At 62.9% G+C, this 55,338-nt stretch carries 62 protein-coding genes and 1 pseudogene (1 of these 63 only partly in view); 50 read left to right on the top strand and 13 right to left on the bottom strand.

Annotation, left to right across the window (positions count from 1 at the left end; translation table 11 throughout):
* On the top strand, positions 1-809 hold the 3' portion of the coding sequence (locus tag HLH48_RS13500; RefSeq protein WP_012222334.1) for a DUF2493 domain-containing protein. Its footprint begins 118 nt before the window's first position; only the last 809 of its 927 coding nucleotides appear in the window; the start codon falls outside the window, past its left edge; it ends in the stop codon at positions 807-809.
* A gap of 9 nt (positions 810-818) precedes the next feature.
* Here the strand turns inward: HLH48_RS13500 and HLH48_RS13495 are convergent, their stop codons facing one another.
* Positions 819-1,028: a hypothetical protein gene (locus tag HLH48_RS13495; RefSeq protein WP_012222335.1), complete on the bottom strand. Its 210-nt coding sequence runs from the start codon at positions 1,026-1,028 to the stop codon at positions 819-821.
* A 164-nt stretch (positions 1,029-1,192) separates the two neighbouring features.
* Here HLH48_RS13495 and HLH48_RS13490 point away from each other — a divergent pair, with 164 nt between their 5' ends.
* The 7 genes from HLH48_RS13490 to HLH48_RS13465 all read left to right on the top strand — a co-directional run bounded on the left by HLH48_RS13490 (position 1,193) and on the right by HLH48_RS13465 (position 4,686).
* Positions 1,193-1,633: a hypothetical protein gene (locus HLH48_RS13490; RefSeq protein WP_041249218.1), complete on the top strand. Its 441-nt coding sequence runs from the start codon at positions 1,193-1,195 to the stop codon at positions 1,631-1,633.
* A 602-nt stretch (positions 1,634-2,235) separates the two neighbouring features.
* Entirely contained in the window at positions 2,236-2,562 is a 327-nt protein-coding gene (locus tag HLH48_RS13485; protein ID WP_041249219.1) for a DUF736 domain-containing protein, read from the top strand.
* Positions 2,563-2,903: 341 nt separating this feature from the next.
* Positions 2,904-3,056 carry a hypothetical protein gene (locus HLH48_RS13480; protein ID WP_173363360.1) on the top strand — a complete coding sequence of 51 codons (153 nt, stop codon included), beginning with the start codon at positions 2,904-2,906 and terminating at the stop codon, positions 3,054-3,056.
* A gap of 214 nt (positions 3,057-3,270) precedes the next feature.
* Positions 3,271-3,498 (top strand): XRE family transcriptional regulator, encoded by a 228-nt coding sequence (locus HLH48_RS13475; protein WP_456305411.1) that lies wholly within the window; start codon positions 3,271-3,273, stop codon positions 3,496-3,498.
* 11 nt (positions 3,499-3,509) lie between these two features.
* Complete coding sequence (locus HLH48_RS13470) at positions 3,510-3,788, top strand: DNA -binding domain-containing protein (protein WP_012222341.1); 279 nt, start codon at positions 3,510-3,512, stop codon at positions 3,786-3,788.
* 63 nt (positions 3,789-3,851) lie between these two features.
* Positions 3,852-4,220: a transcriptional regulator domain-containing protein gene (locus tag HLH48_RS22945; RefSeq protein ID WP_012222342.1), complete on the top strand. Its 369-nt coding sequence runs from the start codon at positions 3,852-3,854 to the stop codon at positions 4,218-4,220.
* Complete coding sequence (locus HLH48_RS13465; protein WP_246387327.1) at positions 4,138-4,686, top strand: DUF2285 domain-containing protein; 549 nt, start codon at positions 4,138-4,140, stop codon at positions 4,684-4,686. Before HLH48_RS22945 ends, HLH48_RS13465 begins: the two co-directional genes overlap by 83 nt.
* Positions 4,687-4,696: 10 nt before the next feature.
* Here the strand turns inward: HLH48_RS13465 and HLH48_RS13460 are convergent, their stop codons facing one another.
* Entirely contained in the window at positions 4,697-5,356 is a 660-nt protein-coding gene (locus HLH48_RS13460; RefSeq protein ID WP_012222344.1) for an SOS response-associated peptidase, read from the bottom strand.
* A gap of 36 nt (positions 5,357-5,392) precedes the next feature.
* Entirely contained in the window at positions 5,393-5,803 is a 411-nt protein-coding gene (locus tag HLH48_RS13455) for a hypothetical protein (RefSeq protein ID WP_012222345.1), read from the bottom strand.
* A gap of 390 nt (positions 5,804-6,193) precedes the next feature.
* Between HLH48_RS13455 and HLH48_RS13450 the strand changes: the two genes are divergently transcribed.
* The 17 genes from HLH48_RS13450 to HLH48_RS13370 all read left to right on the top strand — a co-directional run bounded on the left by HLH48_RS13450 (position 6,194) and on the right by HLH48_RS13370 (position 22,199).
* On the top strand, positions 6,194-6,955 hold the full coding sequence (locus HLH48_RS13450; protein WP_012222347.1) for an ImuA family protein: 762 nt from the start codon (positions 6,194-6,196) through the stop codon (positions 6,953-6,955).
* Positions 6,870-8,393, top strand: coding sequence for a Y-family DNA polymerase (locus HLH48_RS13445; protein WP_081482841.1), 1,524 nt, complete (start codon positions 6,870-6,872; stop codon positions 8,391-8,393). The genes HLH48_RS13450 and HLH48_RS13445 overlap by 86 nt, the downstream gene beginning before the upstream one ends.
* On the top strand, positions 8,390-11,554 hold the full coding sequence (locus HLH48_RS13440; protein ID WP_012222349.1) for an error-prone DNA polymerase: 3,165 nt from the start codon (positions 8,390-8,392) through the stop codon (positions 11,552-11,554). Before HLH48_RS13445 ends, HLH48_RS13440 begins: the two co-directional genes overlap by 4 nt.
* A 169-nt stretch (positions 11,555-11,723) precedes the next feature.
* Entirely contained in the window at positions 11,724-12,017 is a 294-nt protein-coding gene (locus HLH48_RS13435) for a helix-turn-helix transcriptional regulator (RefSeq protein ID WP_012222350.1), read from the top strand.
* Complete coding sequence (locus HLH48_RS13430) at positions 12,017-13,081, top strand: replication initiator protein A (protein WP_012222351.1); 1,065 nt, start codon at positions 12,017-12,019, stop codon at positions 13,079-13,081. The genes HLH48_RS13435 and HLH48_RS13430 overlap by 1 nt, the downstream gene beginning before the upstream one ends.
* A complete protein-coding gene (gene parA / locus HLH48_RS13425; RefSeq protein WP_041249221.1) occupies positions 13,078-13,716 on the top strand; it encodes a ParA family partition ATPase in 639 nt (212 codons plus the stop codon). Before HLH48_RS13430 ends, parA begins: the two co-directional genes overlap by 4 nt.
* A complete protein-coding gene (locus HLH48_RS13420) occupies positions 13,713-14,456 on the top strand; it encodes a DNA-methyltransferase (RefSeq protein ID WP_012222353.1) in 744 nt (247 codons plus the stop codon). The genes parA and HLH48_RS13420 overlap by 4 nt, the downstream gene beginning before the upstream one ends.
* The gene (locus HLH48_RS13415; RefSeq protein ID WP_041249222.1) at positions 14,453-14,695 is read left to right on the top strand and encodes a ribbon-helix-helix protein; all 243 of its coding nucleotides are present in this window, start codon (positions 14,453-14,455) and stop codon (positions 14,693-14,695) included. The genes HLH48_RS13420 and HLH48_RS13415 overlap by 4 nt, the downstream gene beginning before the upstream one ends.
* Complete coding sequence (locus tag HLH48_RS13410; RefSeq protein WP_012222354.1) at positions 14,692-15,156, top strand: DUF2840 domain-containing protein; 465 nt, start codon at positions 14,692-14,694, stop codon at positions 15,154-15,156. The genes HLH48_RS13415 and HLH48_RS13410 overlap by 4 nt, the downstream gene beginning before the upstream one ends.
* Positions 15,153-15,695, top strand: a complete 543-nt coding sequence (locus tag HLH48_RS13405) for a S26 family signal peptidase (RefSeq protein WP_012222355.1) — start codon at positions 15,153-15,155, stop codon at positions 15,693-15,695. The genes HLH48_RS13410 and HLH48_RS13405 overlap by 4 nt, the downstream gene beginning before the upstream one ends.
* A 1-nt stretch (position 15,696) precedes the next feature.
* Positions 15,697-16,035, top strand: a complete 339-nt coding sequence (locus HLH48_RS13400) for a DUF736 domain-containing protein (protein WP_012222356.1) — start codon at positions 15,697-15,699, stop codon at positions 16,033-16,035.
* Positions 16,022-16,723: a lytic transglycosylase domain-containing protein gene (locus tag HLH48_RS13395; protein WP_012222357.1), complete on the top strand. Its 702-nt coding sequence runs from the start codon at positions 16,022-16,024 to the stop codon at positions 16,721-16,723. Before HLH48_RS13400 ends, HLH48_RS13395 begins: the two co-directional genes overlap by 14 nt.
* Positions 16,724-16,969: 246 nt before the next feature.
* Entirely contained in the window at positions 16,970-18,724 is a 1,755-nt protein-coding gene (locus HLH48_RS13390) for a relaxase/mobilization nuclease domain-containing protein (protein WP_182998020.1), read from the top strand.
* Between the two features lie 89 nt (positions 18,725-18,813).
* Complete coding sequence (locus HLH48_RS13385) at positions 18,814-19,086, top strand: ribbon-helix-helix domain-containing protein (RefSeq protein ID WP_182998019.1); 273 nt, start codon at positions 18,814-18,816, stop codon at positions 19,084-19,086.
* On the top strand, positions 19,083-19,376 hold the full coding sequence (locus tag HLH48_RS13380) for a type II toxin-antitoxin system RelE/ParE family toxin (protein WP_182998018.1): 294 nt from the start codon (positions 19,083-19,085) through the stop codon (positions 19,374-19,376). The genes HLH48_RS13385 and HLH48_RS13380 overlap by 4 nt, the downstream gene beginning before the upstream one ends.
* Positions 19,377-19,785: 409 nt before the next feature.
* Positions 19,786-21,768 (top strand): conjugal transfer protein TraG, encoded by a 1,983-nt coding sequence (locus tag HLH48_RS13375; RefSeq protein ID WP_182998017.1) that lies wholly within the window; start codon positions 19,786-19,788, stop codon positions 21,766-21,768.
* A 5-nt stretch (positions 21,769-21,773) separates the two neighbouring features.
* A complete protein-coding gene (locus HLH48_RS13370) occupies positions 21,774-22,199 on the top strand; it encodes a CopG family transcriptional regulator (protein WP_182998058.1) in 426 nt (141 codons plus the stop codon).
* Positions 22,200-22,576: 377 nt separating this feature from the next.
* Here the strand turns inward: HLH48_RS13370 and HLH48_RS13365 are convergent, their stop codons facing one another.
* From HLH48_RS13365 to HLH48_RS13350, 4 genes are all read right to left on the bottom strand, one after another.
* Positions 22,577-23,656, bottom strand: coding sequence for an IS5 family transposase (locus HLH48_RS13365; protein WP_116704383.1), 1,080 nt, complete (start codon positions 23,654-23,656; stop codon positions 22,577-22,579).
* Between the two features lie 128 nt (positions 23,657-23,784).
* Positions 23,785-24,924 (bottom strand): hypothetical protein, encoded by a 1,140-nt coding sequence (locus HLH48_RS13360; RefSeq protein WP_182998016.1) that lies wholly within the window; start codon positions 24,922-24,924, stop codon positions 23,785-23,787.
* 208 nt (positions 24,925-25,132) lie between these two features.
* The gene (locus tag HLH48_RS13355) at positions 25,133-27,187 is read right to left on the bottom strand and encodes an ATP-binding protein (protein WP_182998015.1); all 2,055 of its coding nucleotides are present in this window, start codon (positions 27,185-27,187) and stop codon (positions 25,133-25,135) included.
* Between the two features lie 217 nt (positions 27,188-27,404).
* Complete coding sequence (locus tag HLH48_RS13350) at positions 27,405-27,674, bottom strand: HU family DNA-binding protein (RefSeq protein WP_182998014.1); 270 nt, start codon at positions 27,672-27,674, stop codon at positions 27,405-27,407.
* 214 nt (positions 27,675-27,888) lie between these two features.
* On the opposite strand from HLH48_RS13350, the gene trbB reads away from it, so the two are divergent.
* From trbB to HLH48_RS13295, 11 genes are read left to right on the top strand one after another with little or no spacing between them, the layout of a single operon-like run.
* Positions 27,889-28,857 (top strand): P-type conjugative transfer ATPase TrbB, encoded by a 969-nt coding sequence (trbB, locus tag HLH48_RS13345; protein ID WP_182998013.1) that lies wholly within the window; start codon positions 27,889-27,891, stop codon positions 28,855-28,857.
* Complete coding sequence (locus HLH48_RS13340) at positions 28,854-29,180, top strand: TrbC/VirB2 family protein (RefSeq protein WP_182980273.1); 327 nt, start codon at positions 28,854-28,856, stop codon at positions 29,178-29,180. The genes trbB and HLH48_RS13340 overlap by 4 nt, the downstream gene beginning before the upstream one ends.
* Complete coding sequence (locus HLH48_RS13335; RefSeq protein ID WP_182998012.1) at positions 29,180-29,446, top strand: VirB3 family type IV secretion system protein; 267 nt, start codon at positions 29,180-29,182, stop codon at positions 29,444-29,446. Before HLH48_RS13340 ends, HLH48_RS13335 begins: the two co-directional genes overlap by 1 nt.
* Positions 29,447-29,453: 7 nt before the next feature.
* Entirely contained in the window at positions 29,454-31,880 is a 2,427-nt protein-coding gene (gene trbE / locus HLH48_RS13330) for a conjugal transfer protein TrbE (protein ID WP_182998011.1), read from the top strand.
* Positions 31,877-32,623 carry a P-type conjugative transfer protein TrbJ gene (trbJ, locus tag HLH48_RS13325; protein ID WP_182998010.1) on the top strand — a complete coding sequence of 249 codons (747 nt, stop codon included), beginning with the start codon at positions 31,877-31,879 and terminating at the stop codon, positions 32,621-32,623. Before trbE ends, trbJ begins: the two co-directional genes overlap by 4 nt.
* On the top strand, positions 32,623-32,901 hold the full coding sequence (gene trbK-alt, locus HLH48_RS13320; RefSeq protein WP_182998009.1) for a putative entry exclusion protein TrbK-alt: 279 nt from the start codon (positions 32,623-32,625) through the stop codon (positions 32,899-32,901). The genes trbJ and trbK-alt overlap by 1 nt, the downstream gene beginning before the upstream one ends.
* A gap of 4 nt (positions 32,902-32,905) precedes the next feature.
* Positions 32,906-34,162 (top strand): P-type conjugative transfer protein TrbL, encoded by a 1,257-nt coding sequence (gene trbL / locus HLH48_RS13315; RefSeq protein ID WP_182998008.1) that lies wholly within the window; start codon positions 32,906-32,908, stop codon positions 34,160-34,162.
* 2 nt (positions 34,163-34,164) lie between these two features.
* Positions 34,165-34,845 carry a conjugal transfer protein TrbF gene (gene trbF, locus HLH48_RS13310; protein WP_182998007.1) on the top strand — a complete coding sequence of 227 codons (681 nt, stop codon included), beginning with the start codon at positions 34,165-34,167 and terminating at the stop codon, positions 34,843-34,845.
* On the top strand, positions 34,845-35,831 hold the full coding sequence (gene trbG, locus HLH48_RS13305) for a P-type conjugative transfer protein TrbG (protein ID WP_176613989.1): 987 nt from the start codon (positions 34,845-34,847) through the stop codon (positions 35,829-35,831). The genes trbF and trbG overlap by 1 nt, the downstream gene beginning before the upstream one ends.
* Positions 35,828-36,988, top strand: coding sequence for a TrbI/VirB10 family protein (locus tag HLH48_RS13300; protein ID WP_176613990.1), 1,161 nt, complete (start codon positions 35,828-35,830; stop codon positions 36,986-36,988). The genes trbG and HLH48_RS13300 overlap by 4 nt, the downstream gene beginning before the upstream one ends.
* The gene (locus HLH48_RS13295; protein ID WP_012224146.1) at positions 36,985-37,230 is read left to right on the top strand and encodes a DUF2274 domain-containing protein; all 246 of its coding nucleotides are present in this window, start codon (positions 36,985-36,987) and stop codon (positions 37,228-37,230) included. Before HLH48_RS13300 ends, HLH48_RS13295 begins: the two co-directional genes overlap by 4 nt.
* Here the strand turns inward: HLH48_RS13295 and HLH48_RS13290 are convergent.
* On the bottom strand, positions 37,202-38,080 hold the full coding sequence (locus HLH48_RS13290; protein WP_012224147.1) for a LysR family transcriptional regulator: 879 nt from the start codon (positions 38,078-38,080) through the stop codon (positions 37,202-37,204). The genes HLH48_RS13295 and HLH48_RS13290 overlap by 29 nt on opposite strands.
* Before the next feature lie 108 nt (positions 38,081-38,188).
* Positions 38,189-39,583, bottom strand: a complete 1,395-nt coding sequence (locus HLH48_RS13285) for an efflux transporter outer membrane subunit (protein ID WP_246387322.1) — start codon at positions 39,581-39,583, stop codon at positions 38,189-38,191.
* Positions 39,584-39,799: 216 nt separating this feature from the next.
* Between HLH48_RS13285 and HLH48_RS13280 the strand changes: the two genes are divergently transcribed.
* The 4 genes from HLH48_RS13280 (at position 39,800) to fabF (ending at position 45,980) form a co-directional block, all read left to right on the top strand.
* Complete coding sequence (locus tag HLH48_RS13280) at positions 39,800-40,408, top strand: TetR/AcrR family transcriptional regulator (RefSeq protein WP_012224151.1); 609 nt, start codon at positions 39,800-39,802, stop codon at positions 40,406-40,408.
* An 85-nt stretch (positions 40,409-40,493) separates the two neighbouring features.
* Positions 40,494-41,594, top strand: a complete 1,101-nt coding sequence (locus HLH48_RS13275; RefSeq protein WP_182998005.1) for an efflux RND transporter periplasmic adaptor subunit — start codon at positions 40,494-40,496, stop codon at positions 41,592-41,594.
* A complete protein-coding gene (locus HLH48_RS13270) occupies positions 41,591-44,674 on the top strand; it encodes an efflux RND transporter permease subunit (RefSeq protein WP_182998004.1) in 3,084 nt (1,027 codons plus the stop codon). The genes HLH48_RS13275 and HLH48_RS13270 overlap by 4 nt, the downstream gene beginning before the upstream one ends.
* 46 nt (positions 44,675-44,720) lie before the next feature.
* A complete protein-coding gene (gene fabF, locus HLH48_RS13265) occupies positions 44,721-45,980 on the top strand; it encodes a beta-ketoacyl-ACP synthase II (protein ID WP_182998003.1) in 1,260 nt (419 codons plus the stop codon).
* Positions 45,981-45,990: 10 nt separating this feature from the next.
* On the opposite strand, the gene HLH48_RS13260 is transcribed toward fabF, so the two are convergent.
* On the bottom strand, positions 45,991-46,440 hold the full coding sequence (locus HLH48_RS13260) for a winged helix-turn-helix transcriptional regulator (protein WP_182998002.1): 450 nt from the start codon (positions 46,438-46,440) through the stop codon (positions 45,991-45,993).
* A 70-nt stretch (positions 46,441-46,510) separates the two neighbouring features.
* On the opposite strand from HLH48_RS13260, the gene HLH48_RS13255 reads away from it, so the two are divergent.
* The gene (locus HLH48_RS13255) at positions 46,511-47,317 is read left to right on the top strand and encodes an SDR family NAD(P)-dependent oxidoreductase (protein WP_182998001.1); all 807 of its coding nucleotides are present in this window, start codon (positions 46,511-46,513) and stop codon (positions 47,315-47,317) included.
* A gap of 374 nt (positions 47,318-47,691) precedes the next feature.
* On the opposite strand, the gene HLH48_RS13250 is transcribed toward HLH48_RS13255, so the two are convergent.
* Together HLH48_RS13250 and HLH48_RS13245 are read right to left on the bottom strand one after the other, a co-directional pair.
* On the bottom strand, positions 47,692-48,168 hold the full coding sequence (locus HLH48_RS13250) for an MATE family efflux transporter (protein WP_182998000.1): 477 nt from the start codon (positions 48,166-48,168) through the stop codon (positions 47,692-47,694).
* A protein-coding gene (locus HLH48_RS13245; protein ID WP_182997999.1) for an IS3 family transposase occupies positions 48,165-49,270 on the bottom strand; the annotation gives its coding sequence in 2 pieces (ribosomal slippage) (positions 48,165-49,018 and positions 49,018-49,270; 1,107 coding nt in all). The genes HLH48_RS13250 and HLH48_RS13245 overlap by 4 nt, the downstream gene beginning before the upstream one ends.
* 59 nt (positions 49,271-49,329) lie before the next feature.
* On the opposite strand from HLH48_RS13245, the pseudogene HLH48_RS13240 reads away from it, so the two are divergent.
* Positions 49,330-50,085, top strand: a pseudogene (locus HLH48_RS13240) (IS1595 family transposase); the annotation flags it as partial.
* Positions 50,086-50,242: 157 nt separating this feature from the next.
* Here the strand turns inward: HLH48_RS13240 and HLH48_RS13235 are convergent.
* Positions 50,243-51,175 (bottom strand): IS5 family transposase, encoded by a 933-nt coding sequence (locus tag HLH48_RS13235; RefSeq protein ID WP_182997998.1) that lies wholly within the window; start codon positions 51,173-51,175, stop codon positions 50,243-50,245.
* A gap of 47 nt (positions 51,176-51,222) precedes the next feature.
* On the opposite strand from HLH48_RS13235, the gene HLH48_RS13230 reads away from it, so the two are divergent.
* The 8 genes from HLH48_RS13230 to HLH48_RS13195 form a co-directional block, all read left to right on the top strand.
* Positions 51,223-51,426 carry a DUF736 family protein gene (locus tag HLH48_RS13230; protein WP_182998057.1) on the top strand — a complete coding sequence of 68 codons (204 nt, stop codon included), beginning with the start codon at positions 51,223-51,225 and terminating at the stop codon, positions 51,424-51,426.
* Between the two features lie 196 nt (positions 51,427-51,622).
* On the top strand, positions 51,623-51,823 hold the full coding sequence (locus tag HLH48_RS13225; RefSeq protein ID WP_182997997.1) for a transcriptional regulator domain-containing protein: 201 nt from the start codon (positions 51,623-51,625) through the stop codon (positions 51,821-51,823).
* A 25-nt stretch (positions 51,824-51,848) separates the two neighbouring features.
* Positions 51,849-52,400, top strand: a complete 552-nt coding sequence (locus tag HLH48_RS13220; protein ID WP_182997996.1) for a DUF2285 domain-containing protein — start codon at positions 51,849-51,851, stop codon at positions 52,398-52,400.
* A 273-nt stretch (positions 52,401-52,673) separates the two neighbouring features.
* Complete coding sequence (locus HLH48_RS13215; protein ID WP_182997995.1) at positions 52,674-52,928, top strand: helix-turn-helix transcriptional regulator; 255 nt, start codon at positions 52,674-52,676, stop codon at positions 52,926-52,928.
* Positions 52,928-54,001: a replication initiator protein A gene (locus HLH48_RS13210; RefSeq protein WP_182997994.1), complete on the top strand. Its 1,074-nt coding sequence runs from the start codon at positions 52,928-52,930 to the stop codon at positions 53,999-54,001. The genes HLH48_RS13215 and HLH48_RS13210 overlap by 1 nt, the downstream gene beginning before the upstream one ends.
* Entirely contained in the window at positions 53,998-54,486 is a 489-nt protein-coding gene (locus tag HLH48_RS13205) for a DUF2840 domain-containing protein (protein ID WP_182997993.1), read from the top strand. The genes HLH48_RS13210 and HLH48_RS13205 overlap by 4 nt, the downstream gene beginning before the upstream one ends.
* Positions 54,483-55,040 (top strand): S26 family signal peptidase, encoded by a 558-nt coding sequence (locus tag HLH48_RS13200; RefSeq protein WP_182997992.1) that lies wholly within the window; start codon positions 54,483-54,485, stop codon positions 55,038-55,040. Before HLH48_RS13205 ends, HLH48_RS13200 begins: the two co-directional genes overlap by 4 nt.
* A 1-nt stretch (position 55,041) precedes the next feature.
* Positions 55,042-55,338 (top strand): DUF736 domain-containing protein (locus HLH48_RS13195; protein WP_182997991.1); only part of this gene is annotated, 297 nt, incomplete at its 3' end.

The following is a 55,338-nucleotide window of genomic DNA, read 5'->3' as shown; positions in this document are numbered from 1 at the left end:
TGCCTGAAGCTCCGCGCATCGGGGGTGCGGTCGCCGACATCTTCGACGCCATCGCCGCGACCCTGACCGACACCCGGCTGGAACCCGACCTTGAAGCGCTGCTCTGGTCCACCGTCAATGTCTTCCATCGCATGGTCGGCCAGGTCGAGCGTGAGCTTGACCGCAACGAGGCGGCGCAGAAACGCAGCCAGCAGGAACAGGATGGCAGCGAGATCCGCTCGGTGGAACTGGAGCGGCTGATCGCCGAAGGGCTGACCCTGATCGAGCGCCGCAACGCCTACGAGATCTTCCGCGACGAGGCGCAGGAGCAGTTCGAACGTCTGACCCTGAGCGCATGGCGACCGAAGACCGGCTCGCTGCTCTCACGCCGGACCATGACGGCTTCCATGATCGATAGCCGTGACTTCCTCAATGCCCGACGTCGCGCCGAGGGCGAATTGCTGGTCCCGCCCGGCCCCAAGGTCGTCGTCACTGGCGGTCTCGACTTCGACGACCATATCCTGATCTGGGACCGGCTGGACAAGGTGCGCGCCAAGCATCCCGACATGGTGCTGCTGCACGGTGGCTCGCCCAAAGGCGCCGAATTCATCGCCTCTCGCTGGGCCGATCACCGCGAGATCGTGCAGATCGCCTTCAAGCCGGACTGGACGAAGCATGCCAAGGCAGCGCCTTTCCGCCGCAACGATGCGCTGCTCGACACCATGCCGATCGGCGTCATCGTCTTTCCCGGCACGGGCATCCAGGAGAACCTGGCCGATAAGGCGAAGCGCCTCGGTATCCCGGTCCTGCGGTTCGGCGGCGGCGCGTAAGCGCCGTTTTCAGTCCGGATCGCCCGTGACCGCGATCCGCGCGGAACGGGCATAAAAGGCCAGTTCGATATCGCCGGGCACCAGAAGATCGAGCAGGCCCTTCATGTCCTGCATGTCCGAATAGGACTGAAACGGCCGTGGTTGCCGCTCGATCGCCAGCACTGCAATGGCGAGCGCCTTTTTAGCCAGATGCAGTTCGCGCCCCGTGATTTCCGCCATGACGTCTTCTCCCTGAGAGACGATAACGATGCACCTCCGCGTGCCGGACGCCAGTATGATTCTCGTTCCGTCGACAGACCATTTTCGCTATGATGAGGGTCGCGCCGTGGTGGTGGTGGCAGGCGCGACCGTCAGATCATGTCATCTCTACGGGAGCCGCCACCATGGTAATCTTCGCACCGTTCCTGATCGTCACCGGCATCGGATTTTTCTGCTGGCTCATCTTCACGCTCGCGGTCTTCGCCTTGCCGTTTGCCGGTGGGCTGTATGCCGGGCTCTGGGCGTTCCATACCGGCGCCGGAGTGATCGGCGCCCTGATCGTCGGCGTCATGGCGGGTATTGCGACTTTCACGCTCGGCCAGATCGCACTTGCCTGCGCGCCGTGGATCTGGCTGAGAGGACTGATCGTCCTGCTCTATACGGTGCCCGCCGTCATTGCCGGCTATAGCGCCACCCATGGCCTCGCCCAGATGATGATGCCCTCCGCCATCTGGCAGTCCTTCTTTTCGGTCATTGGCGCCATCGCGGTCGGCATCACCGCGGTCGTCCGCTTTACCGGCATGCCCCCGCCCGAACCGACCGGCGGAAGCATCGCGCGGGTCTGACGGCCTGCACGGTAGCCGGTGGGCAGGCCTGGATCAGGCATTTCGTGGAGACGCGCATCCTGTCGTCATGAGAAAGGCGGGGTGTGGCGATAAAGCCTGGCGCAACGTGCATCCGCCCCTGATGGTCCCTCTCGCGGGGCTGTCGGCTCCGGACCGTCTTCCTGTTCTGCGCGCGTTGACAGAAACAGTGGCCGACGCGGTGTGCCCGCGGGGCACCCGCCCACGAGAACGGGTCATGGTCACGGCCGGAACGGCCTGGTGACGATGCCTGGCTTCTTCTCTGCCGGATCCTGCACGCCGAGGGGGCATCATGTCCTCCGTGATGTGCGCTCTGTCGGGTCGCGCACGCATACGGCCTCTGAAAATGGCTGATCTAGCCGGAGGGCGGCTTCGCCTCGATCGGCTATGGCGCAACAGCGGGCCATAATTTTCTTCCCCTGCCGGCTGCGCCGTCATTCCGCGCGCACCAAGAAAATTCCGTCCCGCCGTCCTCCGCTGCGCTTCGGTCCCTGCGGGATGCACCGCCGCTCGCCTCCGTCTGTCCGATCGCCATCGAGGCCGCAATGGTGCGGGCTCGATAACAGAGATCACGGAGCAGTATCATGGCCACCATCGGCACCTTCAGGAAGACCGGCAACGAATATGTCGGCGAAATCGTCACCCTCTCGGTTCAGGTCCGCAATGTCCGTATCGTTCCCGACACCGGACGCCAGAGCGAGAACGCCCCCAGCCACAGGGTGTTCGTCAACAGGGCCGAGATCGGGGCGGCCTGGTCCAAGCAGTCCAACGAGGGACGCAGCTATCTGGGCCTCAAGCTGGATGATCCGAGCTTCAACGCCCCGATCTTCGCCAATCTCTTCAACGACGAGGACGGCGAGACCTACAGCCTGATCTGGTCCCGCCCCAACGGTCGCCGCAACGGCGACTGAAGTGCCAGCGATCCCCCGCCCGGCCGGTCCGGGCGGGGCCTTCGCATGACCGATCGGGAACTGGCGGGCGGGCCCGCAACGGTTGCGCCGTGCCCGATCCGCCGGTGTGCGGGCAAGAAACGGGAATAGGGCTTCCCTCAGTCTTCCCATTGTACCATGCCCGGCGTGAACCGCCTCAAGGACGCGCGGTCCCCCCAATTTTGCCCGGCGCCCCTGCGGGCACACCAGACAAAATCGGCTCCCCCGCGCGCCGCTGGCGCGGTCGCCGGCGGCGATCCCTGACCCGGTTCACGCGTGCATGAGGCAACGGCCTGTCTTCGAGAAACGAAAGGAGCAGGACGATGACCACGCTACACGACCAGATCCAGATGCTGCGCGCCGAACTCACCAGCTACGCACTCAGCCGCCGCGAGCGGGCACAGATCGAGCGCGAACTGAAGCAGGCATGCGCGCAATTCGCGGCGGACCGCTACGATGAGACACCCCCCGCATAGAACGGGGGGCTTTTCGTATGGTCGCCCGTACCTTCGGACATCCAGACGCCGGTTCCACTTGGCCATCATCCTGAAAGAACGATGTTGAATCTCTCTAACGCGACTATTATAGTCGTATTTCTGGTGTGCATGCTCCGCGTGTCGGATGTGATCATGGATGATCACTGGCCGACAGGTTAGGGCGGCACGGGCACTTCTGAACTGGACACAGGAGATGCTCGCTGAAAAAGCCCTCGTAGCACTGACCGCGCTGAAGCGCCTTGAATCCGAACGCGGTCTCGGCGTCCATGAGGGCACGACCGACCAGGTCCGCCGTGCGCTGGAGGCGGCGGGCATCCTGTTCATCGAGTCCGGACAAGGACGCGGCGTCATGTTTCTTCACGAGACTTCCGGTAATGAAGCGCGGCAGGCTAGGGTGCGTCGCGTTCGTTCTCCGACCTGATTGGCCCCACCATGCAGAAGCCCCCGCTCGACCCGCCCGTCGCCGACAGCGCCCCGGAAGCGTCCTGTCTCACCGGCTACGACGAACAGCACCTCATCACCTATCTGCGTCTGCTGGACGCCGAGGCCGACGGTGCGGACTGGCGCGAGGTCGCCCGGATCGTGCTCCACCGCGACCCGGCGGCCGATCCCGATGGTGTCCACCGCTGCTGGCACAGCCATCTGGCTCGGGCGCACTGGATGACCAAGCATGGCTACCAGCATCTGCTGCGTGGCGGCGCCCCCCACTGATACCCTGAATCGTTGCGTAATCCGCAAGACCTGTTGCATTGCCGGGGCGTAGCGGGCAGCGGGATGGTCTGGCATACTCTCGCGAGCAAGTGCTTGCCCAGTTCCCACCCGTTACGCATCGGAGACGACGCCATGAGCCGCGCCACCTGGCGGTCGGCGGGCGCGTACGAGGGCCTGCGGTCGCTCGACGCCCCTGCCTTTGCCTTGCAGTTTGTCAGTCGCAATCGGGACTTTATCCGTGAGCGTGCCACCCTTCAGCGCGCCCTGCGCCGGGGTGCCTTGATGCAGCCAGATGCCGAGGCGTTCGCCCGGCGCTGGGGGTTGCGATTTCGAAAGTGTCCGCACTGCGCTGAACCCGCGTACTGCGTTGTGGAGTGCTGCGGTGCTGCCGGGCGTGATCGCGCTGATGGAAGCACCGACCGGTCTCGCTGACCCGGATCACCCGCCGTTCACCTCCGTTTTTATCGGATTGCCGGCGGGCCAGGTTGGTGAACTCCTGCTTGAGCGCCCCGGCGTCGTTCTGCGCCTGCATCTGGTGACGTCGGAGATCGAAGCCCTCTCTGTCGTCCTGCCGCTCGACGCCCTGTTCGAGGTGCGCGTCCAGGCCGCGTTGCGGCTCTGGCGCGCGTTGATGGGCCGGCGCTCCGGACCCGATCCCGCGACCTTGTCGCCAGATCGGGTCACTCGGCTGATCCTGGCGCTCCGTACGCTCGATGGGTTGGACGCCGGGGCGACGCAGCATGAGATCGCGTTCGTCCTTTTCGGTCAGAAGGTTTCCTCACGGGACTGGCTCTCGCACGATCTGCATTTCCGCATGAAACGGCTGGTGCGTTTCGCGCGCGTGCTGACAGAAGGAGGATACCGGCGCCTGCTGCTCCATCCGTTCCGGGGACGATAGCGAGAGGGGGCTATTGCCGTGATGGGTCTTCCGGGGTCGCCCTGGCAACAATGGTCAGCGTGCCGTCAGGCAACGGGTTCTGCAAGAGCAGCGCATCGTCGATCGGCGCCGTCATCCAGCGGTCGATCTCCTCCCCGGTGGCCAGGACCACCGGCATGGCCTCGGGATGAATGGCTCCGACTTCGTGGTTCGGCTTTGTCGTAAGAAAGCCGAACAGGTCGTCCGTCGTCTCTCCGTCCTTCGCCTTGCGCACGGACGTCCACCGGCACCAGATGCCGGCAAAGAAAGCGAGCGGACGCGTCTCACCGAACGCGAACCAGGCCGGCGGCCGGGAACCGTCCGGCTGCGGTTCGGGCTCGGCGAAGCTGGTAAAGGGCACGACGCAGCGATGCGCGACATCGAGCCACGGCCGCCAATGCGGCGACTGCGGATTGCGGATGTTGGTCACGCCCCGATCGACCGTCTTGCCGGCGAGATAGCGGGGCGGCGTCGGCATCCCCCAGCGCGCCATCATCAGTTCGCGCCCGTCCACCGAATTGCGAACGATCGGCGCCATCATGTTGGGATAGATGCCAGGTAACGGCGGGAGATTGCCGGTGCGGTCGACCATGACCTTTGCGAGGTCGCGGATCGCCTGCTGGTTGGTGGTCATCGAAAACAGATTGCACACGGATCGCTTTCTCTTCCCTCGTCTCGCACGCGATGGCTATGCCCGCGAAGTCCAGCCGACGAAGCTCAGCCAAAGGCCTAACAGCAGTACGATAGCGGCGGCGATCAGCAACAGCGGGGGCGTTTCCACGATCGCGGCCGTCATGGCGGCGCCGAGGCTCGGCACAACCATGAGCGCCGCGCCCTTGAGCGTGATGACAATGCCGATCAGAGAAATTGCAATCGCACTCGGGCTCTCCCACCGAAGATGGAGTGCGACGATGGCGAGGCCCGCCATCAGGGTGAACGCGCCGGTGGCCAGCACCAGTGGGCCGTTCTGCATGAAGACCGGCAGCAGCATGGGCAATGTGCCCAGGCGGGCGAACAACGCGACAGCGAGCACCACGAGATAGGGCCCGATGATACGGGCCAGGGTTTGCGTCCGAACCGCGGGAAGATCGTCGGGCATCGGTATCTCCATACATGCGGCAATGGGAGGAACGCATGGAGCGAAGGCAAGGAACACATTATTTTTCGCGAAGTTGCGCCATCCTGACCTGCCCCTGGTGGTCGGGGACTCGGGCGGACGGCGGATCCCGGCTCTGGCGCCGTGCATGACGGCCTGGCCTTGCGCCGCGTTCAAGCCGTCGAGAGGGGGGCGCTCTCAGCGCTGCGGACGTAACCCCCTGTCCTGCAATGGAATCACGGTGTCGCTGCCACGATGTCGATTCCGGCTTTTCCGCCTGGGGCGACCCCTGCACGTGCGATGCGGCGTTGACTCTTGGATAGAGTAAGGAACAAATAGGGAACAAAAGACCCCGACCGCCGGTTGGGAACCCATCCCGGAAACCGATCGACCATGTCCACGCCCCTATCCCGTCCCCCGCTGGAGGCGCTGCGGGACCAGATCCGCCGTCTCGAAGGATCGGCCACCCGCCGACGGGCCGTGCTGCCCTTTGGCATCCGTGACATCGATCGCCGCCTGCCGGGTGGCGGCCTGGCGCTCGGCGCCTTGCACGAGGTGGCAGGCGGCGGGAACGACGCCCTCAACAGCGCGGCCGCCGGGCAGTTCGCCGCCGGCATCGCCGCGCGCACCAAGGGCAAGGTGCTGTGGATTGTCACCCGCCAGGATCTGTTCGCCCCCGCCCTGAAACAGGTCGGACTGGGTGGAAGCCGGGTGATCTATGTCGAGGCCGGGGCGGACCAGGATGTCCTGGCCTGTTTCGAGGAGGGACTGCGGCATGGCGGTCTGGGTGCCGTCGTGGCCGAGGTCGCGCGTCTGTCGATGACCGCCTCCCGCCGGCTGCAACTGGCGGCCGAGACGTCCGGCGCGCTGGGGATCGCCGTCCGCCGCTGGCGCCGGCAGACCGAGGCGGCTGATTTCGGCCAGCCGACCGCCAGTGTCACGCGCTGGCGGATTTCGGTCCTGCCGTCTGAATCCCTGCCGGTGCCCGGCGTCGGACGGGCGCGCTGGCTGCTGGAACTGATCCGGGCGCGGGCGGGAGAATCCGCCGATTTCGAAGTGGAGGCTTGCGATGGCAAGGGTCGTCTCTCTCTTCCTGCCGCTGTGGCCGACGGACCGGATCAGGAAAAGGCTGGGCGCCGACGCACCCGCGCCTGAGGCGCCGCTGGCGCTGGTCGGGCGCGAGGGACGACGCCGCGTCGTGCTTTCGGTCGATCTCGCCGCCCGCAAGGCGGGCGTGCGTCCCGGCACGCCGGTCGCCAAGGCGCAGGCGCTTTACCCTGATCTGATCACCATGGATGCCGACCAGGAGGGCGACCGGACCGGGCTGGAGAAACTGGCGTTGTGGTTCCAGCAGCGGATCGCCCCCCTGGTGGCGGTGGACGTGCCTGACGGTCTGGTGCTGGATACGACCGGCGCCGATCATCTGCATGGCGGCGAGCCGGCCATGCTGGCGGAAATGGTGCGGCGGCTGCGAGACGCCGGCATCACAGCCAAGGCTGTGGTCGCCGACACGCTGGGCGCAGCCCATGCGCTGGCGCGCTATGGCCGCGCGCGCACTCTGGTGGTGCCGGCCGGGGAGACGGCCGCCGCGATCGCGGACCTGCCGATCGAGGCCCTGCGCCTGCCGGACAATATGATCGAGGACCTGCGGGCGCTGGGCGTCGCGACCATCGCTCCGCTCGCCGCGATGCCGCGCGCGCCGCTTGCGCTCCGCTTCGGGCCGGACGTCGCCCGCCGGCTGGACCAGGCCTATGGTCGCATCAGTGAGGCCATCCTGCCGGTCCGGCCGGTTGACCCGGTCATGGTCAGCCGGAATTTTGCCGAACCGATCGGGGCCGCCGAGACGATTGCCCGCTATATCGGCAGGCTGGTCCCGCCGCTCTGTCAGGGACTGGAAGAACGCGGGCAGGGAGCCCGGCGTCTCGACCTGGTGCTGCACCGCGTCGACAGCCGCACCGAGGCGATCCGCATCGCCACCGCGACGCCGGTGCGCGACGCCAAGCGCCTGGTCAGGCTGCTGTGCGAGAAGATCGAAACCATCGATCCGGGTTTTGGCATCGAGCGTATGGTCCTGACCGCCACACTGGCCGAGCCGATCGCGCCGCGCCAGAAAATCTCCTCGCTGATCGCGGAGGAAGAACCGGATGTTTCGGATCTGATCGATACCCTGGCCAATCGCGTGGGCCATCGTTCCCTGTATCGCTTCGCTCCGGTGGAGAGCGATGTGCCGGAGCGGTCCTTCTGTCGAGTGCCGGCGCTGGCGCCGGACGACCAGAAGGATTGGCCGGAGCACTGGCCACGTCCGACACGCCTGCTGGCGCGGCCGGAGCCGGTGCAGGCCATGGCGGAACTGCCGGATCAGCCGCCGCTGTTCTTCATCTGGCGTGGAGTGCGGCGGAAGGTGAAATGCGCTGATGGGCCGGAACGGGTGTTCGGCGAATGGTGGCAGGGCGATGCCGAACTGACCACGGTGCGCGATTATTTCCGTCTGGAGGACGCATCCGGCGAGCGGTTCTGGGTCTATCGCTCGGGTGACGGCGAGCACGGGGAAACCGGCTCGCAAGGCTGGTTTCTGCATGGGATCTTCGGATGAGCCGCTATGCCGAATTGCAGGTGACGAGCTATTTCTCGTTCCTGCGCGGGGCGTCGTCGCCGCTCGAACTGTTCGAGCAGGCGAGGGCGCTCGGTATCGCGGCATTGGGCATCGCCGACCGCAATTCCCTGGCCGGCATGGTGCAGGCCCATGTCGCGGCGAGGGCCACCGGCGTCCGGCTGGTCGTCGGCTGTCGCCTCGACCTCGCCGATTTCCCGCCGGTGCTGGTCTATCCGACCGACCGCGCGGCCTACGGCCGCCTGTGCCGGCTGCTCAGCCTGGGCAAGAGCCGTGCCGGCAAGGCCAGATGCCATCTGCTCTGGGAAGACCTGGTGGCCTGGGGCGACGGGTTGCTCGCCATCCTGGTCCCCGACGTCGCGGACGAGGCCTGCGCCTTGCATCTGCGCAAGCTGAAGGACGCGTTCCATGACCGCGCCTATATGGCGCTGACCCTGCTGCGTCGGCCCAACGACCAGATGCGGCTCTACGCGTTGGCGAATCTTGCCCATCGGGCACGCGTGCCCACCGTTGTGACCAACGATGTGCTGTTCCACACCCATGACCGGCGCATCCTGCAGGATGTCGTGACCTGCATCCGGCACAACACCACCATCGACGAGGCGGGTTTCGCGCGCGAGCGCCACGCCGATCGCTATCTCAAGCCGCCACAGGAGATGGCGCGCCTGTTCGGCCGCTATCCCGAGGCGGTCGACCGCACGATCGCGATCATGGAGCGCTGTCGCTTCAGCCTCGACGATCTCGCCTATCAATATCCCGATGAAGTTTCGGTGCCGGGCCAGACGCCGCAGCAGGCCCTCGAAGTGCTGACCTGGGAGGGGGCGCGGAGATTCTATCCCGAAGGGATTCCCGACGAGGTAACGGCCAGCCTGAATCACGAACTCGCCCTGATCGGGCGTATGAATTACGCGCCGTATTTTCTCACCGTGAACAGCATTGTCCGCTATGCCCGCAGTCAGGACATTCTCTGTCAGGGCCGTGGCTCGGCGGCCAATAGCGCGGTCTGCTACGTGCTGGGCATCACCGCCATCGATCCGGCGCGCAATTCGCTGCTATTCGAACGGTTCGTATCGGAGGAACGGGGTGAGCCCCCGGATATCGATGTCGATTTCGAGCATGCGCGGCGCGAGCAGGTGATCCAGTGGGTCTATGGGCATTATGGCCGTGAGCGCGCCGCCCTGACCGCAGTGGTGATCCGATACCGGGCCAAGGGCGCGTTGAGGGATGTGGGCAAAGTGATGGGCCTACCCGAGGATCTGATCGGCACCTTGTCCGGTCAGATCTGGGGCTGGTCGAAAAATGCCGATCCGGAGCAGTTCAGGGATACCGGTATCGACCTGTCCGATCGGCGCATCCGGCTGACGCTGGATCTGGCGTGCTGCCTGATCGGCGTGCCGCGGCATCTGTCGCAGCATCCGGGGGGCTTCGTGCTGACCCATGACCGGCTCGACGAGTTGGTGCCGATCGAGCCCGCCGCGATGGATGATCGTCAGATCATCGAATGGGACAAGGACGATATCGACGTCCTCAAATTCATGAAGGTCGATATCCTGGCGCTGGGCATGCTCACCTGCATGAAGAAGGGGCTGGATCTGCTGGCCGAGCATAAGGGGCAGCGCTTCGCGCTCGCCACCATCCCGGCCGAGGACCCGCTGACCTACGCCATGATCCGCCGGGCGGACACGATCGGCGTCTTCCAGATCGAAAGCCGGGCGCAGATGTCGATGCTGCCACGGCTGAAACCGCGCGTGTTCTATGACCTGGTGATCGAGGTCGCCATCGTCCGCCCCGGTCCGATTCAGGGTGATATGGTCCATCCCTATCTGCGCCGGCGTGAGGGCATCGAGCCGGAAGAGTATCCCACCCCCGAACTGGAAAAGGTTCTGAAAAAGACATTGGGCATCCCGCTGTTCCAGGAACAGGCGATGCAGGTGGCCATGGTGTGCGCTGATTTCACCGCCAGCGAGGCCGATCAATTGCGCCGCGCGATGGCCACCTTCAAGAACACCGGTACCATCGGCAGGTTCCAGACCAAGCTGGTCGAGGGCATGAAGGCGAACGGCTATACAGAAGAATTCGCCGAGCGGATCTACCAGCAGCTCGAAGGGTTCGGATCCTATGGATTCCCCGAGAGCCATGCGGCGAGTTTCGCGATCCTCGCCTATTCTTCCTCCTGGCTGAAATGCCATCATCCCGACGTGTTTCTGGCGGCTTTGCTCAATTCCCAGCCGATGGGCTTCTACGCGCCCGCGCAACTGGTGCGCGACGCGCGCGAGCATGGCGTCGGGATCCGGCCGATCTGCGTCAACGCCTCCCGCTGGGATAGCACGCTCGAAGGGCCGGAAACGGCGTGCGGCCGGTTCGCCGTCCGGCTCGGCATGAGCCTGGTCAAAGGCCTCGCCAATGCTGACGCCGCCCGCATCGTTGCTGCGCGCGGAGCGCGGCCCTTCGCATCGGTGGACGATCTCTGGCGCCGCGCCGGCGTACCGGTCGCGGCACTCACCCATCTCGCGGAAGCCGATGCTTTCCGGCCGGCGCTCGGCCTCGCCCGGCGCGAGGCGCTGTGGGCGATCAAGGCGCTGCGGGACGAGCCTTTGCCGCTGTTCGCGGCGGCGGCCGTCGCGCGCGAGGCCGAGGAGCCGGACGTGCTGCTCCAGCCGATGCGCGCCGGGGCTGAGGTCACGCGCGATTATAACCGGATCGGCCTGACACTGCGCGATCATCCCGTCGCCTTTCTCCGCGACGATCTGCGCCAGCGGAAATTTTTTTCCTGCCGTGAAGCCCATGAGGCACGCGATGGCAAGCGGCTGGATGCCGCGGGGCTGGTCCTGGTGCGCCAGCGCCCCGGCTCCGCCGAAGGCGTCGTGTTCCTGACCCTGGAGGATGAAAGCGGCGTCCTCAATGTCATTATCTGGAAGGATATTTTCGAAAAATATCGCCGTGTCATCCTTGCGGGGCAGATGCTCGGCATCAAGGGGCGGCTCCAGAAGGAGGGCGAAGTCGTGCATTTGGTGGCGCTGGAGATCACCGATCTCTCCGCGCTGCTCGCCGATGTCGGCAACCGCGATTTCGACCGAGGCCATGGAGCTGCTGTGGATCATTCAGTCGAGACACTCTCCGTAAAATCAAGAAATTTTCATTGATTCAGAGACCGACGGCGGGAGCCGTCACGGCCATTCTATCCGCTTGTCCAGGACCGATCTCGTCCCCCGGTGAGATCGGTCCTAGTTCCAAAATACCCCTCTCCGCCACGCTGATCCCCGCTGGCCGCATCTGTCCCGCGGCCCCAGACAGCGATCACGGAGCCTTCTCATGTCCGCCAATTACAGCGATCTGCCGCCGCGCTATCTGCGCACGCCCGACGCCTCGCGCTTCGTCGGACTGTCCATTCGCACACTGGAAAAACACCGGATTTACGGCACTGGTCCGCGCTATTCGAAGCTCGGCGGCCGGGTGGTCTATCGGGTCGACGAGTTGCAGGCTTGGGTCGAGAGCGGGGCACGCGCCCATACCTCGGATACCACCGCCGGCACCGTGTCGGCCGCCGCGCGGCAAAGTCCGCTGATCCCGCCGACACCGGCGACCTCACGCGGGAACAGACGCTGATGCGTACGCCCGATCGGAACCAGTCCGAGCGCGCGAAGCTCGCGGTGTTCCGCGCCATCCCCGGCACACTCGCCCCGCGCGACGCGCAGGATCTGATGGCATTTCCGTTCTTCAGCCTGTCCAAGACAGTGCGGACCGTGCCGATCGATTTCCGGACCCCGGACGTCACCATCCGCGTGGAAGCGACCGGCGAACATGGCATGGCCACGATCTGGGATGCCGACGTGCTGATCTGGGCGGCGAGCCAGATCGTGGAAGCACGGGACGCGGGTCGTTGCACCTCGCGTCTGATGGTGGCGACGCCGCATGAAATCCTGGCCTTCATCGGCCGGGGCGACAGCGCGCGGGATTACCAACGGCTGGAAGCGGCTTTCGACCGGCTGCAATCCACCACGATCAAGACCTCGCTGCGCCACGCCGGTGCGGGACAATTGCACCGGTTTTCCTGGATCAACGAATGGAAGCGGCATACCACGCAGGAGGGCCGCGCCCGCGTGGTCGAGCTGATCCTGCCGGACTGGTTTTACCAGGCCGTGCTCGATGACGCGTTGGTGCTGACCATCGACCCGGCCTATTTCCGACTGACCGGCGGAATGGAGCGCTGGCTCTATCGGCTGGTCCGCAAGCATGGCGGCCGCCAGCGCTCAGGCTGGAAATTCGATTTCCATGTCCTGCATCTCAAATCGGCCAGCCTGTCGCCATACCGTCGCTTCGCGTTCGAACTCCGCGGCATCGTCCGGCGGCAGCCATTGCCCGGCTATCGCTTGGCGGTCGAGCGGACCGCTGACGGGTGTGAAATCCTGACCTTTTCTCGCGACAGGTTATCCACATCCTCATGTGGACAAACTGTGAGTCCGTCCGTGCTATCGGGAACGCCCGAACCGGCGAAAGCCGTGACTTCGGGAACAGCGAAACCGTGCTTATGTGAACAGAAATCGCCGAATCGCGACATTGAATCAGAGGGTTATGACGCCCTTAACTTAGAATCTAACTTAAAAGAATCTAACTTTAAGGATGTTGGCACCCCACATGATCTGTGGAAAACCCCCGGAGAGGGGCGGTGATCGTGGCCTTCCTCAACCAGAAGGGCGGCGTCGGCAAGACGACGCTGGCGCTGCATCTCGCGGGCCAATGGGCTCGGGAAGGCCGGCGCGTGACGGTCATCGACGCCGACCCGCAGGGCTCGGCGCTGGATTGGTCGGCGCAGCGGGCGCGGGAGGGACTGCCACGGCTGTTCGGCGTGATCGGGCTGGCGCGCGACACACTGCACCACGAGGCGCCGGAATTGGCTCAGGGGGTGGATCACGTCGTCATCGACGGCCCGCCTCGGGTGGCGGCGCTGCTGCGCTCCGCCCTGCTGGCGGCCGACCTCGTGCTGATCCCGGCGCAACCCTCCCCGTTCGACGGCTGGGCCTCAGCAGAAATGCTGCGGCTGCTGGAAGAGGCGCGACTCTTCCGTCCCGGCCTGTTGGCCCGCTTCGTGCTCAACCGCTGCGCCGCACGCACGGTCATTGCCCGCGAAACGCGGCTCGCGCTGGTGGGGCATGAGCCTGCCGCTCTAGCGGCGCGGATCGGCCAGCGGATTGCTTTCGCCGACGCCGCGCGCACCGGCCGCCTGGTCTGCGACCTGCGCCCGCACGGGATCGCAGCCCGCGAAATCGCCGCCCTGACGGCCGAGATCGGGGGACTGGTGCCATGACCCTCCTGACCGGCGACAGCGCGCTCCTGATGCCCTGGCACGGCCCCTACGACATGATCCTGGTCGATCCCCCCTATGGCGATACGTCGCTCGCATGGGACCGATGCGTGCCGGACTGGCCGGGCAAGGCGCTCGCCGCCCTGAAACCGAGTGGCTCGCTCTGGGTGTTCGGTTCACTGCGGAGCTTTCTTGCATCCAGCGCCGCATTCCGGAATGCGGGCTGGAAATATGCCCAGGAACTGGTCTGGGAGAAGCAGAACGGTTCCAGCTTCCATGCCGACCGTTTCCGCCGCGTGCATGAATTGCTCGTCCAGTTCTATCGCGACGATACGCCCTGGCGTGCCGTTTACAACTCGGTCCCGACCACGCCCGACGCTCGGGCGCGCACGGTCCGGCGGAAACACCGGCCGCCGCATATGGGGCAGATCGATGCCGGCCATTACGTCAGCGAGGATGGCGGCCCGCGCCTGATGCGCTCCGTGATTCCGGTCCGCAATGCGCATGGCCGCGCCATCCATCCCACCGAGAAGCCGGTGGCCCTGCTGGAGATCCTGATCCGTACGAGCTGCCCGCCGGGCGGTCTGGTGGGTGACTGGTTCGCCGGATCGGGTGCGGCCGGTGTCGCCTGCCGATTGGCTGGCCGGCGCTATGTCGGCTGCGAGATCGATCCTGTCATGGCGCAGAAGGCGCGTGACCGTATCGCGTCCGTGCTGCCGCTCGGTGAAGGAATTTCGCCATGACGGAACGTCGCACGCCGCCCGGTTTCGCCGCGCGTCCCGCCGATCCTGAGCGCTGGGTCAGGGCGCCGGAGAAGCCTGCGACCCCCAACCGTTTTACCGCCCGGCTGACCATCGACGTTACGCCGGCGCTCCGCGCCCGCCTCAAGGTCGCGGCGTTCCAGCGCGGCATCACGGTCGCCGACATGCTGCGCGTGCTGCTGGCCCGCGAGTTCCCCGATACCTCTGGAGATGTGCCATGAACGACACCCTCGCTCATGTCGAACTGACCTGGATCGAGAAGCGCATCGAGCACTGGATCCGCTTTGGTCCAGTCGCCCATGAGCAGATTCTTGATCGTCGCCGACGGATACTGAGCTTTCCTCCGGACGCCGTGTTCGCCTTCCTGCGCTGGGCGGCGAACGATTACGGCACGGTGGTGTCCTGCATCGACATCGTGCGCGTTACCCGTCCCGGCGAGCCGTATCAGACGGTGCCGTTCGTGCGCCCTGGTGGTGAAAGCCTGCTGCGCCAGAGCGGCTGGCCGAAGGTCCGGCTGGTGCTCGAAGTGATCGATCGCATCGAGGCGACCGGTATCGACCCAGTCGACGTGGCCCCCGAGCATTGGCGGCATCTGCACAATCGGATGCTCGCCGGGCAGGCACCACGCCCCTACACGCGCGACCGCCATGATGCCTGGTTGCGCCGGAGGGCGGTATCATGACGCGCTTCGGCTGGTTCTTCACCACGTATTTCGCAGTCCTCGGTGCCGGCACGTCATTGGCGATCCATCCGGCGCCCCGCCTGATCTGGAATGCCACCGCCAGCACGCCGGTCGGGCTGTATCGCCTGCAATCGGCCCGCTCATTGCATGTCGGCGACCTGATCGCGATCCGGCCACCCTCCGACATTGCCACGATGCTGGCGCACGGCGGCTATCTGCCGCTCGGTGTGCCACTGCTCAAGCCGGTTGCGGCACTGCCGGGGCAATTGGTCTGCCGGATCGGCACCGTCGTTTCGGTCGATGGCACGGTGCTTGGCGATGCGTTGGCCCGCGATCATCGCGGCCGTCCGCTGCCGGTCTGGCAGGGATGCCGGCACGTCCTGCCCGGGCAGATTTTCGTCATGAACCCGGCGGTCCCGACCAGTCTCGACGGCCGCTATTTCGGCGTCCTGCCGGTCGATGCAGTGCTCGGCCGTGCACAGCCGCTGTGGCTCGTGCCGTCATCGATGTCTCCCACCCCCAAGCAGAAACGAGGCTGACATGGCCCAGATTGGAACTTTCACGCGCACGTCTGACGGCTTCGCCGGGCGCCTGCGCACGCTCGCCCTCGACGTCGAACTGACGATCGTGCTGGCGACATCGTCGGACGCCGAGCATGCGCCCGACTATCGCGTCCATCTTGGTGACGCCGATGCCGGACCGGAGGTCGGCGCGGCCTGGAAACGCACCGGCGAGAAGGCGGGCACCTATCTCTCGCTGGTTCTCGACGACCCCATACTGGCGCAGCCGATCCGGGCCAACCTGTTCCAGTCCGACCGTCAGGGACGTGCCTTCCATCTGGTCTGGAACCGTCCGGTGAAGCGCGATGATCGGCGGTAAAATGGGGCCACGGCTGTTCGGTGTCGCGCTTCCGGTCGTCGTTTCCATGACGATATCCGGGCATGTCGCGGTCGCCGATCCCTACACCGACATGATCGCGGAAGCAGCCACGCGCGCGCAGATTCCGGCCGCATGGATCGCTGCCGTCCTGCACGCGGAGAGCCGAGGCGATGCGCGGGCCGTGTCATCGGCGGGTGCGATGGGGCTCATGCAGGTGATGCCCGGAACATGGGCCAGCCTGCGCACGTCGCTCGGCCTTGGCGACGATCCGTTCGACCCGCACGACAACATCCTGGCGGGTGCGACCTATCTGCGCTGGATGCGGGATCGCTACGGCGAGGCCGGGTTTCTCGCCGCTTACAATGCCGGTCCCGCGCGCTATGACGAGCATCTCGCGACCGGCCGGCCGCTGCCTGCCGAGACGCGGAACTACGTCGCGTCGGTCAGCGCGCGGCTGGCTCTTCCGCTTGCCGATGACATCGCGGTCGGCGCTCTGGCTGCACCATCATGGCAGGATTCTTCCCTCTTTCCGGCCTCATTCCTGCGCACGGGCGATGCGTCCGGGCCTGTCGATAGCGCACACGATCCGGCACATTCATCTGGTTCCCGAATGACCGACTGGACGGCGCTCGCACCGCAATCGGCCGGGCTGTTCATCGCGTCAGGGCATGGGGAGGCGCGCCGATGATCCCCGTTCCGGTCCATCGGGCGCTGGCGGGCTATGGGTGGATTGGGGATGGGGTGCCGGGGGGAGGCTGGCAACGGAGGGAAGGACGGCAAGGTAAAAGCAGCGCCCGTTCAGGGCTGCATGTGGTTGGTTTGATTGGGGAATTTGTCCTCTCACCCCGCACCGCCTGCGGCTGTCCGGGCATTTTTCCTAATCTTTTCAACGGCCCGGGCGCCGTCAGGCGCACATCGAAGCGGAGAGCGGGCCATGGCGACGCGCGATGACGGCCTGACTGTCCGGCCCGGACGCATCCAGCATGGCAATCAGGGCGCACGACCGAAATCCTTCGTCGGCGAGGTCATGCGTGCCGCGAAAAGGGCCGGTCATACCGGCACCCGGTTCGGCGCGAAGGGCAGGGGAGGTGGCGGCGGTTCCCGCTTCGGACGCGGCCGACGCGCGGCGCTGTCCATGCGGCTGCGCAGCAATGCCCGTCGGGTCGTGGTCAAGGCGCGCGTTGTTCGCCAGCAGGGCACGCGGCTTCGTTCCGCGCCGCTCGCCCGCCACATCGCCTATCTGAGACGCGAGGGCGTGACCCGCGACGGTGCCAAGGCCCATCTGTTCGATGCCGGGTCTGACGAAGCGGACAGCAAGGCCTTCGCGGAACGCTGTGAAGACGACCGGCATCATTTCCGCTTCATCGTCTCGCCCGAGGATGCGGCGCGGATGGAAGACCTGCGGGGCTTCGCACGGGAACTGATGCAGGACATGGAACGCGACCTCGGCACAAAGCTGGACTGGGTCGGGGTGGATCACTGGAACACCGACAATCCGCACGTCCACATCCTGGTGCGCGGGGTGGCCGATGACGGCAAGGATCTGGTGATCAGCCGCGCCTATATCAGTCAGGGACTGCGCGACCGTGCCGCCGAACGGGTGACGCTGGAGCTTGGCCCGCGCAGCGAACAGGAAATCCGCACCGCCCTGGAGACCGAGATCGGCGCCGACCGCTGGACCAGCCTCGATCGCGCGCTGCAGGACATCAGCGACCAAGGGGGCGGCATCGTCGATCTGCGGCCGGGCGCGGGTGCCGAAGACCCGCAACTGCGGCGCCTGCTGGTTGGCCGGGCGACCAAGCTGGAAGGGCTTGGCCTGGCCGAACGAGTCGGGGTAGCGCGCTGGGCTCTCAAGCCGGGGCTGGAGGCGACGCTGCGCGATCTTTCCATCCGGGGCGACATCATCAAGACCATGCACCGCGCGATGGTCGGCGGCGGGGTGGAACCCGATGTCGCGGGTTTCGCGATCCACGGCGAGACGCTGGCCGATCCCGTCATTGGCCGGCTGGTCGAGCGCGGGCTGGATGACGAACTGAAAGGCTCCGGCTACGTGGTCATAGCCGGCACCGACGGGCGGACGCATCATGTCCGCTTCCCCGATCTGGAGTTGACCGGCGATGCCAGGACCGGTGCGATTGTCGAGACCCGGAGTTGGGAGGATGCCAAAGGCACGCAGTGCCTGTCACTGGCGACGCGCTCGGACTTCACGCTGGCCGAGCAGGTGACGGCACCCGGTGCAACCTGGCTAGATCGCCAGTTACTCGCAAAAGAGCCGGCACTGGCCAATGCGGGCTTCGGCGCGGAGGTCCGCGCGGCGATGGCGCGGCGGATCGACCATCTGGCGTCCGAGGGGCTGGCCCGGCGGCAGGGCGAACGGGTGGTGTTCGCACCCGATTTGATTGGCACCCTGCGCCAGCGGGATCTTGATCAGGCGGCGACCAGGCTCGCCGCGCAGACCGGGTTAGAGCACCGGCCCGCGAAGGAAGGCGAGATCGTCTCGGGGGTCTATCGCCAACGGGTGGACCTGTCCTCGGGTCGGTTTGCCATGGTCGATGACGGGCTGGGCTTCCAGTTCGTGCCGTGGCGCCCGGCGCTGGAGCAGAAGCTCGGACGGCAGGTTTCCGGGACCATGTCGCCGGGTGGAGCGGTGGACTGGAATTTTGGGCGCAAGCGCGGGCTCGGGATTTGATGTTGGCTGGCCCGCCTGCAGGTTTTCGGCTGACAAAGCGGGTGCTTCATAAGTATGATAAAGTATGCCCGCTTGGGAGGAGCCGCCTCATGTCAACGATCGAACGTATGACCATCACCGTGCCGTCCGAGATGGCCGCGATCCTGCGCCAGTCCGTCGATGGCGGCGAATATGCCTCAACCAGCGAGGTGGTGCGCGAGGCATTGCGCGAATGGATGCGCCGGCGCGATACCGACCGCCGCGATCTCGATACCTTGCGCGAGGCGATCCGGCTTGGTGATGAGAGCGGGTCGAGCATCCCGGCCGAAACCGTCTTCGCCGAATTGCGCGACGTGATCGCCCGTCGCCGCGCGCAGGGATGAAACGGCTCGGCTTTGCTCCCGCCGCGCGTGCTGACCTTCTGGAAATCGCGCTCTACATCGCCGAGGACAATCCCGAGCGGGCCATGAGTTTCGTTGCCGAACTGGAAGCGAAGGCAGCTACTGCGGCGCAGCATCCGGGGAGCTTTCCGGCGCGCGATGAGATCAGTCCTGGATTGAGGGTCGTTGTTCACGGCCGCTATGTGCTGTTCTTCCGCGAACTCGCTGACGAGGTACGCATCGTCCGCGTGCTACATGGCGCACGGGATCTGCCGCAGATATTCGACTCGTAAAGTCAGGGTTTCCAGTGGGATTGCGCGCAGCCGTCGCCAGTGACAATGAACTTCGCCGCCATCACGACGATCAGAACGTGGACGCGATCAGCCGGCGGAAGCATCTTTGTCATATCGGGTTCTTCTCCACATGCGACGACAGGGCGATCGGAGTTTCCCAGCATGACAAGGCGAAATGAGGCGCCATCGACCTGTTATCCAGCCACTCGTCAAGATGAGCGCACGCTTGTCGAGTTGCTGGAACAGGGCGAGCGAAGCGGTGTCAGCACGCGCACGATTCTGGATATTCTTGCCGCCGTAAAGGTCGGCGGGAAATCGTCCGTTTATTATCCGCACCTATCCGGCGGCCCGAGACGTCATAATTAGCCCTTGAACGCTGGCGAAGCGAGCCGTTTGGTCGTTTCCTGTCATGAACCAGACCAAAATCCTCTGGGGCTCGGTGTGTGCGGTCAGCACCGTGATCCTCGCCTTCACCTGGGCCGCGACGCAGTGGACTGCCTGGCGGCTCGGCTTTCAGGCGCAGCTTGGCGCGCCGTGGGTCACGCTGCTCGGCTGGCCGGTCTATTATCCGCCCGAGTTTTTCTGGTGGTGGTTTGCCTACGACGCCTACGCGCCGGACATCTTCACCACGGGCGGTTACATCGCGGCATCGGGCGGCATTGCCGCTGTCGTCGTCGCGATCACAATGTCTGTCTGGCGTGCCCGCGAGAAGAAACGCGCCACTACCTATGGTTCGGCGCATTGGGCCGAACCGCGCGAGATCCGCCGCGCTGGATTGCTTGCGCCCGATGGCGTGGTGCTGGGCCGCTCCGGCGATGCCTATCTCCGCCATGACGGGCCGGAGCATGTGCTGTGCTTTGCGCCGACCCGCTCGGGCAAGGGCGTCGGCCTGGTGGTGCCGACGCTGCTGACCTGGCCGGGCGCTGCCATCGTCCATGACATCAAGGGCGAGAACTGGACACTGACGGCCGGCTGGCGCGCCCGTTTCGGCCGGGTGCTGCTGTTCGATCCGACCAACCTCGCTAGTGCCGCCTACAATCCGCTGCTGGAGGTCCGGCGTGGCGAGCGCGAGGTCCGTGATGTACAGAATATCGCCGACGTGCTGGTCGATCCCGAGGGCGCCCTTGAGAAGCGGAACCACTGGGAAAAGACCAGCCACGCCCTGCTGGTCGGTACCATCCTGCATGTCCTCTACGCCGAGGAGGACAAGACCCTGGCCGGAGTGGCCAATTTCCTCTCCGACCCCAAGCGTGCGATCGAGACCACGCTGCGCGCCATGATGGCCACGCCTCATCTCGGCAAAAAGGTCGTGCATCCGGTGGTCGCCAGTTCGGCGCGGGAACTGCTCAACAAGAGCGATAACGAGCGCTCGGGCGTGCTGTCCACCGCCATGTCGTTCCTTGGCCTCTATCGCGATCCGGTGGTGGCGCATGTGACGCGGCGCTGCGACTGGCGGATCCGCGATCTTGTCGCCGGCAGTCATCCGGCAACGCTCTATCTGGTGGTGCCGCCCTCGGATATCAGCCGCACCAAGCCGCTGGTCCGCTTGGTGCTGAATCAGATCGGCCGCCGGCTGACCGAGGAACTGGAGGCGAAGCGCCGCCATCGCCTGCTGCTGATGCTTGATGAGTTCCCGGCGTTGGGGCGGCTGGATTTCTTCGAAAGTGCGCTGGCCTTCATGGCAGGCTATGGGATCAAGAGCTTCCTGATCGGCCAGAGCCTGAACCAGATCGAGAAAGCCTATGGCCAGAACAATTCGATCCTCGACAACTGTCATGTCCGGGTCAGTTTTGCGACCAATGATGAACGGACCGCCAAACGGGTTTCCGACGCGCTCGGCACCGCGACCGAGATCCGTGACGCGAAGAACTATGCCGGGCATCGACTGTCGCCGTGGCTCGGGCATTTGATGGTGACGCGCCACGAAACCGCCCGGCCGCTGTTGACGCCCGGCGAGATCATGCAGCTTTCCCCCGACGAGGAACTGGTGCTGGTTTCCGGCTGCCCGCCGATCCGGGCGCGCAAGGCGCGGTATTTCGAGGACGCCGAACTGGCCGCACGCATCCTGCCGCCACCCCGGTTCGAACCGCCGCCGCCCCCGGAAGGAACGCCACCCATCGGACCGCAGCCGCCGGGGGACTGGGCCGATGTGGTGCAGCCGCCTCCTGCCAGCAATGGGGATGATGATCCCGCCAATGCCGGCATCCGCCGTGAGCCGGAACTGCCCGAACAGGAAGAGGTGGTGCAGGCGCCGAGGAAACCGGTGCATGAGTTCGACCCGCCCGAGGATGAATCCGAGGACGATACCACACGGGCACAGACCCTGCGGCGCGGGGAACGGGCTCTCGCGCGTCAGGTTTCGCTCGATCCCGGCGATCGGATGGGACTATGAGCGCCATGCGGATCAAACACACGATCCGGCTACCCGCCGATCTCAGCGACAGGCTCGCTGCCTACGCTGCCCGCAAGAAGGTGCCGCAGGCGCTGATCGTTGAGACGGCGCTGGCATCGTTCCTGTCGCCGGACGGGCCGGAGCGGTTGGAAGCGGCGTTGGCTCGGCGGCTGGACCGGATGACGCGGCAGTTGGAGCGCATGGAGCGACGGGTCACGATTTCGAACGAATCATTGGCCGTGTTCGTGCGGTTCTGGCTGACCAGCACGCCGCCCTTGCCGGATGCAGCTCTCGCGGCTGCGCAGAGCAAGGGGCGGGAGCGGTATGACGGGTTTATCGAGGCAGTCGGGCGCAGGTTGGCACGTGGGACGACTCTGGACGATGAGGTGAGGCTGGACCTGGCGCCAGTTGTAGAAGGGCGGGATACTTGACGCTGTGAGGCTTCTCTCAAATTTAGTTCTGGGCTGCAGGATAAACGGAATGACTGCTTCGGGAAAAGATTGACCGAAACGCAGTCATTCGCAGAGTTCACCTTTATGACAGCTTTAGACCAGAGCCGGTTGCTTAGTGCGACGTCGACGGAGGTCTGTTCCTGACCTGAACTGCCGAAGAAGTTCATCGAAGCAGACGATCGGTAACGCGAGGCGACCGAGCCGGGATATCGCGACGGCCATCTGGAGGGATCGAAGAACCGTTGATTGATGTGCTTGGCTGGTGATTTAAGGCTTTTGGTGATTTGATTGATGGTTTTTGGTTGGCTTTTGATCTGCGCTTTGAGCAGATCGGGGACTGCTGTCCGGCTGGATGACTACGCGCTCGCGTTCATCCGCTCCAAGAAGAGGAAGCGGCGCATATTATAGACGATATTGGCCAGGCCGATCCTCATGGTGGCCCGGGTGATACCGATAGTTCGGACGAACAAACCCATTTGCGATTTCTGATCGGCAAAGACATGCTCGACACGCGAGCGGATGACCGACTTTCCAGCATTCGATTTCTGGATATGTTGGGGCATAGGCTTGAGATGCGGCTTTTTTCTGTGAACCTTTGAGACAAAACCCTGCTTTTCCATGAAGTCTTCGTTGGCTTTGGAGCGGTACGCCGTGTCGGCCCAAACGCTTGAGGCCGTATTGGTTTTATCCAACAGCCCTTCTCGCAATCGCGCACCATCACTGGCGGCGGCATCCGTCGTCTTCCATTTTCGGATGAACCGGAATTTCCGATCGATGGAAATGTGCGATTTATAGCCAAAGAACGGGATGGCGAGATCGCTGGATGGCATGGTTCCATCATCCTGCCGCTTTGCTTTGGTGAACTTCAGTGTCCAGCGCGCATGACGGTCCTTGTGCGACAGCTTTGCGGGTTTGTCCTGCCAGTCTTCAGGAATACGCCCTTCCCGAAGATCGGCTTTCTCAGCGTTCGTATTGCGCTGCTTGGGAGCAGCTACCAGTGTGGCATCCAGGATCTGGCCGGACATCGGGAGATAACCGGCGTTCCGCAGAGTTGCATCAAACCGGCCAAACAGTCTTTCAATGGCTCCCGCCTGGGTCAGGCGTTCACGGAACAGCCAGACCGTTTTGGCATCCGGCACACGGTCCGACAGCCCCAGGCCAAGGAAACGCATGAACGACAGGCGGTCATTGATCAGATACTCTGTCCGCTCATCAGACAAATTATTCAGCGTCTGGATCATCAGGATCTTGAACATCAGTACCGGATCAAACGGCGGACGCCCGCCTTTACTGCCGTCTGAATACGCCAAAGCCTGCTCCAGATCAGGGCGGAAGACTTCAAAATCCACAGTCCGGGAAAACGCTTCGAGCTGATCGCCAAGCCCGCTCAATCGGGCAAGCCGCTCTTCAACGTCAAAGAAACCAGACTGCTTCATAGCGCTATTCCCTCAATCAACGCAGAAGAAATGGAATCACAGAGAAAGCCGCAAAACCAGAGGGTTTTTCGAGCCCTCCATCTAGGATCCGCGTTTATGTCTCTCCGTTTCCTGCCCTAAAACGCGCTTCAGAGCAGAAACGATTGAAATCCTGTGAGTTGTGCATCTATATTGAGCTCCCCGAAATAAGAGCCGTCTGGGAATATGCTGCCGGACTCTATCTCCGCCATGGCCATGTCTAGTCCGTCAGTGAACAATCTTTCATAGGCCAGAAGTGGACCATCTTCGCCACCAAGGGCGGCGCTGATCGCGTTGAGGACAGAAACGTCGAGGCCCATGCCCAGCCACCGCTCTCCATCGTGTGAGTAGGACTGAACAGCGACAGCGAATTGTCGCGGCCCGATCTGGAAAAGAGGAAGTTCAATCGCCCTACGGCCATCTCGGCTTGGCTGTAGGAGCGCTCGCGCAGTCTCAGTTAGCCCCATTGCCGTCAGCCATGCAGCGTAGTTGCGGCGGCGAACCTGATCTTGCGGTATGTCAACAGGTTGGTGGGTTGGTTGCTCAGGCGGGTCAACGAATATCAAGGCAGAGGGAATAGCATTGCCGGTTTCACGAAGGCACGAATAGAGTGCGAAGCCTTTTGAAGCCGGAGGGGTGAGCCGAGTCATCCAGTAGTCGACCTGACTCGTTAACGCGGCTTTGAGAATGGACTTGATCAGGGTAGGGTCATTCGTGGGCTGAGAAAATGATGCCTTGGATTCCAAGATCATACGCGCACCCCTGTTATCTTCGAACAGAAAGTCTGCTGCCTTCAATTTTTTTGTAAGCGAAGACATATGGCTCACAACGTTCACATCCGATGCCAAGTGACAGACGAAGTGATAGCCTTTGCTCTGCGCGAAAAGCAGAGATAGGCCCTGGCCAACTCGCCCACTCAAACTGGTTCGTGTGAAATCGTTGAGTGTTGCGGCGCTGCCCGGTACGAGCCTGAGATTGGCGCCGGCTGAGAAATCGATGATGTGATCTATCTGAAGGAGGAATCCTAGACCAGGTAAAAGCAGATCGCGTTCAACCAGATAGTCGGCTTTGGTCACGGCATGAGCGAGTTTCCACCCGTTGAACTGAAGTTTCGGGCGCGGGTGAGCAAGATTTCCCCAGTTTGGACCGTTTGGCAGGCGCACTTTTTGGACATCTGTCTGTGCCCATTCGTAGACATCTATGCCGCTCGTTCCAAAGGCCGCTAATAGCCTGCCAAGTCCGCCCAACATATTCGAGTATATCCTCATTTTTAAGGGGAGTAGTGGAAAAGCAGATGCAATGCACGGCCACGTCATGTTCGTGCCGTTTGCAGGCGACTGCTGCCTGTCTGCTACGCGAAAAGCAAACAGGCGCTCGTGGATCTGAAAGTCTGCCTTCGGCGACGTGATATGAAATCGGAGCTTTGTGGTTAATTTTATGGATCAGTTTATTGAAAAATCATTTTATGATCCCGCGTTTTAACCCGGCAGCAAACAACGTAGATGCATTTCTTTGCCAAGCATCATTCACCAAGTCCTGCCATTGGATCACTTCGATGGTGCCCTGGTAATTGCCACCGAGCCGTCGGATTCTACCCTCTCCATTGGCGGTCGTTTCCCAACTTGAGAGTTGTTCTTCAAGATCTCCAACTATATCGGCAACTACAAAACAATGAAAAATGCAATCTTGCGCTATTCTAATCCTTTTTCTTCCGAAACTCTCAAGTTCATTACCTTTGAGTTGTGAAAGATATTTCACTATTTGCCTCTCTATTTGGTCTTCTGCTTTAGGGTAGGATTTCCTCATAGGACGTTTGAATTCTATAATTAAGACTTTTGATAACGGCTTCGAGATATCAACGGCGTCCTCACCTGCCCATGGGTCGATTACGCCCATTCCAACGGCAAAGTCCCATATAACGACATCTGGACGATCATCACTTGCATCGGATTTCAAAATTTGATCAAGACGTTTGTCTGAAGAAAAAGCTCTTGTAAACGCAAGTCTTTCGTCGATCATCCACAAATCATGTGAGCGACTTTCGCACTCCGTTGGGTCATCCCCGCGCACATTCATTGGCACAAACAATGAATGCAGTGTCTTTTCAAGCTGAAAATTGTCGGATTTTCCTTCCTGACGTCTAAGCCGCAACAGAAGCTTTTCCAATATCTCTAAAACCAGCTTTCTCCTGACAACATGTTGCGCAAGCGCAAGACGTTCCGAGTTCTGAATCCCCTCAGCTGCCTCGATAATAGATTTTGTGAAATTCTCTGGTATATCTTCAGCACGATCAAGCGCATCTATTACCAGTTCTATTCTTCTTTGTCTGTCTTCATCATTGCGTATCTGATATTTTACCAGCCCCGAGGCAAAATCCTCTGGTGTCTTGGCATGTATGGGGAGGCGATCTAATTGAGCATCTGTACTATCAAATCCATATATAGGATACGATTTAACGAAATCTTCAAATCGTTCCTTTCGTCTCCCTTTATAAGCTTTTACCTGATCCGGTATTAGTTTAATCTTAATCTCGTCAACGCATTTCCTGGTTATTTCTTTAAGAATACTTTCAGGAAGATTGAAAGCTGTCCTCCCTTCGTTTACTCGCGAGTCTAGATAAGCTCCAGACAAGCAGCCGTGAAAAACCAAATCGTCCTTGTCATCGCGTGTAAGCGACTCAACCCCAAGGAGGTTATCAATCTTACGTGTTTCAACGGTCCGACCATGCGCCAACAAATGGAGTTGATGTGAACCTTCTAGCCCTGTACTTGCTGCTTTATCACACGTAAATCCAACTATTTCTAGCTTGCCAAAATCATCTAATTCGAACTCTCCCGTCTTCATCGGATTGCCGACCACCAACGAAGATATTTGCTCTGGATATCTAGAAAGTTTTCCGTCTATATCTACGGTGATCTCAGGGCAAGAGCCCGTTAAAAACTCCGATATAAAGTGTGCCCCAAAATATCTAAGAAATGTATCCTGTCTTTTAGGGAAATACTTTGAATATTCTTCAATCCTTATTCCTTTAAATCGAATGCTGGTGCCAATGCCGGAAAGAGTTCTGAATTTTTGATCAATAATTGCATCCGTAATCTGGTCTTTATTTTTCAATTCAAATGATAAGCATCGGCGGTGGGAAGTGTCTCCTTCCATATAATAACTTTCAATTACGATAGAAGAAAAGGCATCCAGCCAAAACAGTCTCCCAACCCCTTTCCCGCCCTTTGCACGCTTGAAATCAGTATCAACCGTGCAAAATGCCGCATATCTATCTTCATCTATGCCAATTCCATTATCTTCAACAATTATTTCTATTTTTTCCGGATCCTTTATGTGCCTTACTGTAATTTTTATTTGTCCAGAATGATGTGATGTATCTTTATAGCGATCATCGACCGCATACATTGAATTGCTAACTGCTTCAAATAGGGGCTGCAACGCTTGGGTATTGTTAGAGGGCTTTGGAAGTTTGTTGACCCTATTTCGTATATTGCCAGTTAGCGATACCATTTCTTGTCCTCGAAAAAACATTGCAACTAAATTGAATTTCGGCCCTTCAGGCGGAAGTTGACAGGATTATGTCAAAATCAATCACTATATTTATACATCTGCTTTTGACAAGTTTCATTGGAATTGAGTGGATCTGACACAAAGGCGGAAGTCTGCGGACCAACGTGTTCATGTTGTCAAAAAACATTGTTTGACAGTTATTAGACGGCATGTACGATCAGACCATCTTCTTGAGGTTGGGACTTGCCTTGAAGCGCACCGTCTTGCCGGCCTTGACCTTCACCGGCTCGCCGGTGCGAGGATTGAGCGCCTTGCGGGCCTTGGTCTTGTGGACGGTGAACGTCCCGAAGGATGGCAGCGTGAACCCGCCCTCCAGCTTCAGCTCGGTGACAATGGCTCCGACCAGATCATCGGCGGCCTTGGCGGCGGCAACGCCGGTGCAGTCCAGCGAGTCCTGAAGAACGGCGGCAATGAAGGCTTTGCTCATGCGGGCGCAGGTCCGTGTCGTGGTCGATTCCGGAAAACGGTAGCAGCGCCCAGTCGTCCCGTCACCGCCGAAACGGCGACACACCCCTATGCAAGTTCTTCTATCCCAGCGCCCTACGACCCCAGAGACTTGTTGCGCTTCCGTGTCTATGCCTCTTTCTAATCGACCCCGTTGATCCATCGCCTCCCTCAGGAGGTCAATCGCGGGGTTTCCTGTGTCCATCGCTCCCTTCCGCTCCGAAGCCGTCGCCCGCGGCACACGCATGCTGCGCACCGCCCTGGGCCCGGCGATTGCCGGGCATCTCGACGATCCATCGATCGTCGAGGTGATGCTCAATCCCGACGGTCGACTGTGGATCGACCGGCTGGCCGGCGGGATGGAGGACACCGGCACCCGGATCGCGCCCGCCGACGCCGAGCGCATCGTCCGCCTGGTCGCCCATCATGTCGGGGTCGAGGTGCATCCCGGAAGCCCGCGCGTCTCCGCCGAACTGCCGGGAAGCGGGGAGCGGTTCGAGGGGCTGGTGCCCCCGGTGGTGGCCGCACCCTGCTTTGCCATCCGACGCCCGGCGGTCGCGGTGTTCTCGCTCGACGATTACGTGACAGCCGGGATCATGACTGCCGCACAGGCCGAGTTTCTGCGCCGCGCCGCCGCCGAGCGGAAGAACATCTTGGTCGCCGGCGGCACTTCCACCGGCAAGACCACGCTGGTCAACGCCCTGCTGGCCGAGATCGCGCAGACCGGCGACCGGGTGGTGCTGATCGAAGACACGCGCGAATTGCAATGCGCGGCTCCTAATCTGGTCGCCCTGCGCACAAAAGACGGCGCGGCCTCGCTCTCCGACCTGGTGCGCTCCTCGCTACGCCTGCGCCCCGACCGGATTCCGATCGGCGAGGTGCGCGGCGCCGAGGCGCTGGACCTGCTCAAGGCCTGGGGCACCGGGCATCCCGGCGGTGTCGGCACCCTGCACGCCGGGTCGGCGATCGGCGCCCTGCGTCGGCTGGAGCAACTGATCCAGGAAGCCGTCGTCACCGTGCCGCGCGCCCTGATCGCCGAGACCATCGACATGATCGCGGTCCTGTCCGGGCGCGGTAGCGCGCGCCGGCTGGCCGAGCTCGCCACCGTCCAGGGCCTGACCCCGGACGGGGACTACATCCTCGCACCCGCCGGAGATCCGTCATGACAAGCATGATCGCCCTGCGCCGCCGCCTCGCCGTGGCCGGCGCCACCCTGTCGCTCGCCCTGCTGTCGGCCCCGGCCTATGCCTCGGGCTCCAGCATGCCGTGGGAAACCCCGCTCAACGAGATCCTGGAATCCGTGCAGGGGCCGGTGGCCAAGATTATCTCGGTGATCATCATCACCGTGACCGGTTTGACTCTGGCTTTCGGGGAGACCTCGGGCGGCTTCCGCCGCCTGATCCAGATCGTCTTCGGCCTGTCGATTGCCTTTGCCGCCTCCAGCTTTTTCCTGTCCTTCTTCTCCTTCTCGGGCGGGGCACTGATCTGATGGAACCGGACGCCGTCCCCGGCTTCACCGCCCCGGTGCATCGCGCCCTGATCGAGCCGATCCTGCTCGGCGGCGCGCCGCGCACGGTGGCGATCGTCAACGGCACGCTGTCGGCGGCGATCGGGCTCGGCCTGCGGCTGTGGATCGCCGGCGGCATCTTCTGGCTGGTCGGCCATCTCGCTGCCGTCTGGGCGGCCAAACGCGATCCGGCCTTCGTGGACGTGGTGCGCCGGCATCTGCGCTATCCCACCCATCTGGTCGGGTGAGGGCGCTATGCTGAACCTCGCCGAATACCGCCATCGCCGTGACCGGCTCGCCGATTTCCTGCCTTGGGCGGCCCTGGTCGCCAAGGGCGTGGTGCTGAACAAGGACGGCGCCTTCCAGCGCACCGCCCGGTTTCGCGGCCCGGACCTCGACTCCTCGACCGCGTCCGAACTGGTTGCGATTACGTCCCGCCTGAACAACGCCCTGCGGCGGCTTGGCTCCGGCTGGGCTATATTTGTCGAGGCGCAACGCCGTCCGGCACGGGGCTATCCCGCCAGCCCGTTCCCCGATCCGGCCTCCGAACTGGTCGACGCCGAGCGTCGGGCGCAGTTCGAGGAAGAGGGGGCGCATTACGAGAGCCGCTATTTCCTGACCCTGGTCTGGCTGCCGCCGGCGGACGATGCCGCCCGCGCGGAAGCCTGGCTCTACGAGAACCGCGCCCGTGGCGGCTCGGACTGGCGGGCGGTGGTCGCGGGCTTCATCGACCAGACCGATCGGGTGCTGGCCCTGCTCGACGGCTTCATGCCCGAGGCCGACTGGCTCTATGACGGCGAAACCCTGACCTATCTCCATTCCTGCATCTCCACGCGCATGCAGCAGGTTCGGGTGCCCGAAATTCCGATGCACCTCGACGCGATCCTGGTCGATGAGGAACTGACCGGCGGGCTGGAGCCGCGCCTGGGTGACGCCCATCTGCGCACACTCACCATCACCGGTTTCCCGACCCAGACCTGGCCGGGGCTGCTCGACGAGTTGAACCGGCTGGCCTTTCCTTATCGCTGGTCGACGCGGGCGATCTGCCTCGACCGCACCGACGCGACCAGAGCGCTGGGCAAGATCCGGCGGCAATGGTTCGCCAAGCGCAAATCCATCATGGCCATCCTCAAGGAGGTGATGACCAATGAGGCCTCGGTGCTGCTGGATTCCGATGCCGCCAACAAGGCGGCAGACGCCGATGCCGCATTGCAGGAACTCGGCACCGACCAGGTCGGCCAGGCCTATGTCACCGCTACCGTCACGGTGTGGGACGAGGATCCGACCGTCGCCGCCGATCGGCTGCGTCTGGTGGAAAAGACCATCCAGGGCCGCGACTTCACCTGCATGCGCGAGAGCGTCAACGCCCTCGAAGCGTGGTTCGGCAGCCTGCCGGGTCATGTCTACGCCAATGTCCGCCAGCCCTGTGTCTCGACCCTGAATCTCGCGCATATGATCCCGCTCTCCGCGGTATGGGCGGGGCCGGAGCGTGACGGGCATTTCGCGGCGCCACCGCTGTTCTATGCCCGCACCGAGGGATCGACCCCATTCCGCTTCGCACTCCACGTCGGCGATGTCGGCCACACGCTGATCGCTGGACCGACGGGTGCGGGCAAGTCCGTGCTGCTGGCCTTCATGGCGATGCAGTTCCGCCGCTATGCGGGGGCGCAGATCTTCGCCTTCGATTTCGGTGGCTCGATCCGTGCAGCTACCCTGGCGATGGGCGGCGACTGGCATGATCTCGGCGGCGCGCTGGCGCAGGATGGCAACGATCCCGTCGCCTTGCAGCCGCTGGCGCGGATCGATGAGCCGGGCGAACGGGCCTGGGCCGCGGAATGGGTGGCGACCCTGCTGGAGCGCGAGGGCGTCACGGTTGTCCCCGACCTCAAGGAGCATCTGTGGTCGGCGCTGACCTCGCTGGCCTCGGCCCCGGTCGCGGAACGCACCATCACCGGCCTGTCAGCGCTGCTCCAGTCGCTGGCGCTGAAGCAGGCGCTCCAACCCTATTGTGTTGGTGGCCTGTGGGGGCAATTGCTCGACGCCGAACATGAGCGGCTCGGCGTGGCCGACATTCAGTCCTTCGAGATCGAGGGTCTGATCGGCTCGGGTGCCGCGTCCGCCGTACTGTCCTATCTGTTCCATCGCATCGAAGACCGCTTTGACGGCAGCCCGACACTGCTGATCATCGACGAGGGCTGGCTGGCGCTGGACGATCGTGCCTTCGCCGGACAGCTCCGGGAATGGCTGAAGACGCTGCGCAAGAAGAACGCCTCCGTCATCTTCGCCACCCAGTCGCTCGCCGATATCGACGCCAGCCCGATCGCCCCGGCGCTGATCGAGAGCTGCCCGACGCGGGTGTTCCTGCCCAATGACCGGGCGCTGGAGCCGCAGATCACCGCGATCTATCGCCGGTTCGGGTTGAATGATCGTCAGATCGAGATCCTCAGCCGGGCGACGCCCAAGCGCGACTATTACTGCCAGTCCCGAAGAGGCAACCGGCTGTTCGATCTCGGCCTGTCCGAGGTGGCGTTGGCTTTCACCGCCGCGTCGTCGCCCGACGATCAGGCCGCGATCGACCGGATCTTTGCCCAGCACGGCCGCGACGGGTTTGCGGCCGCCTGGCTGGCGCACAGGGGCGTGGACTGGGCGCTCGAAATGCTCAGGCCGGGAGAGGGATCATGAGAAGTTCGTCGATCTGCAAAGCAGCGTTCGTGGCTGGATTTGGCGCCCTTTCATCCATCGTCGTGAGCGTCCCGGCCCATGCGCAATGGGCGGTCTATGACGGCGCAGCCCATGTCCAGACGGTGCTGATCGCGGCGCGGGAATTGCAGCAGGTCAACCAGGAGGCGCAGAGCCTGCTCAATGAGGCGACCATGCTGGAGAACCAGGCCCGCAACCTCGCCAACCTGCCGCTCTCGGTGCTGGCACCCTTGGAGCAATCAATCCAGCAGACCGAGCAGATCGTTGGCCAGGCGCAGGGATTGGCCTATAATCTGACCAGTATCGATCAGGCGTTTTCGCAGATCTATCCGCAGGCGCTTACGAATTCGGTTTCGGCCAAGCAGATGACTACCGATGCGCAGACCCGATGGCAGAACGCACGGGGCGCTTATCAGGACGGGCTGCGCGTGCAGACCGGAGCGGTGCAGAATCTCGATGCCACGCGCAGCCAGATCGACAGTCTGGTCACGTCGAGTCAGTCCGCGAGTGGCGCCTTGCAGGCCGCGCAATCGGGGAACCAGCTTGCCGCGCTGCAGACGCGCCAGCTTGCCGATCTCACCGCGGTCGTCACGGCGATGGGCCGCGCCCAGGCGCTGGAAGGCGCGCGTCAGGTCGCGAGCGAGGAGCAGGGCAGGGCACAACTGACGAATTTCCTCAATTACGGTACCGGCTACACGCCTGGCACCGCGCAGATGTTCCACTGATGCGCTGGCGTCGACCCGATGCGCCGACGATGGGGCGGGCGATCGGCATTATTCTGCTGATCGCCCTGCTCATGGCATCGGCCCTGCACGCCCGCCGGGAAGCGGAGCGGGACCAGGCGTCGCATGCGGCAGTGGTTATGCAATCGGACCATGACGCACTCGCCTCGGATCTGGCGCGCTGTCAGGCGCTGGGCATGAAGGCCGACGGCGATCCGGCTTGTGTCGCGATCTGGGCCGAGAGTCGCAAGCGCTTCTTCTCGCCCGACGTGACACGGTGACGCCATGCAGCAGGGCACCGGCGTCATCGACAATTTCCTTGCCATCTTCACCCAGTATATCGATTCCGGCTTCGGTCTGGTGCAGGGCGATGTTCACTGGCTCGCCGGTGTGTTGATCACCATCGACATCACCCTGGCCGGGCTGTTCTGGGCGCTGGCGCCGGATGAGGACGTGCTGGCGCGGCTGGTCCGCAAGACCCTGTTCATCGGACTGTTTGCTTTCATTATCGGCAACTTCAACGGGCTGGCACGGATCATCTATGAATCCTTCGCAGGCCTCGGCATCGAGGCAGGTGGCGGGCATCTCACCCAGGCGCAACTGCTTCAGCCGGGGCGGCTGGCCCAGGTCGGCATCGATGCCGGCAAGCCGATCCTGACCTCGATCTCCTCGCTGGTCGGTTTCGTCGCCATCTTCAACAACGCCATCCAGATCGCGGTGCTGCTGATCGCCTGGCTGATCGTGGTCATCAGCTTCTTCGTCATGGCGATTCAGCTTTTCGTGGCGCTGATCGAGTTCAAGCTGACCACACTCGCAGGCTTCGTGCTGGCACCCTTCGGACTGTTCGGCCGCACCGCCTTCCTCGCCGAGAAGGTGCTGGGCAACGTCGTGTCGTCCGGGATCAAGGTGCTGATGCTGGCCGTCATTGTCGGTATCGGTTCGACGGTGTTCGACCAGTTCACCAGCGGCATCAACAATCCGCCCACTATCAATGATGCGCTGACCTTGATCCTTGCGTCCCTGACGCTGCTGGGCCTGACCGTATTCGGCCCGGCGCTGGCCAATGGGCTGATCGCCGGTGGGCCGCAGTTGGGCGCGGGCTCCGCTGTCGCCACGGCGGCCGGGGTCGTCGGTGCCGGCGTGGCTGCCGCATCTGGAGCCGGCTTGGCCGTGGGCGCTGCGGCTACTGCCGTGCGTGGTGGCGCTTTTGTCGCGGGCGGCGCCACCGCCGCCTATCAGGCCGGCGGTGCGGCAGGTGTCGCGAAAACTGGACTGTCCGCCGCCTCCAGCCCGTTGCGTCGGGCCATGACCAGTGTCCGCACCAGCTATCAGGCTGGCGGAGCTGCCGCCACGGGTGGGACGGGCGGTACCACGGCCTCGGGCGGCGGCGGTGGAGGTTCCGCCGGCAAACCGCCGGCCTGGGCCAGCCGGATGCAGCGCAACAACCGGATCAAGGGCGGGGCTGAGGCGGCCGCGCAGGCGATCAAGGGCGGCGACCGGCCCAGCGGCGGTCACGACGTCGACCTCTCGGAAGGAGAATAGCCATGTTCCGCCGCCCCAATGTGCGTTTCGGCCGGACGCCGGAGCCCGAGACGCCCTATCACAAAGCCGGACAGGTCTGGGACGACCGCATCGGCTCGGCCCGCGTCCAGGCCCGGAACTGGCGGCTGGCCTTCTTCGGCTGTCTCGCTTTGAGCGGCGGCCTGGCCGCCGGGCTGGTCTGGCAGTCGCTGCGCGGCACCGTCACCCCCTGGGTGGTGCAGATCGACCATCTCGGCCAGGCGCAGGCCGTGGGGCCAGCGACGACCGCCTATCGGCCGACCGATCCGCAGATCGCCTGGTATCTGGCCCGCTTCATCTCCGAGGTGCGCGGCATCCCGGCCGATCCGGTGGTGCTGCGGCAGAACTGGCTCGACGCCTATAACTACGTCACCGACCGCGGGGCGCTGGCCCTGAACGATTATGCCCGCACCAGCGATCCGTTCAGCCGGATCGGCAAGATGCAGGTGGCGATCGAGATCGCCAGCGTCATCCGCGCTTCCGACGACAGTTTCCGGGTGGAATGGGTCGAGCGTCGCTATGTCGACGGCGCATTGGCGGCGACCGAGCGCTGGAGTGCGATCCTGACCATCGCAGTCCACACCCCGACCGATGCCGAACGGCTGCGCAAGAACCCGCTTGGCATCTACATCCACGCTCTCAACTGGTCCAGGGAACTCGGCTGATGCGCACCCTCAACACCATCGCGCCGTTCATGATCCTGCTGGTGCCGCTGGCGGCCTGCTCTTCGTGGAAGCCGCCTTCCATCCGGTACGACGATACGCCCCGGCAGGCGGTTCTCGCCCCAGAGCCGCCGAAACCGGTGCAGGTGGTGGCACTGCCGGAGCCGTTGCCGCTGCCGGGGCAGCTCAAGCCGATCCCAACCCGGCATGCGGTGCCGGACCCGACGGATCCGCACCAGCGGGTCGAGCGCGCCAACAGTGCGGCGCGGATCCAACCGACGCGGGCCGGCTATCTCAATGCGATCCAGGTCTATCCGTTTTCCGAGGGGGCGCTCTATCAGCTCTATGCGGCGCCGGGCGAAATCACGGATATCGCGCTGCAGCCGGGCGAGAAGCTGGTCGGTTTCGGCCCGGTCGCCGTCGGCGATACCGTGCGCTGGATTATCGGCGACACCGAGAGCGGGGCAGGGGTGTCGAAACGGATTCACATCCTGCTCAAGCCGACCCGTCCGGACCTGACGACCAACCTGGTCATCAATACCGACCGGCGCACCTATCATCTGGAACTACGTTCCGATGAGCGGACCTACATGGCGTCGGTGTCGTGGGATTATCCGCAGGACCAGATCGTTGCCCTGCGCGGCCAGGATCGTGAAGCGGACCTTGGCAATCCGATCGCGACCGGCGTCGATCTCGATGCGCTGAATTTCCGCTACCGGATCGAGGGCGCCGAGGCGCCGTGGCGGCCGTTGCGGGCTTTCGATGACGGGCGGCAGGTGTTCATCGAGTTTCCGACCGGGATCTCTCAAGGGGAAATGCCGCCGCTCTGGGTGATCGGCCCGCAGGGCGACGGGCAATTAGTGAATTACCGGGTGCGCGGCAACCGCATGATCGTCGATCGCCTGTTCGCCGCTGCCGAACTGCGGCTGGGAGCGAAGCACCAGCAGGTAGTGCGGATCGTCCGCACTGACGGGTCGCGGCGGTCATGAACGACAGCGCCGGAAGTGGCGGCACCGAAACGCCAGGGGCCGCTGTCAGGCCATCTGGAGAGATGCGGCTGCGGACGACGCGGCCGCCGGTCACGCGGCTGTCGCGCAAGGTGATCCTGTGCCTGTCGGTCATCGCCCTGGGCGGCGTCGGCGGCGCGCTCTATCTGGCGTTGAGGCCGGTGCCACCGAAGAGCAATGCCGAGCTTTATAATGTCGGCGGCCGCACCACGCCGGACGGGCTGGCGAACCTGCCGGGCGACTATAGCCATCCGCCGCGCCTCGGACAGCCGCTGCCTGGCGATCTCGGTCGGCCGTTGCTCAAGGCGGGCGTGGGTGCCCCCGGCATGGCGACACCGGCCGCACCCGCTGATCCGGAAAAGCAGCGCGTCGCTCAGGAGCAGGAAGCCGCGCGGGTCAGCCATCTGTTCACCCAGACGCAGATGGGACGGGATATCGCGACGCCGGCGACACCCGGTATGACTGCAGTCCAGTCCAGCGGCGCTCCTGCCGATCGCAAGCAGGCATTCCTCGACGGCCCGGTCGATCACCGCACCGTCAGCGCCGAGCGTCTGGTGCCTGCGCCCAGCCCTTACGTGCTCCAGGCGGGCTCGATCATACCCGGTGCGCTGATCACCGGTATCCGTTCGGACCTGCCGGGCGAGGTCACCGCCCAGGTGACGGAAAACGTCTATGACTCTCCGACCGGGAAAATCCTGCTGATTCCGCAGGGGGCGAAGCTGATCGGCCGCTATGATTCCCAGATCGCCTATGGCCAGACCCGCGTGCTGCTGGTCTGGACCCGGCTGATGCGCGGTGCCGGAGATTCGATCGTGCTGGAGAACGAACCGGCTGCGGATGCGGCCGGCTATGCCGGGTTGCAGGATCAGACCGATAATCATTGGGGCGAGGTCTTCAAGGCTGCCCTGGTCTCGACCATCCTCAGCGTCGGCTCCGAGGCCGATATCAGCGGCGGCAACGGCATTGCCCAGGCCCTGCGGACCGGCGGCTCGCAGGGCTTCAACCAGATCGGCGAACAGATCGTCGGGCGCTCGCTGAATATCCAGCCCACCAACATCATCCGGCCGGGCTTTCCGGTGCGGGTGATGGTGCATCGTGACCTGGTTCTCACCCCCTACGGACAGGAGGTTTCCCGATGACGAAACTCAGGCTCGGGCCGATCGCGAATGACAAGCCGGTGCGGCTCACCGTGGAACTGCCAGCGACCGTGCATCGCGATCTTGTCGCTTACGGGCGCCTGCTGGCGCAACAGAACGGTCAGGCTGAAATCGCACCGGCGAAGCTGATCCCGCCGATGCTCGCGCGTTTCATGGAGGGTGACAGAGCGTTTTCTAAGGCGCGGCGTCTTCGAATTAGCGCTGTCGAACAAAATCGCGGATAAAAGCAACGAAACGGCCCGTAACCGCGTCTTGGCGACCGGCATCCCAGCCGAGGCGAATGGGCAGGTGGGCATCACTTTCCCGTAGCGGCCGGAAAATGACGCCCGGAAAGCCTCGTTCCGCTTGACTCTGGACGGCAAGTGTCACGCCATATCCGGCACTTACCAGCGCGAAGACGGATTGTTTTCCCGCAGGATGCGTTTCAATCTTCACATCCTTGCCGAGAATCTCCATATAATGGTTCCTTACACTATGATCGCTCCCCCAGTCCTGGACCAAGAAAGTCTCATTTCGCAATTGTCCCCGCGTGATACTCGGATATTGATGCAGAGAGTGTTCGCTCGACAGCGCCACCATCAAGTTCTCGCTGCAAAACGGAAGTGATTCAATCGCTCCGGATTTGGCAAAAGGCGTGGAAAAAATCACATCTACACGACGACGAAACAAGGCGGATCGAAGGTCTCGTGTTCCCATCTCGTAAAAAATCACTCTTATGTCTGGATGTTTCGACTTCCAAACCGATAATGCAAGCCTGAATTGGACGCCGACCGGAGGGAGTAGGGTACCGATCCGAACGACCCCGCGGCGACCTGTTCCAAGCATTTGGCATAAGGCTTTGACTTCATCCAGATCATCAAGCAGCGTGACGATTCTCCGAAACAATAAGTCACCGGCTGCCGTAAGGCGGACCCCGGCATGGTTTCGCTCCAGTAAGGTAACACCAAACTCGTCTTCGAGCTTGTCGATTGCACGCGTGAACGTGGAAACTCTCACACCATGGAGGCCGGCTGCCCGCGTCAGGCTGCCGGCCTCCACAGCCAGTTTGAAATATTCAAGATTTGCGCTGCGCATGACGTGAACGGAGACGTGCGAATATCTCTGCCCCACGAACAAGCAGAGTAATAAGTATGCAGAAGAGAAACGAGCCAACCCTCTGCCATGCTCGGTTGATCAGCGCTCTCATGTGGGCCAGCCGCCCCCCAAGGCTCTGAAGGAGCTAACCGCCGCGCGCCCCGCGTTCGCCCGGTTAAGGGCCAGTTGGTCCTGCGAGTCGAGAAGCTGCCGGTCAGCGTCGAGCACATCAGTCAAGGGGATGACACCCGCCTGGAAGGATTGTTGGGAAAGATCGCGTGCACGGGTCAGCGAGGCGACTTCAGTCTGCAATTCGCCACTGCGTTGCTCCGTCTGTACCAGGGTCGTGAAAGAATTTTCTACATCTTCGGCCGCATGTAGGACCGTCAACCGGTAGCGCGCCAGGGCCTCGGTATTGGCGCCACGGGCCTGCTGTACCTCGGCGTCGATCTTGCCGAAATCGAAGATCCGCCAGCGAATGGCGCCTGATCCGACAGCCTGGAATCCCGGTGCCGTAAATAGATGCTGAGGATTGATGCTTTGAAAGCCGAGGATGCCCGAAAGAGAGAGCTTGGGGTAATAGTCGCCGAGTGCCGCGCCTATCCTCGCATTTGATGCCGCCAGTCTGCGTTCAGCAGCCAGAATGTCCGGTCGGCGGCGCAGCACGTCCGTGGGTTTGTTGGTACCGCCGATGGCAGGGATGGCCGGAATTTCAGACGGCGTTCCCAGTTCGGCGGCATAGGTACCGGGCTGCACGCCCATTAGTACGTCGAGCCGATTGAGCTGCGCTTCGAGTGCGATGCGGAGCAGCGGCACGGTCTGGCGCGCCGATTGCAGTAACGCCTCGGCCTGGGCCAGTTCCCGCTCATTCGAAACGCCGCTTGTTCGCCGTTGACGCACCAGTTCCAGTAGATGGGCGTCCACTGTGATCTGTTTTTCCGCGACGGCCAGGCGGGCTTGATCTCCGCGGATTTGGAAATAGGCGTCTGCCGCGTCGGCGGCGATCATGATACGCTCCCCCACACGCTCCATTTGTGCGGCTTCCGCTTCGTCACGTGCGGCTTCCTGCCCACGTCGTAGGCCGCCGAACAGGTCGATTTCCCAGCTCGCAGCGCCACTTACGTCATAAGTGCGATAATCGCGGTGAAAGCTCGGTATGGTGCGAACGACATGGCCGATCAGCCCCTCCTGCGACAGCCGGTTCGCGGAGGCCTGCGGGTTGAAATCCAGAGTGGGGAGCAGGCGCGCCGTGGCGGCCTCAGCGGCACCTCGAGATTGGCGGACGCGCGCTATGGCGGCCGCGAGATCAAGGTTCTGGGTCAGGACACGCTGTTCTATGCGGACTAGTTCGGGATCGTGAAATCCCTCCCACCAAGTATCTAACGGTGGAGTCGAGGTGACTTGTCGCATGTCGACAGCGGCAGCACTGTGGAAGGGCTGAAGATGCGTATCGGGTGCATGATAGTTGGGGCCGACCGCGCAGGCCGTTGTCATGAGCGTCATGGTCAAGGCTACTGCGGGAGCCACTCCCCTGTGCCTCGTGCGATTGGCGTTCAGTTTGGGTGCGGGAAGCGAAAGGTTCATGGTGGTCGACTTTCGATCAGCCCGGACACGCGACGTCCCGGCGTTGTCTAGTGACCGATATACACATACGTCACTCGTTGTCAATTTATAACCGACGTCCTATCTAGAAGGCGGATTTCAGTCAGGAGGAACAGGATGCGCGCGCCTCGCAGCGGACAACGCGGCCCGGTCGATCATGAACGTCGGGATCAGATCATGACGGCGGCCATCGAACATTTCGGGCATTACGGATACAAGAAGACCACGATGGCGGATCTGGCTGACGCCATCGGTCTGTCGAAAGCCTATATCTACAAATTCTTCGACTCGAAGAAGGCGATCGGCGAAGCGATCTGCGCGCTCCAGCACGGCAAGATGCACGCGGATCTCCAGGCAATCATTGAGGATAACAAGTCGGCATCCGACAGAATGCGCCGGGTTTTCCTTGCGTTGGCGCGCAATACCGTCGCGCTGTTTTCTCATGAGCGTAAGCTGCACGACATCGTCTATTCGGCAGTGGAGGAGGAGTGGACGTCTTCCAGGAGCTTTGTCGAGGCATTGCGTGGCATGGTGGAGCGTCTGATCCATGAAGGTCGCGAGGGCGGCGAGTTCGAGCGCAAGACGCCCGTTGACGAGACCTGTCACGCTATCATGCTGGTCCTGCAGTCGATCTATCACCCTCTCCTGCTCGAACAGCACATGGACACGCTGGACGATGATGCGGCGACGCTGGCCAGTCTCGTCTTGAGAAGCCTCGCGCCGTGAATTTAGCGCGTGGCTTTATGTGACCAATTGACAATACGGTCACTCGTGTACAATTTGGGCTTCCAAACCCGTTGGGAGCCCGAACATGGCTGGAACACGCCTATCCCTTCTTGCAGCGGCCGGCATCTGCACCGCATTCGGGCTGTCGGCCTGCAAGCCCAAAGATGATCCTGATCCGCGCACGGCTGAACGTATCGTGGAGACGGTGCGGATCGAGTCCGCAACGACAGCCGAGCATGTCTACACAGGGGTCGTAGCGGCCCGAGTCCAAAGTGATCTAGGCTTTCGCGTTTCCGGCAAGATCGTCGAACGCCTGGTCGACACCGGGCAGACTGTGTCCAAAGGGCAAGTGCTGATGCGTTTGGACCCGACGGATTATCTCCATGCCGTGACGACCCAAATCGGCGGCGTCGCATCGTTGCATGCCCGCTGGGTCCAGGCGGCCGCCGATGAGCGCCGTTATCGCGGTCTAGTCGCGACCGGTGCTGTGGCAGCCTCGGCCTACGATCAGGTGAAAGCCGCAGCGGACAGCGCCCGCGCGCAACTGGATGCGGCGATCGCGCAGGAGAAGATCGCCCGCAACCAGGACGATTATTCCCTGCTGCGGGCGGATGAAGACGGTGTCGTCGTCCAGACCCTGGCGGAACCGGGGCATGTCGTCGCGGCCGGCCAGACCGTGATCGTGCTGGCACATGCCGGCCCGCGCGAGGCCGCAATCGACCTGCCGGAAGGGGTGCGTCCGATCCTGCATTCCGCGGCGGAAGCCGAACTGTATGACGAGGGTTCCCGTGTGTCCGCGCATCTGCGGCAATTGTCCGACGCCGCCGACCCGCGTACCCGCACGTTCGAGGCCCGTTACGTCATGGACGGGCCAGGCGCGGACGCGCCGCTGGGGGCGACGGTGCGTGTCCACCTGCCTGAAGCCAGCGACGATCCGACCGCGCTCGTCGTACCGTTGGGCGCCGTCGATGACGAGGGCAAGGGGCCCGGCGTCTGGAGCGTGGATGGCCGGGCATCGACGGTCAGCTTTCATCCGGTACAGATCGCACATATCGGCGAGGAGACGGCGACGGTCGTTCCCGGTGCGGATCTTCGCCCGGGCATGCTGATCGCGGCGGCCGGCGGTCACGAGTTGCATATCGGCGAGCGTGTCCAGATCGCCTCGACAAAGGTCGCGATGCAATGAGCGGATTCAACCTGTCCGCCCTCGCGGTGCGCGAGCGCGGGATCACATTGTTCCTGATCGTGGCACTGGCTTTGTCTGGCGCCTACGCGTTCTTCAGTCTCGGCCGTGCCGAGGATCCGCCTTTTACGGTCAAGACCCTGACGGCGACCGCTGTCTGGCCGGGTGCCACGGCGCAGGAAATGCAGGATCTGGTGGCCGATCCGCTGGAAAAGCGCGTGCAGGAACTGCAATGGTACGACCGGGTGGAAACATTGACCCGGCCGGGCCTGGCGCTGATGATGGTTACGCTCAGGGACAACACGCCGCCTGCCGCCGTTCCCGAGCAATTCTACCAGACGCGCAAGAAGCTGTACGACACCATGCCCCTTCTGCCGAAAGGCGTGCAGGGACCGTTCGTTAATGACGAATATTCCGATGTCGATTTTGCGGTCTATGCGCTGGACGGTCATGGATTGCCCGAACGCCTGCTGGTCCGTCAGGCGGAAACGGTGCGGCAGCGCCTGCTGCATGTGCCGGGCGTGCGCAAGGTCGATATTGTCGGAGAACGGCCGGAGCAGATCTTCGTCAATTTTTCCAATGCCAGACTGGTCACGCTCGGGATCAGCGCCCAGGACGTGTTCGCGGCACTTCAGCGTCAGAATGCGGTGACGGCCGCCGGCTCGATCGATACACATGGCCCGCAGGTCTTCGTGCGGCTGGACGGCGCGCTGGACGACCTGGAGAAAATTCGCGACATCCCCATCGCGGCGGGCGGCAGGGCTTTCAAGATCTCGGACATCGCGACGGTGGAGCGGGGGTATGAGGACCCGCCGACCTATCTCGTCCGTCATAGCGGGCAGCAGACGCTCATCCTGAACGTCGTGATGCAGGATCACTGGAATGGGCTGAAGCTCGGACAGTCCCTGGCCGCCGCAGAGAAGACGCTGGGAGCAGGGCTGCCCGTTGGGGTTACATTGACGAAAATTGTCGATCAGGCCGGCATCATTCATGCCGCCGTTGGCGAGTTCATGCTGAAATTCTTCGTGGCGCTCGCGGTGGTGATGGTTGTCAGCCTGGTCAGCCTGGGCTGGCGGGTCGGCATCGTCGTTGCGGCTGCTGTGCCGCTGACACTGTCGATCGTGATGGTCATCATGCTGGTGACCGGGCGGGCGCTGGATCGCATCACGCTGGGAGCGCTGATCATCTCGCTGGGTCTTCTGGTCGATGACGCGATCATCGCGATCGAAATGATGGTGGTGAAGCTGGAGGAAGGGTACGAACGCACGAAGGCCGCCGCCTATGCCTGGAGCCACACGGCGGCTCCGATGCTGGCCGGCACGCTGGTCACGATCATCGGTTTCACCCCGGTCGGCTTCGCGCGCTCGACCGCCGGCGAGTATGCCGGCAACATTTTCTGGATCGTCGGCTATGCACTGCTGACCTCCTGGTTCGTGGCCGTGGTGTTCACGCCCTATCTCGGCGTCAAGCTGTTGCCGGATATCAAGCGGGTCGATGGCGCCTACGAACATATCTACGCCACGCCCAATTACCGTCGCTTCCGGCGCCTGGTCGTGTGGGTCGTGCGCCGCAAGTTCATGGTCGGGGGAGCGGTGCTGGCGTTGTTCCTGCTTGCCTTCATCGGGATGGGCTCTGTTCGGCAGCAATTCTTCCCCAGTTCGGACCGCCCGGAACTGCTGGCCGAGGTGCAGATGCCGGAGGGCACCAGTATCGAAACCACCACGCGGGTCACGGCCCGTGTGGAGGCGTGGTTGAAGACACAGCCTGAGGCAAGGATCGTCACCAGTTATGTGGGTGCCGGCGCACCGCGTTTCTTCCTGGCGTACAACCCGGAACTGCCCGACCCTTCCTTTGCGAAGATCGTCGTCCTGACACCGAGTGCGCAGGATCGCGACCGCTTGCGCGATCGTATGCGGCAAGCCGTGGCCCAGGGGATGGCGCCTGAAGCCCGGATCCGCGTGACGCAGTTCGTCTTCGGCCCCTACACCCATTTCCCGGTCATGTTCCGTGTCATGGGACCCGATGTGGATCGGGTGCGCGATATCGCGGCCCAGCTCGGCACAATCATGCGGAATAATCCCCATACACGTGACGTCAATACCGATTGGGGTGAGCGCGTACCGACGGCGCATTTCGTGCTGGATCAGGCGCGCCTGCAACTGATCGGCCTGTCCCCCCAGGAAGCATCCGAACAGATCCAGTTCCTGCTACTGGGCCTGCCGGTCACGCAGGTTCGCGAGGACGTCCGGACCGTCGATCTCGTGGTTCGCAGCGCGGGACCCGATCGTCTGGACCCGGCGAAGCTGGGTGACATGACCATCAGCAACCGCACGGGCCAATTGATACCGCTCAGCCAGATCGGTCATGTCGAGATCCGTGCCGAAGACCCTATCCTGCGTCGGCGCGACCGGATACCGACGATCACGGTACAGAGCGATATCGACGAAAACCTGCAACCGCCGCAGGTCACGGCGGAGGTCGATCAGGCTTTGGCGCCGGTCCGTGCGACGCTGCCCCCCGGCTATCGTATTGAGGCCGGCGGCAACGCGGAAGAATCCGGAAAGGCAAACAAGGCCCTGGTGCCGATCTTTCCGGTGATGGTCCTGCTGACCCTGATCGTCCTGGTGTTCGAGACCCGGTCCATCTCCGGCATGTTCATGGTGTTCCTGACGGCCCCGCTGGGGCTGATCGGGACCGTGCCGACCCTGCTGATCTTTCATCAGCCGTTCGGCTTCAACGCGATCCTGGGCCTGATCGGCCTGTCGGGCATCCTGATGCGCAACACGTTGATTCTGATCGGACAGATCAAGGTCAATCAGGCGGCGGGGCTCGATCCGTTCCATGCGGTGGTCGAGGCGACCGTGCAGCGTGCCCGCCCGGTCATCCTGACGGCGCTGGCGGCGGTGCTGGCCTTTATCCCGCTGACGGAATCGGTGTTCTGGGGATCGCTGGCCTATACGCTGATCGGCGGCACGGCGGCCGGCACGGGGCTGATCCTGATGTTCCTGCCGGCGCTCTATGCAATCTGGTATCGCATCCGGCCCGAAGATGAAGAAACCATGGTTGCGACTGGCCCCACATAGACGCGTCGCGGTCGGGCACCCGCTTACCGAATTCAGAAAGAATATCATGCGAATTGTTATAACTGGTATGGGTATCGTATCTCCGCTCGGCTGCGGTGTGGACGCGGTCTGGCGCCGCCTTTTGCGCGGTCAGTCGGGTATCCAGCGCGTTGCCGAGGATTTCGCGCGCGGCGTCGATTGCCAGATCGCCGGTTTCGTGCCGGGGCGCGCCGATGACGCGGGTTTCAACATTGAGGAGACGATCCCGGTCAAGGACCGCAAGAAAATGGATCGCTTTATTCAGTTTGCTCTGGGCGCGGCGCAGGAAGCGCTGGGTCAGGCCGGCTGGAATCCGCGAACGGAGCAGGAAAAACTACGGACCGCGACCGTCATCGCGTCTGGAATCGGCGGCTTCGGCGCGATAGCCAATGCCGTGCGGACGGTCGAATTACGGGGAGCTGACAAGCTTTCTCCCTTCACGGTTCCATCCTTCTTGGTCAATCTTGCGGCGGGATGGGTGTCGATCCGGAATAGCTTCAAGGGACCGATCGGAGCCCCCGCGACTGCATGTGCAGCCGGTGTCCAGGCATTGGGTGACGCGGCGCGCCTGATTCGTGCGGGCGAGGCGGACATCGCCTTAGCCGGTGGATCGGAGGCGGCGATCGATCGGGTGAGCCTTGGAGGCTTTGCGGCGGCCCGTGCCTTGTCAACTGGCTACAATGACCGGCCTGAGCAGGCATCACGCCCTTTCGATCAGGGGCGGGACGGATTTGTGATGGGGGAAGGCGCAGGCATTCTTGTCGTTGAGCGGTTGGATCACGCGCTGGCGCGTGGCGCGCGACCGCTTGCTGAACTCGTCGGTTACGGAACGAGCGCGGATGCTTACCATCTGACGGCTGGACCAGAAGACGGCGCAGGTGCCGCGGAGGCAATGCGCGCGGCGCTTGATCAGGCGGCCGTCTCTCCGCGACTGATCGGGCATCTGAACGCCCATGCGACTTCGACGCCGGTCGGAGATCGTGGAGAACTGGCCGCGATCCGCGCTGTATTCGGGGAAGGTGGCGGCCCGGCTATCAGCGCCACGAAATCCGCGACTGGCCATTTGCTCGGAGCCGCCGGCGGGGTCGAGGCAATCTTCACTGTCATGGCGCTGGGCGATCAGCTCATGCCGCCGACGCTGAATCTGAGCCGCCCGGACCCGCTGGCGGAGGGACTCGATCTTGTAGGGCCTGAATCTCGGAAAAAGTGTTTTGATTATGCCATTTCGAATGGTTTCGGATTCGGCGGTGTGAACGCCTCCGTCGTGTTTCGGCGCTGGCGAGAATGAGGGCGGGGATTTATCGCTTCGAGAGGTCCGGCTCTTCGAGTCGTAATGCCATGTCCCTGGTGGGGCGGCCCGTTGCACGGTCTACGACGACAGGCTCAACGTGTGCGTCACTCTGTGTGTCCACCAGTCGGCTGAACCGACGATCAGCGAAATGCCGTTGGGTCCAGGCACCGAGCGCGTGCAGGATGGGCAGGTAATCTCGTCCCGCCTCAGTAAGCACAAACTCGTCTCTCGGAGGACGATCGCAATACTGCCGACGCTCGAGAAGCCCCTGATTGACGAGCATTGCGAGACGGCGTGTGAGGATGTTGGGCGCGATACCAAGGCTTTTATGGAACTCGTCGAAGCGCGAAAAGCCCAGCCCCGCATCACGCAGAATCATCATGCTCCACGCATCCCCGACGCGGGCGACCCCATGGGCGATGGCGCATTTTCCGCCAGAGATTTTTTCGCAGTCCATTGCATATTGATAGCGAGGTGGCTATTGATGTGCAAGTCACTTGCATTCTGCAAGTGACTGGAGAACTCTCATGACCGAAACTTCACGCAAAACAGCCCTTGTCACCGGGGCATCCAGCGGGATCGGAGCGGCCTACGCCGATCGTCTCGCCCGTCGGGGCTATGACCTCGTTCTCGTCGCGCGCAACGTCGAGCGAATGGAGGAACTCGCGCGACGCCTGACCGCTGAGACGTCTCGTAAGGTGGACGTAGTCGGCGCGGACCTCACAAAAAGTCAGGATGTAGCGCGCGTCGAGGATCGCCTGCGCGGCGATTCCGCGATCGACCTGCTCGTTAACAACGCGGGTATGGCGCTCACGGGGAGCGTCCTCACGGCTCCCGCAGCCGACGTGGAGCGGCTGATCGCGCTGAACGTGACTGCTCCGACGCGTCTTGCGACGGCGGCTGGCAATGCCTTTGCCGAACGGGGACAAGGCGCGATCGTGAATGTTGCCTCTGTTCTTGCGTTGGTCAGCGAATTGCTGGATGGCGCCTATAATGGCAGCAAGGCTTACCTACTGACGTTCAGTCGCTGGCTTGGTCTGCAACTCGGTCCGAAAGGCGTATACGTTCAGGCTTTGCTGCCCGCGGTTACTCGCACGGAAGTCTGGGAAAGGAGTGGGATGGATATCGGTATGTTCCCACCTCAAGTCGTAATGGACGTATATGACCTGGTGGACGCAGCGTTGGTCGGTTTTGACCGGCGCGAGGATGTGACGATCCCGCCGCTGGTCGATGAGGATCAATGGAAGGCCTATGACAAAGCACGACTGGCACTCCAGCCGGGATTTCAAAATGGTACACCGGCGCCCCGCTATCGCCTTAAAGTCTCACCATAACTCGCTCCGATCCAGGTGCGGGGGTTTGCAAGCGTCCAGTCGTAAGCAATGATGGGACGCTCGCCCCGTGCATAGCCTTCGTGGCTTACGCCATGAAGGCTTTTTATAGATCTGAGGTAAAGAGCGCCTGCTTTCTGGTCGTCAGTATGTGATTTTTGCAGTTAGCCAGAAAGTGTTCTCTTTTCTTGGAAATATTGTTGAGTCGTCAAGCCTGCGTCCAAGAAGCTGGTGACGATCAGACAGGGCGGAACAAGGTGAGTCGCATGCTGTAGAAGAACTGGCGACCGGTGTATTGAACGAACCGGTAATCCCGTAATGTGTATGGCCCCATGGGATTACAGGACCATGCTATGGTTCGCCGGTGTCGTCGATATTCAGGGCGTACGTTTTTCCCATACTGTCTTCGACAACATAGCGATGCCGCATATCGGAGCAAAGATGACATAGGAAACCGCTACGATTACGGCAATGCCAGCCATTCCGGCATGAAATGCCTGAACTGCCAAGATCCCGCCGCCCGCGGCAATCAGTGTGCGTATTGTATAGGCGAGGAAAGGCCAGACCACATGGCCAGCTCCTTGAGCAGAAAAGGCGAATACGAAGCCTGTCGCCATAAAGCCATAAGTTGGCGCGACAATGATCAGATAGGTAGTTGCGAAATCCGAGACCGGCGCTTGTTCGGTAAACAGCCCTACCCACAGTGAGGGCGCTAGGGCGATGCCGAGTCCGATGATTTCGGCGAAACCCGCGCCGATGTAGGTTCCGATCCAGGCGATCTTTTTTGCGCGCGGGGTCTGGCTGAAGTGCTCCCCGACTTTGGGCCAGCGTGAACTGGAAACTTCCGGGTTCAAGGCCCCACCGGCAGATCCGCCGGCGAGCCGTTCAGCAGCGATATCGGCGGCTTGTTGCCGATGGCACTGTGTGGGCGGACCTCGTTGTAGTCCTGACGCCAAGCCTCCATTTTTGCCCGGGCGTCGTCAAGGCTCATGAACCAGTGCGTGTTCAGGCACTCGGCCCGGAATTTGCCGTTGAAGGACTCGATGAAGCTGTTGTCGGTCGGCTTGCCCGGGCGAGAAAAGTCGAGCACGACACCCTTCTGATACGCCCATAGATCCAGATCCCGGCTGACAAACTCCGAGCCCTGGTCGACCCGGATGCTCCTGGGATAACCCATCTGCCCGCAGATCCGCTCCAGGGTCTGGACGACATCCTCGCCGCGATAACTGAACCGGGGATCCGTGGCCGGCGAGAAGCGGGAGAAGGTGTCGATCACGGTCAGGATCCTGATCTTGCGGCCCGTCGCAAGCTGGTCGTGAACAAAATCCATTGCCCAGATATCATTGGTGTGCGTCGCCGGACGACGGTCCTCGCGCACTTTCGCCTTGACCCGCCGCCTGGGCACCTTGTTGCGCAGTTGCATGCCCAACTCCTTGTAAAGACGATAGATCCGCTTCGGGTTCACCGCCCAGCCATCCCGCTGCAGCAGGATATGAACGCGGCGATAGCCATAGCGCACACGGGTTGCGCAGATCTCCCGGATCCGCTGTGTCAGTTCGGCCTGCGTGCCGCGCTTCGACTTGTAGACATAGAGGGAACGATCGATCTGCAGCACCGCACAGGCCCGCCGTGTCGAGATCTTCCACTCCCCCTGAAGCCTGTCCACGAGTTCGCGTTTGCGCGCAGGCCTCAGAGCTTTTTTGACAGCACGTCCTGCAGCATCGCCTTGTCGAGCGACAGGTCCGCCACGATCCGTTTCAGCTTCGCGTTCTCGTCTTCGAGCTGACGCAGCCGTTTCATTTCGGATGGCATCAGGCCCGCATATTTCTTCCGCCAGTTGTAGAACGTCGTATCCGAAATGCCTGCCTTCCGGCAGACCTCGCCGACAGGTGTGCCCCCTTCGGCCTGCTTCAAAACAAACGCGATCTGCGCCCCGGTGAACTTCGATGCCTTCATGAAACTCTCCTCATCCCGAGTACGGGATCATAAATGGAAAATTCCAACTCAGAATGGCTCGGTTTTCGGGGAGCACGTCAACAATCTTCGCATCCCGGAAATTATCTTTCGTAGACTTGCTTGGGGCGATCTGTCTGTTCGTAAATGCCTCCAAGGGTTTGTCATCTGTTCAGCTCTCGCGCGACCTCGACATCCAGCACAAGACGGCATTCGTGCTGATGCACAAGTTACGTGAGGCAATGGCCACGGAGACCCGGGAGGCACGACTGTTCGGGACGGTCGAGGTCGACGGTGCATTCTTCGGCGGCCATGTCCGCCCCGCCAACCTGCGTGAAGACCGCATCGATCGCCGGCGTCTCGACAATCGCAGCGACAAGCGCCGCGTGGTTGTCGTCTTGCGCGAACGACACGGCCGAACGCTCACACGGACGTTTCTGCGGGAATCCCAGGGCGTTGATTTCGCTCATGAGCGGATCGTTCCCGGTTCCATAGTCGCGACCGACGAGGCAGCACACTGGGATCTGCTCGAACAGGACTTTGACATGCGGCGGATCAACCACGCCCAAGCTTACAGTCGGGATGGAGTGCATACCAATTTTGCCGAAAGCTTTTTCTCTCGCCTCAGGCGCATGATCAGCGGCCAGCATCTGAAGGTCGATGGACGATATCTTGATGCCTACGCAACCCATGCGGCGTGGCTCGAGGATCACCGCAAAGAAAGCAACGGGTGCCTGGCTGATCGATTGACTGGCAGAGCGTTGGCAGTGCCCGTCAGTCGGGCATGGAAGGGCTATTGGCAACGACGCGCAGCGTGACGCCGTCCCCTGGCGCCCAGACGCACATGCCTTTACGCTTTGCGACCATCCGCACGAGCTTGCGGCGTCTGGCGTGGCGGAGGGCCTGGACGACCTTGAACAGGCTCTGTTGCACAATTCACAGATTTGTCGTGTTGAACGTTTTTATGGTTTTCTGTTATGCGACGGCGCAGGTGAGAGGGGTTCCGAGCGCTGTGAAGCGATTGAGGATAGCGACCCGGATGTGAACTTCGGTCACCTGGCGGTCGAAATCGCGTGCTGTCAGACGCTGCCCCAGGAGCTTGATGCAGTGCATCTTTGTCTCGACACGGCTTCGTCGATGATAACCGCTCCATCGTCTCCAGAGGGCACGTCCGAGATGCCTGCAAGCCCGCAGAGTTTCATTTCGGGCGATGGCTCCTGCCGATGTGGGGCGCCATGGCTTTGCGTTCTTTCGAGGGGGAACGACAGCCTGTGCGCCACGGTTGGCGATGGTTTCATGGGATCGCCTCGTATCATACGCTCCGTCAGCCGTGACGCTGGCGATGTCCTCGTCTTCAGGGATCTGCTCCAGAAGCACCGGGAGGACCGGGGCATCCCCGATCTCGTTTTTCGTCATTTCAACGGCCCTGATTTCCAGGGATCCTTCGTCGATCGCGATATGGAGTTTGCGCCAGATTCGACGTTTCGAGCCGCCATGTTTGCGCCGGTGCCATTCGCCTTCTCCCTCGACCTTGATCCCGGTGCTGTCGATCAGAAGATGGAGCGGACCGTCCGAACCGCGATAGGGGATATCGACCGTCAGGGATTTCTGCCGACGGCTCAGCGTGCTGAAATCCGGCACGGACCACGATAGTCCGGCCAGACGCAGGAGACTTTCCACAAAACCCGTCGTCTGTCGCAGGGCAAAGCCGAATAGGACCTTCAGCGTCAGGCAGGTCTGGATCGCAGCATCGCTGTAACCCGGCTGACGCCCACGGCGCCCCGTCGGAAGACCCTCCCAGGTCATGGACGGGTCAAACCAAACCGTCAGAGACCCACGTTTCTTCAGCGACGCGTTATAGGAGGACCAGTTCGTCGTTCGGTAGCGCGGGGGCGTCGGCTTGCTCATGACAAGCAGCTACCAGACCAGATTCATTCCGTGAATCCCGCACTCGCATTTGCGCAACAAAGCCGGTCCAGATCGGAAAACTTGAGGCCGGGGCCGCCTGGATCAAGCACACCACGGATCGGCGCGAGTATCTCAGCGTGAAGCTGGACGACCCAATGCTTCCCGGTCCGATCTTCGCCAGCCTCTTCGAGGATGAGAACGGCGCCTTCAACCTGGTCTGGAGCCGCCCGCGCAGCCGCAACGGGGACTGAGTACTCCGACGCCCCTCCCGGCAACCGGGAGGGGCTTTGGCGCCGCCGGTGTGACACGGGACGCGGACCGATCCGTCCCGGAGATCGGGTGATCTTCAAAACGGGGCTTCCCATTCCATTTGTCCAGCCCGGATACTGACCGTCCGGGCAGGCGGTGCCGCCCGTTCTCATACCAATACAAATGGGGGAGGGCGCCATGCCCGGAGCAGACTGGCAGGTCCAGGCGCAGTACCAGCATTTGCGCGACGCGACGCCGGCCGAACTCGGCTGGGAATATCTGCGGCGCAATCGGTGCTACCGCGACGAGCAACGGGCATGGTCCGAACTGGCGCCCGACGACCCACGGCAGGCGGCATTCGCCCGCCGCTGGGGGCCGCGATTTCGCCGCCGCTCCTGATCAGCCGTTCGGCGCCCTGACCGCGTTGTGGTCGCGCCTGGTCCTGCCGACGGTGCTGACCATCCGGCCGCTCGCGCCGGGTCTGACCCTGACGCCGCGCCGCCTGGACATCCATGCCCTGTCGGAGGTGCGTCTTATCGAAACGCCCGACGGGATCTACGTCTCCTGCGTCTGCGGCGGCATCACCTGGCAGCTCTGGATGGAACGGCACTGGCCCGGACAGCGTCATTATGCCTTCGACCACGCCTATGACCGTTTCACCCCGTTGCGCGCGCACGAGATCATCCGCTTCTGGCGCGTGCTCGCCGGCCTCTCCGACCCCGGCCCGTGGCACAGAATGTCCCGGCAGTCCCTCGACCGCCATATCCTCGCACTGCGTGTGGCCGACGCCCGCGCAGCCGGCGTCGGCGAACGCGTCATCGCCGAATTGCTGCTCGGCCAGCCGGTTGCCCGGTCCGCCGACTGGCCCGACCTGTCGGTACGGGCTCAGTTCCGCCGCCTCGAAAGCCTGGCGAACCGCATGATCGCGGGTGGCTATCGCGACCTCATGGGCTATCCGCTGTCCCGCCGCGTCTGAACACGGCATTTCCCCATCGCCTGCCATCGCGTCGCGTCTCCACGCATTGCCTTCCGGCAGCGGAGCAGAAAAGCCCCGCTGCCGGAAGGGATTTTCATGCCGATGCGGCAAACGGCGGTCTTCGGCTAGCGAAACGGACGGATTTCCGTTTTGTTCCATGGACGTTTTTGTCACCGACAAAAACGTCCATCCCCGGCCCGCCGATTGTCCAGCAGCCTCTCTCCATGTGCGCCGATGTCCCGATCCGGCGCGTCAAGAGAGGGAGATTTTGTCATGACGGAAACGCCACGTCTGATGCGTGTCCGCGAGGCCGCCCGGTTCCTCGGAATCGCGGTCCGCACGCTGGAAAAGCATCGCACCTACGGCACTGGCCCGCTCTACCGGAAGGTCGGGGGCCGGGTGCTCTACGCCGTCGAGGACATGATGGCCTGGACCGCCGAGGGTGCGCGCCGCTCGCCCTCGGACAAGACGTCCAGCCGGGTCTTCCCAGCCCGGCCGCTCACCCCTGAAGAGCGGGAGAGCCTGTGATGGGCGGCGATGAGCGCTGGCGCGAGCCCGACCGCCGCTTCGTGATCAGCGGTCCCGCCCGCCCGCGCGATCTGCGCGACCTCATGGAGCGGCCGTTCTTCGCCCTCGGGAAGATTCCCCGGTACGCGCCCATCCATTACCGCGCGGGCTACACCGAGGTGCATGTAATCCCGGATGGAGCGACCGGCATGGCGACCATCTGGGACGCCGACGTGCTGATCTGGTTGGCGGGCCAGATCGTCGACGCCCTCAACCACGGCCTCTGGGTATCGCGCCATGTGCGCTTCACGCCCTGGCGGCTGTTCGCCGATCTCGGCTGGGCCGATGGCGCGCACCAGTACCGGCGCTTCCACGGAGCGCTGGCTCGCCTGGCGGCGACCACAGTGACGACGACAATCCGCAATGGCCCGAATTGGCAGGAGAAGCCGTTCACCTGGGTCAGCGACGTGCGCGTCTCCAGCGACGATGGCGTCGCGCTGACGCTGCCGGAATGGTTTCTCGATACCATCGCCGAGCCGACGCGCGTGCTCACCGTCGATCCGGCCTATTTCCGCCTGCGCGGCGGCGTCGAACGCTGGCTGTACCGGATCGCCCGCAAGCATGTCGGTCGGCAGAGGGGGCAGTGGCTGTTCGAGACGGAGTTCCTGTATTCAAAATCCGGGAGCCTGATGCAACGGGGCGATTTCGCGTCGGCGCTCAGAAAAATCGCCGGAAATACGGCCTTCCCGCGCTACCGTTTCGCGGTGTTCGTTTCTCGCGGCGTGGAATATCTGCGGATTGAAGCAACGGCACAATCCACCGGACCTGTGGACAAGCCTGTGCGACATCCCGTTGCAATAAATGTGGATGGTACCGTTGGATTACGTGACGGCATACCGTTTGATCGTTCTGAAAACCCCCATGCAACGCCTTGTCACATAACGGAATCCGACGGTCGAAACTTAGTACATAACTTAAAGAGTCTTAATAGATGTAGGGAATCGCGGTTTTTCGCGCACCGCATTTCCGGTCGCGGGGGTAAGCGAAAAAAGGCTCAGGAAGCGGTCGCGGATCGCGGGACAGGTGTCCCATGACCGCCCGTTCTTTCCGGCCGACGGACTATGCGCTCACCACGGTCGAACTGACCTGGATCGAGAAACGCATCGAGCACTGGATCCGCTTCGGCCATCCAGCCGAGGATCGGATCCTCGACCGGCGCCGCCGGCTGATGAGCTTCACGCCGGGCAGCGTGTTCGCCTTCATCCGCTGGGCGGCGAACGATTTCGGGACCGTGGTGTCCTGCATCGACATCGTGCGCGCGGTCGAGGCTCAGGAAGCCTGCCAGACCGTGCCCTTCGTGTGTCCTGGCGGCGAGAGCCTGCTGCGCCAGAGCGGCTGGCCGAAGGTGCGCCGCGTGCTGGAGGCCATCGACGGCGTCGAGGCGCTGGGCATCGACCCGGCCATCGCTTGTCCCGATCACTGGCGGCATCTCCATCACCGTCTGACGGCCCGCCAGGAACCGCGACCCTACACGCCGGAACGCCACGCGGCCTGGCTGCGCCGGAGGGAAGCGTCATGACCCGGCGCGGCTGGTTTTTCACCACCTATTTCGCCGTGCTTGGCGTCGGCGCCTCGCTGGCGGTCCACCCCGTCCCGCGCCTGGTCTGGAACGCCACGGCGAGCGTTCCGGTCGGCCTGTATCGGCTGCGTCCCGATCCCGTACCGCGGGTCGGGGATGTCGTCGCCCTGCGCCTGCCAGACGCCACGGCGATGCTGCTGGCCCGGCGCGGCTACCTGCCGCTCGGCGTTCCGTTGCTCAAGCCGGTGACCGCGATTGCGGGGCAGATCGTCTGCCGGTCCGGTCCGCGCGTCACGATCGACGGCGTGCCCGCCGGTGACGCGAAACCCGTCGATCATCGAGGCCGCCCGCTGCCTGTCTGGCAGGGCTGCCGGCGTCTCGATCCCGGTCAGGTCTTCGTCATGAACGAGGCCGAGCCGCTCAGCCTCGACGGGCGGTATTTCGGCCTGCTTCCCGTCTCGGCCGTCATCGGGCGGGCGACGCCGCTCTGGCTGCCATCCAGGCCGGAATATGCCGCCGAACCTTCCTTCACCCCTTCTGCGAAAGGACGTTGAGATGACCCAGATCGGCTTCTTCACGCGTGTTGCCGGGGGCTTTGCCGGCCGGCTGCGCACGCTCTCCCTCGACGCGGAACTGACCTTCGTGCTGGCGGAGAACAGCGGTGCCGAACACGCGCCGGATTATCGCATCTATCTCGGGGACAACGACAGCGGACCGGAGGTCGGGGCGGGCTGGAAACGGATCGGCGAACGGGCTGGCGAGTATATCTCCGTCGCCCTGGACGATCCCGTTTTCATGCAGCCGATCCGCGCCACGCTGTTCCAGACCGGGCGCGGCAAGAGCGAATGGCAA

Origin of the sequence: Gluconacetobacter sacchari, from assembly GCF_014174255.1 — a bacterium.
Classification (GTDB): Bacteria; Pseudomonadota; Alphaproteobacteria; order Acetobacterales; family Acetobacteraceae; genus Gluconacetobacter; species Gluconacetobacter sacchari.
Note: the sequence above shows the minus strand (reverse complement) of the source record. Positions and strands in the feature narration are given on the sequence as shown.

Bases quoted from the DNA above. Each gene is read 5' to 3' on its own strand.
- HLH48_RS13455 (WP_012222345.1), bottom strand. From the start codon at position 5,803: ATGCCCGACGATCTTCCCGCGGTTCGGACGCAAACCCTGGCCCGTATC.
- HLH48_RS22945 (WP_012222342.1), top strand. From the start codon at position 3,852: ATGGTCTGGCATACTCTCGCGAGCAAGTGCTTGCCCAGTTCCCACCCG.
- HLH48_RS13205 (WP_182997993.1), top strand. From the start codon at position 53,998: ATGACCGCCCGTTCTTTCCGGCCGACGGACTATGCGCTCACCACGGTC.
- HLH48_RS13270 (WP_182998004.1), top strand. From the start codon at position 41,591: ATGAGCGGATTCAACCTGTCCGCCCTCGCGGTGCGCGAGCGCGGGATC.
- HLH48_RS13340 (WP_182980273.1), top strand. From the start codon at position 28,854: ATGACAAGCATGATCGCCCTGCGCCGCCGCCTCGCCGTGGCCGGCGCC.
- HLH48_RS13490 (WP_041249218.1), top strand. From the start codon at position 1,193: ATGGTAATCTTCGCACCGTTCCTGATCGTCACCGGCATCGGATTTTTC.
- HLH48_RS13355 (WP_182998015.1), bottom strand. From the start codon at position 27,187: ATGGTATCGCTAACTGGCAATATACGAAATAGGGTCAACAAACTTCCA.
- HLH48_RS13280 (WP_012224151.1), top strand. From the start codon at position 39,800: ATGCGCGCGCCTCGCAGCGGACAACGCGGCCCGGTCGATCATGAACGT.
- HLH48_RS13295 (WP_012224146.1), top strand. From the start codon at position 36,985: ATGACGAAACTCAGGCTCGGGCCGATCGCGAATGACAAGCCGGTGCGG.
- HLH48_RS13480 (WP_173363360.1), top strand. From the start codon at position 2,904: ATGACCACGCTACACGACCAGATCCAGATGCTGCGCGCCGAACTCACC.
- HLH48_RS13450 (WP_012222347.1), top strand. From the start codon at position 6,194: ATGTCCACGCCCCTATCCCGTCCCCCGCTGGAGGCGCTGCGGGACCAG.
- trbJ (WP_182998010.1), top strand. From the start codon at position 31,877: ATGAGAAGTTCGTCGATCTGCAAAGCAGCGTTCGTGGCTGGATTTGGC.
- HLH48_RS13290 (WP_012224147.1), bottom strand. From the start codon at position 38,080: ATGCGCAGCGCAAATCTTGAATATTTCAAACTGGCTGTGGAGGCCGGC.
- HLH48_RS13235 (WP_182997998.1), bottom strand. From the start codon at position 51,175: ATGAGCAAGCCGACGCCCCCGCGCTACCGAACGACGAACTGGTCCTCC.
- HLH48_RS13275 (WP_182998005.1), top strand. From the start codon at position 40,494: ATGGCTGGAACACGCCTATCCCTTCTTGCAGCGGCCGGCATCTGCACC.
- HLH48_RS13350 (WP_182998014.1), bottom strand. From the start codon at position 27,674: ATGAGCAAAGCCTTCATTGCCGCCGTTCTTCAGGACTCGCTGGACTGC.
- HLH48_RS13255 (WP_182998001.1), top strand. From the start codon at position 46,511: ATGACCGAAACTTCACGCAAAACAGCCCTTGTCACCGGGGCATCCAGC.
- HLH48_RS13285 (WP_246387322.1), bottom strand. From the start codon at position 39,583: ATGACGCTCATGACAACGGCCTGCGCGGTCGGCCCCAACTATCATGCA.
- trbL (WP_182998008.1), top strand. From the start codon at position 32,906: ATGCAGCAGGGCACCGGCGTCATCGACAATTTCCTTGCCATCTTCACC.
- trbF (WP_182998007.1), top strand. From the start codon at position 34,165: ATGTTCCGCCGCCCCAATGTGCGTTTCGGCCGGACGCCGGAGCCCGAG.
- HLH48_RS13380 (WP_182998018.1), top strand. From the start codon at position 19,083: ATGAAACGGCTCGGCTTTGCTCCCGCCGCGCGTGCTGACCTTCTGGAA.
- HLH48_RS13415 (WP_041249222.1), top strand. From the start codon at position 14,453: ATGACGGAACGTCGCACGCCGCCCGGTTTCGCCGCGCGTCCCGCCGAT.
- HLH48_RS13395 (WP_012222357.1), top strand. From the start codon at position 16,022: ATGATCGGCGGTAAAATGGGGCCACGGCTGTTCGGTGTCGCGCTTCCG.
- HLH48_RS13215 (WP_182997995.1), top strand. From the start codon at position 52,674: ATGACGGAAACGCCACGTCTGATGCGTGTCCGCGAGGCCGCCCGGTTC.
- HLH48_RS13485 (WP_041249219.1), top strand. From the start codon at position 2,236: ATGGCCACCATCGGCACCTTCAGGAAGACCGGCAACGAATATGTCGGC.
- HLH48_RS13225 (WP_182997997.1), top strand. From the start codon at position 51,623: ATGCCCGGAGCAGACTGGCAGGTCCAGGCGCAGTACCAGCATTTGCGC.
- HLH48_RS13300 (WP_176613990.1), top strand. From the start codon at position 35,828: ATGAACGACAGCGCCGGAAGTGGCGGCACCGAAACGCCAGGGGCCGCT.
- HLH48_RS13210 (WP_182997994.1), top strand. From the start codon at position 52,928: ATGGGCGGCGATGAGCGCTGGCGCGAGCCCGACCGCCGCTTCGTGATC.
- HLH48_RS13390 (WP_182998020.1), top strand. From the start codon at position 16,970: ATGGCGACGCGCGATGACGGCCTGACTGTCCGGCCCGGACGCATCCAG.
- HLH48_RS13335 (WP_182998012.1), top strand. From the start codon at position 29,180: ATGGAACCGGACGCCGTCCCCGGCTTCACCGCCCCGGTGCATCGCGCC.
- HLH48_RS13400 (WP_012222356.1), top strand. From the start codon at position 15,697: ATGGCCCAGATTGGAACTTTCACGCGCACGTCTGACGGCTTCGCCGGG.
- trbK-alt (WP_182998009.1), top strand. From the start codon at position 32,623: ATGCGCTGGCGTCGACCCGATGCGCCGACGATGGGGCGGGCGATCGGC.
- HLH48_RS13365 (WP_116704383.1), bottom strand. From the start codon at position 23,656: ATGAAGCAGTCTGGTTTCTTTGACGTTGAAGAGCGGCTTGCCCGATTG.
- HLH48_RS13435 (WP_012222350.1), top strand. From the start codon at position 11,724: ATGTCCGCCAATTACAGCGATCTGCCGCCGCGCTATCTGCGCACGCCC.
- HLH48_RS13470 (WP_012222341.1), top strand. From the start codon at position 3,510: ATGCAGAAGCCCCCGCTCGACCCGCCCGTCGCCGACAGCGCCCCGGAA.
- HLH48_RS13385 (WP_182998019.1), top strand. From the start codon at position 18,814: ATGTCAACGATCGAACGTATGACCATCACCGTGCCGTCCGAGATGGCC.
- trbG (WP_176613989.1), top strand. From the start codon at position 34,845: ATGCGCACCCTCAACACCATCGCGCCGTTCATGATCCTGCTGGTGCCG.
- HLH48_RS13375 (WP_182998017.1), top strand. From the start codon at position 19,786: ATGAACCAGACCAAAATCCTCTGGGGCTCGGTGTGTGCGGTCAGCACC.
- HLH48_RS13420 (WP_012222353.1), top strand. From the start codon at position 13,713: ATGACCCTCCTGACCGGCGACAGCGCGCTCCTGATGCCCTGGCACGGC.
- HLH48_RS13405 (WP_012222355.1), top strand. From the start codon at position 15,153: ATGACGCGCTTCGGCTGGTTCTTCACCACGTATTTCGCAGTCCTCGGT.
- HLH48_RS13360 (WP_182998016.1), bottom strand. From the start codon at position 24,924: ATGTTGGGCGGACTTGGCAGGCTATTAGCGGCCTTTGGAACGAGCGGC.
- HLH48_RS13260 (WP_182998002.1), bottom strand. From the start codon at position 46,440: ATGGACTGCGAAAAAATCTCTGGCGGAAAATGCGCCATCGCCCATGGG.
- HLH48_RS13370 (WP_182998058.1), top strand. From the start codon at position 21,774: ATGCGGATCAAACACACGATCCGGCTACCCGCCGATCTCAGCGACAGG.
- HLH48_RS13475 (WP_456305411.1), top strand. From the start codon at position 3,271: ATGCTCGCTGAAAAAGCCCTCGTAGCACTGACCGCGCTGAAGCGCCTT.
- HLH48_RS13440 (WP_012222349.1), top strand. From the start codon at position 8,390: ATGAGCCGCTATGCCGAATTGCAGGTGACGAGCTATTTCTCGTTCCTG.
- HLH48_RS13200 (WP_182997992.1), top strand. From the start codon at position 54,483: ATGACCCGGCGCGGCTGGTTTTTCACCACCTATTTCGCCGTGCTTGGC.
- fabF (WP_182998003.1), top strand. From the start codon at position 44,721: ATGCGAATTGTTATAACTGGTATGGGTATCGTATCTCCGCTCGGCTGC.
- HLH48_RS13410 (WP_012222354.1), top strand. From the start codon at position 14,692: ATGAACGACACCCTCGCTCATGTCGAACTGACCTGGATCGAGAAGCGC.
- HLH48_RS13445 (WP_081482841.1), top strand. From the start codon at position 6,870: ATGGCAAGGGTCGTCTCTCTCTTCCTGCCGCTGTGGCCGACGGACCGG.
- HLH48_RS13495 (WP_012222335.1), bottom strand. From the start codon at position 1,028: ATGGCGGAAATCACGGGGCGCGAACTGCATCTGGCTAAAAAGGCGCTC.
- trbE (WP_182998011.1), top strand. From the start codon at position 29,454: ATGCTGAACCTCGCCGAATACCGCCATCGCCGTGACCGGCTCGCCGAT.
- HLH48_RS13430 (WP_012222351.1), top strand. From the start codon at position 12,017: ATGCGTACGCCCGATCGGAACCAGTCCGAGCGCGCGAAGCTCGCGGTG.